This window comes from Stenotrophomonas sp. 93052_Sma (assembly GCF_056481145.1).
Genome location: NZ_CM151134.1, coordinates 3644759 through 3702429, shown reverse-complemented (window position 1 = coordinate 3702429; position 57671 = coordinate 3644759). Strand labels below are relative to the sequence as shown.

Sequence of the window (57671 nt, the reverse complement as noted above, 5' to 3'; positions counted from 1 at the left end):
TCGGCCTTCTGTTCGGCGTTGGCGGTTTCGCCGCCGCCGGTTTTCGGTGGGGCACCGACGAAGCCGGCAAGGTCATCGAAGTCCAGGCGCTTGGATTCCAGCGTGGCGGTCAGCCGCGGCCGCGCACCGCCCACTTCGAACTGCAGATTGCCACCGAGGTCGCTGTCGCCGACCTTGCCGGTGAAGGCGTCGTAGCGCCAGACGTTGTGGTCACGCTTGAGCCGGCCGTTCAACGCATAGGGTGGCGACGGCGGAATGGCAATGCCGAGCAGCGGATAGAGGTCGGCGAGGTCCTGGCCGCTGAGCGCAAACTGCAGATCGAACACGCGCAGCTGGAAGGGATTGGTCAGCGTGCCACTGGCTACCGCGTGGGTGGCGCCTGCTCGGCCATCGAGATGGATGCGGAACGGATGGTCGCTGTCGGTCAGCTCCAGCGGTGATTCCGTGCCGCCACGCAGGGTGAACGGATTGCCCTGCCAGTGTCCCTTGCCCTGTACCAGCAGCGGTGGCGCTGCATCGGCCTGTTTCGGCTGGCCGCTGCGCACGTCCACGCGGATATCGGTACGGCCGAGCGCGTCGAGGAACTGCAGGCGACCGTCATCGATGCGCAACCGTTTGAGCTGCGGGCTGGTCCCACCGGCGCTGCCACCGAGGAAATCCCAATTGCCCGGGTCGCCCTTGCGCGGCGCTGTTTCCAGCAGCACGTCCGGCCGGGTCAGGCGTACTTCGGGCAGCTGCACGCTGCCGCGCAGCAGCGGCCACACCCGCACGTCGATCTCGACGCGGTCTGCGGTGGCCATATCGGGTTGCTTCGCCCAGCTTGCATTGGCGAAGGTGATCGCATCGGCACGGATCGTACTGGTGCGGCCGAGGTCGACATCAAGGTTCCCGATGTGCAGCGCACGGCCGGTGCGTGCCTGCACCGCACGCTCAACCGGCCCCTTGAACCAGTTCCAGTCCCACAGCGCGATCAACAGCAGGAGTGCCGCCAGCAGGAAGATCAGGATCGTGAGCCAGCGCCGGCCTCGTGGGCCGGGGCGGCGGAGGCGCCAGCGGGTCGTGCGCTTTGTGGCAGGGGAGGTGGCAGCATTCACGCCGCCATGGTTGCCCCCTCTTCGTGGACAGGGCGCGAAGCGTCCATGTGCGTGGTGTGCACACGCCGCGTTCGAACGCTGGTTTACAGCACCTGCATGGTGACCGCGACGAAGTGGCAGACGCTGCCACCGATCACGAACAGGTGCCAGATCGCGTGCGAGTACGGGATCGATTCACGATGGTAGAAGTAGGTCCCCAGCGTGTACGACAGGCCGCCGGCGAACAGCCAGGTGAGGGTGCCGCCGTCGATCGAAGCCCACATCGGCTTGATCGCCACGATCACCAACCAGCCCATGGCGATGTAGATCACCGTTGAGAGCACCTTGAAGCGGCCGGTGTAGAACAGCTTGAACACCACGCCGCCCAGCGCCAGCGCCCAGATCGCGGTGAACAGGCCCCAGCCCCACGGGCCGCGCAGGCCGATCAGGGTGAACGGGGTATAGGTGCCCGCGATCAGCACATAGATCGCGCAGTGGTCGAACACCTTCAAGCGGCCCTTGGCGACCGGATGCTGGATGGCGTGATACAGGGTGGAGGCGGTATACAGCAGCAACAGCGCGATACCGAACACGATCGCGCTGGCCAACTGCCAGCCGTCGCCATAGATCGCAGCCAGGGTGATCAACACCGCGCTGGCGGCCAAGGCGAATACCGCGCCCAAGCCATGGGTCAGGGCGCTGGCGATTTCTTCACGGATCGAAGCAATGGACGTCGTGGACATGGGCATGGGCATCGTTCACGGGGAGGGGGACCCGCGTCCCCTTATCATCGCCGCGATGGCCGCCGTGTGCACGCCCGTCACCGTATGGTGGGTGAATCCCTGCGTTGCGCCGATGAATCCGTGAGCGGTAGATCCACGCCATGCGTGGATGAACCACCCGCGACGGCCGGGGGCAGAGCCCTTTCCCTGCGGAAAGGGATCCGACCCGCTGGCATCAGCCCACCGAAACCGTATGCGCCGCTTCGCGGGTGGCCGAGAAGCGCACGTCCGGCGAGCGTTCCTGGGCCAGCTGCAGGTTGACCCGGGTCGGTGCCAGGTAGACCAGGTGGCCGGCTGCATCCAGCGCCAGGTTCAGCGCATTCTTCTCGCGGAACTCTTCCAGCTTCTTCTCGTTGCTGCAGTGGACCCAACGCGCAGTGGTCACGCTGACCGGCTCGAAGGTGGCTTCCACGCCGTACTCGTCCTTCAGGCGGTAGGCGGCCACGTCGAACTGCAGCACGCCGACCGCACCCAGGATCAGGTCGTTGCTGGTCAGCGGGCGGAAGAACTGGGTCGCACCTTCCTCGGACAGCTGGGCCAAGCCCTTCTGCAGCTGCTTGAGCTTGAGCGGATCGCGCAGGCGGGCGCGGCGGAACAGTTCCGGGGCGAAGTTGGGGATGCCGGTGAAGGTGACTGCTTCGCCTTCGGTGAAGGTATCGCCGATGGAAATGGTGCCGTGGTTGTGGATGCCGATCACATCGCCCGGCCACGCCTCGGCGGCGATCTCGCGGTCGCTGGCCATGAAGGTCAGCGCGTTGGCCAGCTTCATTTCCTTGCCGGTGCGCACGTGGAAGGTCTTCATGCCGGCGCTGAAGCGGCCCGAGCAGACCCGCATGAACGCCACGCGGTCACGGTGCTGCGGGTCCATGTTGGCCTGGATCTTGAACACGAAGCCGGTCAGCTTGTTCTCTTCCGGGGCGATCTCGCGGCCGGTGGTGGAACGCGCCTGCGGCGACGGGGCATGTTCGACGAAGAAGTCCAGCAGCGGCTGCACACCGAAGTTGTTCACGCCGGAGCCGAAGAACACCGGGGTCTGCTTGCCCGCGCGGTAGGCGTCCAGGTCGAACGGATGGCTGGCGCCCTGCACCAGTTCCAGTTCGTCGCGCAGGTCGGCCAGCATCTGTGCACCGATCTTCTCGGCCAGGCCGGGCGCATCGATGGACGGGAAGATGGTCGAGTCCTGGCGGGTGAAGTTGCGGCCCGGTTCGTACAGGTGCACTTCGCCGGTCAGCAGGTGGACCACGCCCTTCAGGCGCTGGCCCATGCCGATCGGCCAGGTCACCGGCGCGCACTGGATGCCCAGCACGGTTTCCACTTCATCCAGCAGCTCGATCGGGTCCTTGCCCTCGCGGTCGAGCTTGTTGATGAAGGTCATGATCGGGGTGTCGCGCAGGCGGCAGACTTCCATCAGCTTGATGGTGCGCTCTTCCACGCCCTTGGCCACGTCGATCACCATCAGCGCCGAGTCCACCGCGGTCAGCACGCGGTAGGTGTCCTCGCCGAAGTCGGCGTGGCCGGGGGTGTCGAGCAGGTTGACGATCTTGCCTTCGTACGGGAACTGCATCACCGAGGAGGTGACGGAGATGCCGCGCTCCTTTTCCAGCGCCATCCAGTCGGAGGTGGCGTGGCGGGCGGCCTTGCGGCCCTTGACCGAACCGGCCATCTGGATCGCGCCTCCGAACAGCAGCAGCTTTTCGGTCAGCGTGGTCTTGCCGGCGTCAGGATGGGAAATGATGGCGAAGGTGCGGCGACGCGACGCTTCGTTGGCGACTTCGGACATGGCAGTGGCGCCCGCCCGGGGCGCTTTTCAAAGAGATAAGCGCCCGATTATACCGGCCGGGGGCGGTCAGCGCCCGGTGCCGCCCTCGGCCTCGCCCTGGCGGGCGAACTGCAGTTGGCCCTGTTCGGCGAAGATGCGCACCGGCACCGAGCGCAGGTTCATGCCCCGGTTGACCTGCACCACGAAGTGCAGGTGCGGCGCGCTGCTGTAGCCGCTGTTGCCGGACAGACCGATCGGCTGCCCGGCCCCTATCGCCTGGCCGCGACGCACACGCATGCCGCCGGCCTGCAGGTGGCCGTACAGGGCCATGCTGCCGTCGCTGTGCAGCACGCGGATGAAGTTGGCGCGGGCACCATCACGTTCGCGGTCCTGGCCGTTGCCACGGAAGCCATCCTGGATCTGCATCACCGTGCCCTCGCGCGCGGCCAGCACCAGGGTGCCCTCCGGCAGCGCGAAGTCGACCGCATCGCGGTTTTCCTCGTCATCGTGGCTGAACCGGCCCTGTGGCGCCTGGTCCACGCGTGGGCGGGTCGTATCGAACGGCAGGCGGTAGGCGACATCCTCGGCCTGTGCGGCCGGATTGCCGGGCACCGACTGCAGGCGCAGGTCCAGGGTGCGGCCGTTGGACGGTGCGGGCAGGTGGCCGACCACCAGGCTGCTGTCGCCCTGGATCAGCGACTGCACCGGCAGGCCTTCGACCGGGCGTCCGGGCGCGGCGCGCAGTTCGACCTGCAGCGGACCGGCCAGTGCGTTGTCGACCCGGGCCTGCCAGTGCCCGCCGAGCGGCTGCAGGCGCAGCTGGGCCATCGGCGCAGCGCTCTGCGCGGTCTCGCCACGGGGGGGCGGAGCGGCCGGGGCGGCCTTGGGCACCAGTCCCCAGCCCTGGCGCCAGTCACCGGCGCTGGCCGTCGTGCTCACCAGCAGGGACAACAGCAGGCAGGTCAGGGGCAGGCGCAGCATCAGTGGTTCCAGTGGGTAGGGACCGCCGGGACTGTAGCCGATCCTGAACAGGACGACCGCGACCGCCTTCGCATAGTCGCGTTGAAAATATTCATCGCTTTATCCGCATGAAGGGATTGACAGTGCCGGAAGGGGCTGGCATCGTGGCTCCACCATCGAGACCGGCAGAGGGACAGGCCCTTTGAAGCCGGGGCAGCCCGCGGATGCGAAAGCGTCTGCGTAGGTGCCAAATCCTGCGGGGACCGTGGCGTCCACCGAAAGATGGTTCGAACCATGCACCCCACGTGCATCTCGAACGCGGGCCCCGCGAAGGCTCGATGGCCGATTCCCCAACCGGATCCCGCCATGAGCTTCGCCGCCAGTACCGCCATTCGCCCCGAACCCTTTGTCCCCGTCAGCGTGCCGGTCGAAGACCGCGTGCATGCCGAGCGCGGTGAGTTCGCCGCGGTGCTGTCGATGCGTCACGCCGGCCCCAGCCCGGTGCGCCTGCGCTATGAGTGGGTCGGCCCGGCCAATGCGCCGGTGGTGGTGCTGGCCGGTGGCATTTCCGCCCATCGCCACGTGGCGTCCAATGCACAGTTCAGCGAGAAGGGCTGGGCCGAAGACCTGGTCGGCAGCGGGCGCGCTGAATCCGCAGCAGCTGCGTGTACTGGCCTTCGACTTCATCGGCGCCGATGGTGCACTGGATGTGCCGATCGATACCGCCGACCAGGCCGATGCACTGGCGCTGCTGCTGGACCATCTCGGCATCCGCACGCTGAAGGCGTTCGTGGGCTACTCCTACGGGGCGCTGGTCGGCCAGCAGTTCGCGATCCGCCACCGTGCACGCGTGCGCCAGCTGGTGCTGGCCAGTGGCGCGCATCGCCCGCATCCGTATGCCGCCGCCTGGCGCGCATTGCAGCGCCGCGCGGTCGCGTTGGGCCAGCTGCAGTGCGGCGAAGACCACGGCCTGGCGCTGGCCCGGCAGTTCGCCATGCTCAGCTACCGCACCCCGGAAGAGTTCGGCGAGCGCTTCGATGCCGCGCCGGAAGTGATCAATGGCCGTGTGCGCGTGGCCGCCGAAGACTATCTCGATGCGGCCGGTGCGCAGTACGTCGCGCGCACGCCGGTGACTGCTTACCTGCGCCTGTCCGAATCGATCGACCTGCACCGCGTCGACCCCACCGCGATCCTGCCGCCCACCGTAGTTGTCGCGGTGGAGGGTGACCGCCTGGTGCCGCTGGCCGACCTGGTCGGTCTGGTCGAAGGGCTGGGCCCGCGCGGCAGTCTGCGCGTGCTGCGCTCGCCCTACGGCCACGACGCCTTCCTCAAAGAAACCGATCGCATCGACGCGATCCTCGCCACCGCCTTCCGCACTTCTGGAGAGTCCGCATGAGCCTGCACGCAAACGAGCCGTCCTGTAGTCGCACCACTGCCGCCGTCCGTGCCGGCATCGATCGGGACACCGCGCATGGTGCGGTCACGCCGCCGATCGTGCTGTCGTCGAACTTCAGTTTTGAAGGCTTCGGCAACAAGCGCCAGTACGACTACACGCGCAGTGGCAACCCGACCCGTGACCTGCTCGGCGAGGCGCTGGCGGAACTGGAGGGCGGCGCCGGCGGCGTCATCACCGCCACCGGCATGGGTGCGATCAACCTGGTGTTGAACGCATTGCTGCAGCCGGGCGACACCCTGGTGGTGCCGCATGATGCATACGGCGGCAGCTGGCGCCTGTTCAATGCGCTGGCGAAGAAGGGCCACTTCGAGCTGGTCACCGCCGACCTGACCGATCCGCGCGCACTGGCGCAGGCGCTGGCCACGCAGCCGAAGCTGGTGCTGGTGGAAACCCCGTCCAACCCGCTGCTGCGCATCACCGACCTGCGCTTCGTCATCGAGACCGCGCACAAGGCCGGTGCACTGGTGGTAGTCGACAACACCTTCCTGTCGCCGGCCCTGCAGCAGCCGCTGTCGTTCGGCGCGGACCTGGTGCTGCATTCCACCACCAAGTACATCAATGGCCACAGCGATGTGGTCGGTGGTGCGGTGGTCGCGCGCGATCCGGCGCTGCACGAGCAGCTGGTGTGGTGGGGCAACGCGCTGGGCCTGACCGGCTCGCCGTTCGATGCGTTCCTGACCCTGCGCGGCCTGCGCACGCTGGATGCGCGCCTGCGGGTGCACCAGGAGAACACCGCGTCGATCGTTGCCCTGCTGGACCAGCATCCGGCGGTCGGCACGGTGTACTACCCGGGCCTGGCCGATCACCCGGGCCACGCCATCGCCGCGCGCCAGCAAAGCGGCTTCGGCGCGATGCTGTCGTTCGAACTGGCCGACTGCGAAGGCGATGATCCGCATGCCGCAGTGCGTGCCTTCGTCGATGGCCTGCGCTGCTTCACCCTGGCCGAATCGCTGGGTGGCGTCGAAAGCCTGATCGCGCACCCGGCCACCATGACCCATGCGGCGATGACCGCTGAAGCGCGCGGCCGCCGGCATCAGCGAAGGCCTGCTGCGCCTGTCGGTCGGCATCGAGGCCGAGCGTGACCTGCTGGCTGATCTCGGCGCAGCGCTGCAGCGCGCCGAAGCCGTGATCGATGCGGCTGCGCGCCGCAAACAGGTGGTGGATGCATGAGCGCTCGCCGCTGACATTCCTGCGCTGGGCGTGGGACGCCTGGCGCTGCTCGGCACCGGCACGGTGGGCTCTGCCTTCGTGCAGCGCTACCAGGCGTTGCAGGCACGCGGGTTGGAACTGCCCAGCGTGCAGTGGCTGGCCAATTCGCGCACCGCACTGGCGATCGACCGTGATCTGGCGTTGCCGCTGGAGCTGGCACGACGCGCACCGCGTGACGGTCTCAGCTCACCGCCATGGGCGAGCGCCGAAGGGCTGGAACGGGGTGACGTGGTGGTCGATGCCACTGCCAGCGAAGATGTGGCCGCACGTCACGTGCAGTGGCTGGCGCGTGGCGTGCACGTGGTCACCGCCAACAAGCTGGGCCGCGGTGCGCAGCTGGCACGTGCCACGGCCATCGCCGAGAGCTGCGCAGACAGTGGCGCACGCTATGGCGATAGCGCCACCGTCGGTGCCGGCCTGCCGTTGCTGAGCAGCCTGCGCGCGCTGGTAGCCGGTGGCGACCACATCCACGCTATCGAGGGCGTGCTGTCCGGCTCGCTGGCGTGGCTGTTCCATCGCTATGACGGCCAATCGCCGTTCTCGGCGGCGGTGCGCGAGGCGCTGGCGGCCGGTTATACCGAACCGGACCCGCGTCTGGATCTGTCCGGCGAGGACGTGCGCCGCAAGCTGCTGATCCTGGCGCGCAGCAGCGGGCTGGCGCTGGATGCTTCGCAGGTGCAGGTGGATTCACTGGTGCCTGAAGCGCTGGCAGCGCTGCCGCTGGAGGATGCGGTGGCTGCGCTTGAGCAGCTGGATGCGCCGCTGCAGGCGCGCTGGCAGCAGGCACGCGACAATGGTCGTGTGCTGCGTTTCGTCGGCCGCGTTGATGGCGAGGGTGCGCAGGTAGGCCTGCGCGAGTTGCCGGCCGATCACCCCTTGGCGCAGGGTGCAGGCACCGACAACCGCGTGGCCATCCACAGCGATCGCTATCACCGCCAGCCGTTATTGATCCAGGGGCCGGGCGCGGGTGCGGAAGTCACTGCGGCCGCGTTGCTGGATGACGTGCTGCGGATCGTGGGTTGATGTCCGTGCTGCTGCGCTCGCCGGTCCATGCCCGGCGGGCCCGCAATCTCAACGCGACCTCAACGCCTTCAACAATGCCGCATTGAACTGCTTCGGGTCCTGCACCTGCGGCGAATGGCCCAGTTCGGCGAACTCGACCAGCGTCGCGCCCGGAATGGCCGCGGCCGCTGCTCTGCCCAGCTCCGGATAATTGCCGAGCGTCGCCTTCATCGCAGGCGGCGCCAGGTCACGGCCGATCGCGGTGCGGTCCTTCTGGCCGATGAACAACGTGGTCGGCACCTGCAGATTCTTCAGTTCGTAGACCACCGGCTGGTTGAACACCATGTCCGATGCCAGTGCCTGGCTCCATGCAACGACCTGCTTGCCCGGGCCTTCATACATGCCCGACTGCATCCGCGCCCACGGTTCATACGCCGGCTTCCATTTGCCGTCGTAGTACACGTCCAGCTGGTAGCGGCGGATGCTGTCATAGCTGATGTTCATTTCGCCGGCGTACCACGTGTCCACGCTGCGCCAGGGAACACCCAGCGCCTTCCAGTCTTCCAGCCCGATTGGATTGACCAGTGACAGGCTGCGCAGGTCCTGCGGGAACATCAGCGCGTAGCGCACCGCCAGCATGCCGCCCATCGAATGACCGACCAGGTGCACCGGTACATCACCCAGCTGCAGCTGTTGCAGCAGGGCATGGGTGTTGGCGGCCAGCTGCGCGAACGAATACTGGTAGCGCTCGGGCTTGCTGGATTTGCAGAAGCCCACCTGGTCCGGGGCGATCACCCGGTAGCCGGCGTTCAGCAGCGGCGCGATGGTCTGCTGCCAGGTGGCTGCGCAGAAATTCTTGCCGTGCAGCAGAACCACCACGCCGATGGCGCGGCGTTTGGGCAGGACATCCAGATAGGCCATTTCCAGTGGCTGCCGCTGCGACTCCAGTGCGAAGATCTTCACCGGATAGCCGTAGTCGAAACCCTCCAGCCGCGGCCCGTAGGTGGGCGCGGCCAAGGCAGGCAGCGGCAGGCAGGCAAGCAGGGCAGCAGCGATCACGCGCATGGGGCCAATCCGGGGCAGGGGAGCCCCGAGCCTAACCGGAACGCGGTGACGACGTCGTCCGATGTTGAGCCGGGCCCATGCCCGGCTGCAGGGTAGAGCCAGGCCATGCCTGGCTGCGGCCATCAGCACTCGATGACGTTCACCGCCAGGCCACCGCGGCTGGTTTCCTTGTACTTGTCCTGCATGTCGCGGCCGGTATCGCGCATGGTCTTGATTACCTTGTCCAGCGACACCTTGTGCTTGCCGTCGCCGCGCATCGCCATGCGCGAGGCATTGATCGCCTTCACCGCACCCATCGCATTGCGCTCGATGCACGGAATCTGCACCAGTCCACCAATCGGGTCGCAGGTCAGGCCCAGGTTGTGTTCCATGCCGATTTCCGCAGCATTCTCGATCTGGCTCGGGTTGCCGCCCAGCGCCGCGACCAGGCCGCCGGCCGCCATCGAGCAGGCCACGCCTACTTCACCCTGGCAACCCACTTCGGCACCGGAAATCGAAGCGTTTTCCTTGTACAGGATGCCGATCGCCGCCGAGGTCAGCAGGAAGTCGAACACGCGCTGCTCGTTGGCGCCGGGGCAGAAACGGTCGAAGTAATGCAGCACGGCGGGCAGCACGCCGGCTGCACCGTTGGTCGGCGCGGTCACCACGCGACCACCGGCGGCGTTTTCTTCGTTCACCGCCAGTGCGTACAGGTTGACCCAGTCCAGCGTGGTCAGCGGATCGCGCATCGCCGCTTCCGGCTTCGACGACAGCTCGCGGTACAGCGCCGGTGCACGACGGCCGACCTTCAGGCCACCCGGCAGCACGCCTTCCTCGCGGATGCCACGCGCGACGCACGACTGCATCGCGCTCCAGATCTCGCGCAGGTTGGCGCGGATCTCGTCTTCGCTGCGCCAGCACTTCTCGTTCTCGAACATCAACTGGGCAATGCTCAGGCCGCTGCGTGCGGTCTGCGCCAGCAGCTCGTCGCCGCTCTTGAACGGGTAGGGCAGCGGGGTCTCGTCGGGCACGATGCGGTCATCGGCCGCGTCGTCCTGGTTGACCACGAAGCCGCCACCGACCGAGTAGTAATCGCGGGTGGCAATTACTTCGTCCTCGGCGTTGTACGCGGTGAAGCGCATGCCGTTGGTGTGGTACGGCAGCTTCTGGCGCTTGTTCATGCCGAGGTCGCGCTTTTCGTCGAAGGCGATCTCGTGCTGGCCCATCAGCTGGATGCGCTTGCTGCTGCGGATGCGCTCCAGCGTGGCCGGGATGATGTCCGGGTCGATCAGGTTCGGCCGCTGCCCTTCCAGGCCGAGCAGGATCGCCTTGTCGGTACCATGGCCGCGGCCGGTCAGCGCCAGCGAGCCATAGACATCGGCGCGGATGCGCGCGACCTCGTGCAGGCGGCCCGGGTCGAGCAGCCAGCGGTGGATGAATCGCTCGGCGGCCTTCATCGGCCCGACGGTGTGCGAGGAGCTCGGGCCAATGCCGATCTTGAAAACGTCGAACGTGCTGACAGCCATGGTTGCCGTACTGCGGGTACCGGAAGAGACCGCTATTCTAGCGGTTCACGCCGCACTTCAATGGCTGCGGCGCAGCATTTCCACCAAGGGGACCCTGCCGGTGTTGACTCTGTTCCAGCGTGACGACTGCCACCTGTGCGACATGGCGCTGGCCGAGCTGGCCAAGGCCAGGGCGCCGGAATTCGAATCGGTGTTCCTGGATGACCAGCCAGCGCTGGAATCGCGCTACGGCGCGCGGGTGCCGGTGCTGCGCGACGAGCGCGGCGACCGTGAGCTGGACTGGCCGTTCGACGCGGCCACGGTTCGGGCGTGGCTGGCCGTCGATCGGTAGTGCCGGCCGCTGGCCGGCACCTGCCCGCATCGGTGAGGTTGCCGGCCAGCGGCCGGCACCACCGGAGATGATGGCCGGGGCGGTGCCCCGGCCCGTTGATCATTTCGCGTTGAACTTCACGATCGTGCTGATCGCGGTTTCGTCCGGGATGGTCTTGGTGTCGGCCCAGTCACCGCTGCCGACGCCGAAGTCCAGGCGCTTGACGGTGGCCTTGCCGGTCAGCACCGGCTGGGTGCCCGGCTTCCAGGTGAAGGTGAGGGTGACCGGCTTGCTGACGCCGCGCAGCTCCAGCGTGCCGTCGGCGGCGAACTGGTCGTTGCCCACCGCACGGAAGCCCTTGGCGGTGTAACGCGCAGTGGCGAACTTGCCGACGTTGAAGAAGTCGGCGGTCTGCAGGGTCGAGTCGCGGTCGCTGTTGCCGCTCTTGGCACCGGCCAGCGGAATCACCACGTCCAGCGAACCGGCGGCCGGGTTGGCCGGGTCGAAGCTGAGCTTGGTGGCAAAGCCCGGGAAGCTGCCGGTGAACACTTCGCCGTCGTACTTGGTGGCGAACACCAGGATCGAGCCGGCACCGGGGGCCTGCGCGTAGTCCGCGGCGAGCGCCGGGGCGGTGGCCAGCATGCCGGCCAGGGCGGCGGCCACGGCGGCCGGAGTGGTCAGTTTCAGGTTCATCGGTCAGTCCTTCTGAGGGGAGGCGAGCCAGCCGCGCGGCAACATGCGGGACAGCGTTGCATCGCGCTGGAACATGTGGTGGTAGAAGGCAGCGCCGGCATGGGCCAGCACCACCGCGATCAACAGCCAGAAGCCGTATTCGTGGATGGCGTGGGACACCGCGACGACCTGCGGATCCGGGCCACTCAGCTTGGGCACATCAACCAGGCCGAACCAGCGGAACGGGCGCAGGCCACTGGCCGAGTCGTACAGCCAGCCCGACAGCGGGATGGCGAACATCAGCACATACAACAGTACGTGGGTGGCGCTGGCGATGCGCTCCTGCCAGCTGGGCACGCCCGGCACCGGCTTGGGGGCGCCGGCGTACAGGCGCCAGCCGAGGCGGAACAGCACCAGCGCCAGTACGGTGATGCCGATCGACTTGTGTGCGGTGTAGACCCAGAAGTACTTGGGCGTCTTGGGCAGTTCGCCCATGGTCAGGCCGACCACGCCCAGGGCGAGGATCAGCAGTGCGATCAACCAATGCAGGATCTGGCTGACACTCCCCCAGACGGCGGGGGTGTTCTTGGCGGTCATGAAAGGTCCTCTAGCGGGCCGTCTTGGGGTCGGAGTGCGGAACGGGAGCGGGAGTTCCCGGGGCGTCGCTGCGGTCGAGGGTGGCTTCAGCCTCGATCCTCAGCTGTACTGCATCACCGATGACGCCCGGCCAGGCGGTGATGCCGAACGCGCGCCGGCTCAGCGTGGTGCTGGCGGAAAAACCGGCGGTGCGTCGGAACGGGGGGAGGGGGTAGCGCTTGATGGCGTTGAGGGTCACGTCCAGGGTGACTTCCTGGCTGACGCCGCGCAGGGTCAGGGTACCGATCACGTGGGCGCGCCTGGCATCGATCGGTTCGACCCGGCTGGAGACGAAGCGCGCTGGGGAAACGCTCGCCGTCGAGCAGGCTGCGGGCCAGCGTGGCCTGGTTCCATTTGGCATCACCAAGGTCCAATCGCGACACGGGGACCTCGACATCCAGTGTGGCCTCGCGCCAGTTGTCGGGATCGAACTGCAGGCGGCCCTCACTGCCGGAGACCGTACCCATCGCCTGCGAGTAACCCGCGTGGTCGATGGTGAACAGCACACGCGTATGCACTGGATCGAGGCGATAGGTGTCTGCATCCGCCCAGGCGGGGGCGGTGGCGAGCAGCATCGGCAGCAGGGCCAGGCAGGGACGCATCGATGGCGGGCTCCGGAAGGGGACGTTGCGATCATACGCACAGCCCCCTGCCAACGTTGCGTGCATGGCTGCAACAGTTCGTGGTGGGTCCACCGGTGGAAACAGGCTGTTGCAGCCATGAACCCGGCCCTGTGTGACAATCGGGACAGGACAGGGGGTTCAGGATGACGAGCGGTTGGCGCCTGTGGTGCCGAGGCATCGCGGGAATGGGGCTGCTGCTGATGGCGTTCGCCACGGCGGCCACGGCCCTCGACATGGCGGAAACACCGCGCCTGCGCCGTTTCGGTGCAGCTGAAGGCATGCCCTCGCGCATGGTGCTGGCGCTGGCCGAAGACCGCCAGGGCCATATCTGGGCGGCCACCGATGGCGGCCTGGTGCGCTATGACGGCGGCAACCTGCGGGTCTGGGAACATGATCCGGAGCAGCCGGGCTCGCTGCCCGGCAACGAGATCGAGACCCTGCTGGTCGATCCCCTGGACCGCGTCTGGGTCGGCATCAATGGCAAGGGCGTGGCCCGGCTGGATGCCGACCGCGAACGCTTCAAGACCTTCGATGCGGTCAACGGCCCCTGCATGAGCCAGTTCTGGACGCTGGCCTACGCCGAGGATGCACTGTGGATCGGCACCAGTGGCCATGGCGTCTGCCGTTTCGGTGAAGACGGCAGCCTGCGCTTCTTCGAGCATGATCCGGCCCGTCCCGGCGGGTTGCCCAGCAATACCATCTACAGCAGCCTGGTCGACGCGCAGGGGCGACTGTGGATCGGCACCGAGGCGGGCATTGCGCGCTGGAACGGGACTGGATTCGAGGCTGTCGCGCCGCGCGAACTGGGGGCGCTGAGTGTGTTGCGCCTGAGCCGCGACCCCGATGGCTCGATCTGGGCCGGCAGCCAGAATGACGGCCTCTACCGTATCGACGCGCAGGACCGGGTCAGCCGTCCGCGCTGGGCCGACAGTGCGCGCCTGCGTTCGGCACTGGTGCTGGCCGATCGCCAGGGCGGTTACTGGGCGGGCACCTCCGATGGCCTGTTGCGTGGAGATGCCAGCATGCTGCGGCGGCTCGACGGCGACCGCGGCAGTGGCTTCCTCACTGCCCAGAGCGGTGTGCTTGATCTGATGCAGGACCATGAGGGCGGATTGTGGGTGGCGCTGCTGACCCAGGGCTTGGCCTACCTGCCGCCGGACTGGCGCCGGTTTTCGATCTGGAACCAGCTTGACGGCAAGCCGCTGGACAGCCAGTACCTGCTGAGTGCAGCCAGTGATGGCCGGAATTACTACGTCGGCTCAGCGCATGGCGTGTACCAGCTGGACGCGCAGGGAGTACTGAAGTTGTTGGCCAGCGATCGCGAGATCGGCAGCGGGGCGGTGTGGTCGGTGCTGCCGCGGCCGGACGGGCGCCTGTGGCTGGGGCGTGCCGGCCGCATCAGCGTGTACGACCCGGCCACCCGCGCGCTGCACGATTGGCATATCGATGGGGGAGCCGATCTGCGCCAGCGCATCGATCTGATGCGGCAGGCCCCCGATGGCACGGTCTGGCTGTCGGTGATGAACCTGGGCCTGCAGCAGCGCAGCGCCGATGGCCGCGTGCTGCGTAGTTACCCGCTGGAGGATCTCCGCAAGACCGCCGATTCACCTGTTGAGCAGATCCGCTTTGATGCCCAGGGCAAGGCCTGGGTGATGGGCGACATGGGGATCTGGCGTGAACAGGCCGGGCGCTTCGAAGCGGTGCCGGGCGTTTCGCGCGGGCTGATCTACGATCTGGTGTGGGTGGATCCGCAGCAGCTGTGGCTGGCCCGGCAGGGGGCGCTGGAACGCTACCAATGGGATGGCATGAGCCTGCGCCTGATCCAGCGCATCGATGGCAGTGCTGGCGTACCCTCGGTCAGCATGGGCGGACTGGCGCTGGCCGAAGACGGCCGCCTGTGGGCGACCACGCCACGTGGCCTGCTGCGGTGGGACCCGAAGACGCGCCGCCTGCAGCAGTTCAACGAACGCGATGGCCTGCCCGACGCCGAGTTCACCAGCAGGCCGCCGGCGGTGAATGCCGATGGTCGCGTGCTCGCGGTGGCCCAGACCGGCCTGGTCGTGTTCGATGTGAATGCTGCCGATGCGGTGCTGCCGCCGTCGTCGCTGGTGATCGCCGAGGTCCGCGTGCGGCGTGATGATGCCCGCGGCTGGCAACCGCTGCCGACCACCGGCACGCTGTTGCTGGGGCCGGATGATCGTGATCTGCAGATCGATGCGCGACTGCTTTCCTATGCCAATCCTCAGGGCAACCGTTACCGCTTCCGGGTGCAGGGCTACGACCAGAACTGGGTGGAGCAGGGCGGTGACGGCCAGCGCACGTTGTCGCGGCTGCCGACCGGCAGCTACGTCATTGAAGTCCAGGCGGCAACGGCCAGTGGCACGTGGACGCCTTCACAGCGGTTGCAGGTGAAGGTGTTGCCACCCTGGTGGCGCAGCGGCATGGCAATCTTCGGCTACCTGCTGATCGGCTCGCTGCTGCTGCTTATCCTGGTGTGGTCGATCCGTGCGCGCCTGCGCCGCCGCCAGCAATGGCAGTTGACCGTGCACAAGCAGCAACTGGCAGAGCAGGCCTCCCAGGCCAAGAGCCGGTTCCTGGCCACGCTGGGCCATGAGGTGCGCACGCCGATGACCGGTGTGCTCGGCATGAGCGAGTTGCTGCTGGCCACCCCGCTGGATGCGGTGCAGCGCAGCTATGCAGGCTCGATCCAGCAGGCTGGCAGCCACCTGCTGCGGCTGGTCAATGACGCGCTGGATCTGGCCCGCATCGAGGCCGGCCGGCTGGAGCTGGACCTGCGCCCGTTCGATCTGGCTGGCCTGCTGGACCAGGTGCAGGCGTTGATGGAGCCGATGGCGAAGCAGCGCAACCTGGAGTTCCAGCGTGGGGGCGATCCGCCGGGGCCGATCAGCGTCAGCGGCGACGAGATGCGCGTGCGGCAGATCCTGCTCAACCTGCTGGGCAATGCAATCAAGTTCACCGAGCGCGGGCACGTCGGCCTGGCCGTGCGCCTGGAAGAGAACGGTGGCGGACTCTGCTTCGAAGTGCATGACACCGGCCCGGGCATCAACGCCGAGCAGCAGGACCGGCTGTTCCATCGCTTCGAACAGGCGGACGGCCCGCGCACCGCGTCGCGCTATGGCGGCAGCGGGTTGGGCCTGGCGATCTGCCAGGAGCTGGCCGTGGCCATGAACGGACGCATCGAAGTGGACAGCCAGCCGGGCAAGGGCGCGCGATTCCGGGTGTGGTTGCCGCTGCCCTGGATCCGGCAGGCCGCCAATGCGCCGGGCGAGTCGCCGGTGCTGCCGGTGCTGCCGCCGCTGCGCATCCTGCTGGTGGAAGATGACGCGACCGTGGCCGAGGTCATCGCCGGCCTGCTGCGTGGCCGTGGCCACGACGTGGTGCACGTGCTGCATGGCCTGGGCGCGCTTTCGGAGATTGCCACCGATGGTTTTGACGTGGGCCTGCTCGATCTCGATCTGCCCGCGCTGGACGGCACCGCCATCGCTCGCCAGCTGCGTACCATGGGCTATGAACTCCCCCTGGTGGCGGTCACCGCGCGCTCCGATGCCTACGCCGAGACCCAGGTCCTGGCGGCCGGGTTCGATGGCTTCCTGCGAAAGCCGGTGACCGGTGACATGCTGGTGACTGCCATTGCCCAGGCGCGCAAAACGACAAACCGCCCTTTGAATGCGCCAGCGCCGGGCGTGAACGGCGCGACTTTCGGTTTACCATGCCGACGCCCGTAGAGCGGGAATCATCAGAAGCAGCGTGAGGAGGCAATCGGTGGTGTATCTGCGGGCGGCGATGCTGCTGCTGGTCCTCCTGTGCTGCCTGTCGCCCGCTGCGGCGCAGCCGGTGCCACCGAGCCCGCGCCAGGTGACGGTGTTCGACGGCTTGCCGTCCAATACCGTGAACCGCATGGCCGAGGATCGTTACGGTTACCTCTGGATCGCCACCAACGACGGTCTGGCCCGCTACGACGGGCGCAACTACCGGATCTGGCGCTCGGAAGACGGCCTGCGCGACAACCGCATCTGGACGGTGCTGGTCGATGCCCGCAACCAGCTCTGGATCGGCACCGAGAACGCGGGCCTGGTACGGATGTCGGCCGATCGCCGCCAGCTGCATTTCTACGACCGCAGCAGCCAGCCGTTGATGGGCACCAACACGGTCTGGAGCCTGGCCACCACGCCGGATGGTTCGGTCTGGTTCGGCACCCACGAAGGTGGTCTGTACCGCCTGGACAACCAGGACCGGCTGCAGCGCTTCCTGCCCGAAGCGAACAACCCACGCAGCCTGCCGGCCGCATCGGTGCCTTATCTGGCAACCCTGGCCGATGGCAGCCTGTGGATCGGCACCAAGCATGGTGTCGCGCGCTGGACCGGCACGGACTTTGAACGGGTTGGTGCCGGCATCGTTCCCAGCCTGCTGATCAATGGCCTGACGGCCGAGCCCGATGGCAGCCTCTGGATCAGCACGATGGCCGGTGCCATCGTGCGTCGTCCAGATGGTCGTTTCGAGGCACCGTCCTGGAAGCTGCCCGAAGGCGAACAGGTGCTGGGCATGATGCTGCGCGACGAGCAGGGCGGGCACTGGCTGGACACCCGCACCGGCCTTGGCCGCGCGGTCGATGGCCAGTACCAGGCCGTGCCGCTGTACAGCGCGGTGGCGCGTGGCCCGGTACGCCCGAACTGGACCGGCGCCTACGAGGATCGCGAGGGGGGCATCTGGCTGGCCAGCACCAACGCCGGCCTGTGGCACCTGCTGCCGCGCTGGTGGCAGTTCTCGGTGCTGTCGCGGCTGGAGGACGACCCGCGCTCGCTGCGCAATGCCTTCGTGCTGGGTACCAGCCCGTCCAGCAACGGCGGCATCTGGACGGTCGGCAGCCACGGCGCGCTGGACCGCTTCGATCCGAAGACCGGCCGCATCGAACAGCACCGCACCTGGGTCAACGGCATGCACTGGCTGACCTCGGTGCGCGAGGATCGCCGCGGCCAGGTCTGGATCGGCTCCAACGACGCGCTGCTACGCTACGACCCGAAGCGGCGTGATCTGCGCCGCTGGGGCCGGGATGCCGGCGCCGACGCGACCATGGAAGGGGTCATCGAATCGATGATGACCTGTGATGGTGACAGCCTCTGGCTGATGCTGCCGTCGGGTCTTCAGCAGCGCGATCTGGAAGGGCGCCTGCGGCGCCAGCTGGACAATGGCCAGCGCGGATTGCAGCAGGGCCAGCTCAATCTCGATGTGGAATGCGGGCCGCAGGACCATATCTGGCTGGCCAGCAGCCGAGGCCTGCTGCAGTGGCTGCCGGAAAGCGAGCGCTTCCAGCCGGTGCCGGGCGCACCGGCGACCGCGATCCATGCACTGCACGTGGGCAGCGATGGCCAGGTCTGGCTGTCCGAGGATGGCCGCCTGTCGCGCTACCGCTGGAGCCAGGGCCGGCTGGAGCGGCAGGCCGTGATCGGTGCCGAGCAGGGCTACCCGGCGATCTCCGCTTCGGGGCTGGTGGTCGATGCACAGGGGGTGGCGTGGGCAACCAGCGCGCGTGGCCTGGTGCGCATCGGCGCCGATGGCCAGAGCGTGCGCCTGTATGGCGTGCATGACGGCCTGCCGAGCCAGGAATTCCGCGAGCACACGCTGGTGATGTCGGGAGACGGCCATCTGGTGGCGGGTACGCCGGCCGGTGTGGTGGTGTTCGACCCGGAGCAGGTGCGGCCCTCGATGCGGCGTGCGCCGCTGGTGATCGAGCGGGTGGAGGTGCGCCGCAACGAGCAGGTGCTGGACCTCACCCACGACACGCCGTTGCAGATCGCCGATGGCGACCGCGATCTGCGCATCGTCGCGCGCCTGTTGTCGTTCGCCGATTCGGCGTCCAATACCTATCGTTACCGGTTGGCCGGCTATGACCCGGACTGGGTGGAAGTGGGACCGGCCGGTGAGCGCCTGTTCTCGCGGCTGGCACCGGGCAGCTATCGGCTGGAAGTGCAGGCGCGGTCGGCCGACCATGTCTGGTCACGGGTGCAGAGTCTGGAATTCCGCGTGCAGCCACCGTGGTGGCGCAGCCTGTCCGGCCTGCTGGTGCTGGCCTCGTTCGCGCTGCTGCTGACCAGCTGGTTCGCCTGGCTGTACCGTCGCCGCCTGCAGCGTCGCCACGCCTATCAGCTGGCGCTGCACAAGCAGGAGCTGGCCGAGCAGGCGTCGGCGGCCAAGACCCGCTTCCTGGCCAACCTTGGTCATGAGATCCGCACGCCGATGACCGGTGTGCTCGGCATGAGCGAGCTGCTGCTGTCCTCACCGCTGGATCCGCAGCAGCGCGGCTATACACAATCAATCCGCCACGCCGGCGAGCACCTGCTGCATCTGGTCAACGATGCGCTGGACCTGGCGCGGATCGAATCGGGCCGTCTGGAGTTGCAGTCCAAGCCGTTCGCGCTGAGCTGCCTGCTGCAGGACCTGGCGGCGCTGATGGGCCCGTTGGCTGCACAGAAGGGCCTGCGCTTCACCCTCGACAACCAGTTGCCGCCCGGCCTGCAGGCCACCGGCGACGCGATGCGGGTACGGCAGATCCTGCTGAACCTGCTCTCGAATGCGGTCAAGTTCACCAGCCGCGGCACCATCACCCTGCACGCGCGCAGCGACGCCGAGCTGCGATCGCTGCATTTCGAAGTGCGCGACACCGGCCCCGGCATCAGCCAGGAGCAACAGCAACGCCTGTTCCGCCGCTTCGAGCAGGCCGATGGTGCACGTACCGCGGCGCAGTACGGCGGCAGTGGCCTGGGCCTGGCGATCTGCCGCGAACTGGCGCATGCGATGCAGGGGCGGATCCAGGTGGAGAGCCAGCTCGGTCGCGGCACCTGCTTCGGCGTGTCGTTGCCGTTGCCGATGGTGGTCGATGCCGATGCCGAAGCAGATGGTGAAACGCACCGCGAGGACGCGGCCAACATGCCGCCATTGCGGGTACTGCTGGTGGAGGACGACGCGACTGTGGCCGATGTGGTGCGCGGGCTGCTGAGTGCGCGCGGGCACGAGGTGGTACATGCGGGCCATGCGCTGGCGGCACTGCGTGAGATCAGTGCCGGTGATTTCGACGTCGGCCTGCTGGATCTCGACCTGCCGGGCCTGAGCGGTTTCGAGCTGGCCCAGCATCTGCGCAACCAGGGCTACATGCTGCCACTGCTGGCGGTGACCGCGCGTACTGACCCGGACCTGCAGCAGCAGGTGGAGGCGGCCGGCATCGGTGGCTTCCTGCGCAAGCCGGTGACCGGGGAACTGCTGGTGGAAGCGATCGCCCGGGTGATGGGAAGGTAGGGTTTATTGCAGGGCTTGCAGCCCTGCACCTGCAGAAGCAACGTCAACGTCAAAAGCGCGCAATCCGTGGGATGGCGGGGTGGGTCCGGTTGCGGGGGACGCTGCAAGTCCCCCTCCGGGGCCCGGCCCAGCCGCTGGCGGCTGTGCGTTCGGGCGCTTGCGAAGCGGTGCTTCGCAAGCAAAGCGCCCTCACCCATGTAAGCTCGGTCGCCGCTTGCTCATGTGCGCTGTCCTGCGCACACGGCAAGACCGGGGTTGGGCCTCCTGCCCAACTCGCCCGAGGCATGCCTCGGGCCCATGCGGCTCACGCCCCCGCAACCGGACCCTCCCCGCCTTCGACAGTTTTCCGCGATCTGTCGGAGCACGGGGTCGGATCCCGTTGGCGCGCAACGGGCTCTGACCCCAATCTGGAATTCGATATCTGACAGATGTGTCGACCAAGGTCGACACCTACCAACAACCGCGCGTTCCAACAGTCGCCGTTACCCACAGCCGCGTGAACCTGTCAGAGGTGGGGCGGTGTGGGCTTGCAGGACCGTTGGCGCCATGGATGGCGCCATCGAGCCCCCATGGACGGGTTTACGGCGTGTCCTGCAAGCCCACACTGCCCCGCCATCCCACGGAATGCTCGCTGTTGCTGTTGCTGTTGCTTCGGGTTGGGCCTCTGCGGGTGCAGGGTGCAACCCTGCCGAACCCCCTCACTCCGCGACGTGCTCGACCTGCCGCGGTTCGGGCTTGGTGTCCGGCAGCTGCCAGAAGATCATCGTCGAGGTCAGGGTGATCGCGCCCACGCACAGGAACGTCGCATGCAGTGCCGCGGTGGCGCTGTTGCTGTCCAGGTGATTGCCGAACGCGGCCAGCAGGCTGCCGGCCGCCGCGGCACCGAAACCGGCGGCGAGCATCATCACCATCGACAGCAGGCTGTTGCCGGAACTGGCGAACTCGCGGTCCAGATCCCGCAGCGTCACGGTGTTCATCACGGTGAACTGCAGTGAATTGACCGCACCGAAGAACGCCAGCTGCAGCAGGCGCCAGGCCAGGTGCTGGCCGGGCGTCATCAGGATGAAGCTGGCCATCGCCAGGCCCACCAGCACGGTGTTGACCATCAGCACGCGGCGGTAGCCGTAGCGCTCGACCAGCTTCACCGCCAGCTTCTTCGACACCATGCCGGCCGCCGCCACCGGCACCATCATCAGGCCGGCGTTCATCGGGCCAAGGCCAGGCCGACCTGCAGCAGCAGCGGGATCAGCATCGGCATGGCGCTGCTGCCGATGCGCGAGAACAGGTTGCCAAGGATGCCGATGCGGTAGCTGGGCACGCGGAACAGCGCCAGCGAGAACAAGGGCGCGGTGGAGTTGGCGGCATGCAGCCAGTAACCGACCAGTGCGGCCAGGCCGGCCACGGTCATCAGCATCACCAGCGCATGTGGCGTTCCGAGCCCGGAGATGCCGTCCAGCGCCAGCGACAGCACCACCATCGCAAAGGCCAGCATGATGTAGCCGCGCAGGTCGAAACGGGTGCGATGGCTGGCGTAGTGGTCGGGCATGATCTTCATCGCGGCGATGAAACCGATCACGCCGATCGGCAGGTTGATCAGGAACACCCAGTGCCACGAGGCGATTTCGACCAGCCAGCCGCCCAGTGTCGGGCCGATCAACGGGCCGACCAGTGCCGGAATGGCGATGAAGCTCATCGCGCGCAGGAAATCCTCGCGTGGCACCGAACGCATCACTGCCAGGCGGCCGACCGGCAGCAGCATCGCACCGCCGATACCCTGCAGCACACGTGCCCCAACCAGCTGGTGCAGGTGCTGGGCCAGCGCGCAGGCCAGCGAGCCGAGGGTGAACAGGATGATCGCTACCAGGAAGGTACGACGCGTGCCGTAACGGTCGGCAATCCAGCCGGAGGCAGGGATGAAAGTGGCCACCGCCAGCGCGTAGCTGAACACCACCGACTGCATCTGCAGCGGGCTTTCTCCCAGGCTGGCCGCCATCGCCGGCAAGGCCGTGTTGACGATGGTCGAGTCCAGCATCTGCATGAAGATCGCCAACGAAACCAGCCACAGCAGGGGGCGCTGGCGGTTGTAGGTCGATGGCGATGTAGACATGGGGTGTGGCCGGTGCAGCGTGGGGGACGCCATGATCGCGCACTGCGGGTCACGGCGCGATCAACATCGCGCCGCAACCGCAACCGCATGCGCAATGCTCAGCGCTGGCTGTGCGCGTGCACCGCGTCGACCAGCACCTGCACGTGCGCCGGGTCCATGTCCGGCGACATGCCGTGGCCGAGGTTGAACACATGGCCCTCGCGCGAACCACCGTTGCCGGCGGCATAGGTGTCGAGCACGCGTGCTGCGGCTGCTGCGATCGCATCCGGCGAGGCGTACAGGGTGGTCGGGTCGAGGTTGCCCTGCAGGGCGACGCGGCCGCCGGTGCGGCGCATCGCCTCGTCCAGATCCAGCGTCCAGTCCAGGCCCAGCGCATCGGCACCGGTCTGCGACAGCGCTTCCAGATGCAGGCCGGTGCCCTTGCCGAACAGGATCAGCGGGGTGCGCTCGTTGCCTTCGCCGCGCTCCAGGCCCTCGGCAATCCGCTGCAGGTAGCGCAGCGAGAACTCGCGGTACATCGACGGCGACAGCACGCCACCCCAGGTATCGAATACCTGCAGCGCCTGTGCACCGGCCGCGCGCTGCGCGCCGAGATAGGCGATCACCGCCTCGGTGGTGACCTCCAGCAGGCGGTGCAGGGCCTGCGGATGGTTCAGTGCCATCGCCTTGATCCGCGCGAAGTCCTTGCTGCCGCCGCCTTCCACCATGTAGCAGGCCAGCGTCCACGGGCTGCCGGAGAAACCGATCAGCGGCACCTGGCCGTCCAGCTCACGGCGGATCAGGCGCACCGCGTCCATCACGTAGCCCAGGTCCTGTTCCATGTCCGGCACCGCCAGCCTGGCGATGGCCGCTTCATCACGCACCGGGTGGCGGAACTTCGGGCCTTCGCCTTCGACGAAGTACAGCTCCAGGCCCATCGCATCGGGAATGGTGAGGATGTCCGAGAACAGGATGGCCGCATCCAGCGGGAAGCGGCGCAGCGGCTGCAGGGTAACCTCGCAGGCAATCTCCGGATTCTTGGCCATGGCCAGGAAGCTGCCGGCCTTGGCTCGGGTCGCGCGGTATTCCGGCAGGTAGCGTCCGGCCTGGCGCATCAGCCAGACGGGGGTGCAGTCCACCGGTTCGCGGCGCAGGGCGCGCAGCAGGCGATCGTTGCGGAGAGGGCTGGTCACGATGGGCATTCCTTGGACGAAAGTTGGCAGCGGCGTCAGTCGCCGTGCGAGAGGATCTGGAAACCGCGATGCAGTTCGGCATCGCGGGCCTTCTCGAAGGCATGGCGGGCTTCGTCGGCCTGCAGGAACAGCTCGCGCCGCAGCTGCGAGCGGCTGCCGACGCGGCCGCTCTCGCGCAGCAGTTCCCAGCCGCCGAACAGATCCGGCTGCAGGCTCAGGCGCAGGAAGCGCGGTGCCTGCGCACCGGCGTCGGGATGTTGCAGGTAGACGTGCATGGCGCCGATTGTAGCGGGGCCAGGGTGACCCCGGCCGCAACGCGGTGGTGCCGGCCGCTCGCCGGCACTACCGGGCCGACAGTACCTTCAGCACCGCCGCCTCATCCACGTCCGGCACCACTTCGGCGCGGCCCATGCCACGCCACAGCACCAGGCGCAGGCGGCCGGCCACGTTCTTCTTGTCCAGCCGCATGCGGCCGAGCAGGGCCTGCGGGGCCAGTCCTGCGGGGATCGCCACCGGCAGGCCGAGGCGTTCCAGCAATGCCTGCAGGCGCACGCGGTCGGCATCGTCGGCCAGGCTCAGGTCGGTGGACAGCTTCGCCGCCAGCACCATGCCCACCGCTACGGCCTCGCCATGGTTCAGCGCATCGCGGCCCGGGGCGGAATAGCCCTGTTCGGTCTCGATGGCGTGGCCGAAGGTGTGTCCCAGGTTGAGCAGGGCACGCTCCCCCTTCTCGAACGGATCGCGTTCGACGATGGCGGCTTTGTGCCGGCAGCTGCGTGCAATTGCCTCGGCCAGCACCGCATCCTCGCCGGCCAGCAGCGCCCCGGCGTGTTGCTGCAGCCATTCGAAGAACACTGCATCGCCCAGCGCGCCGTACTTCACCACTTCGGCCAGGCCGGCGCGCAGCTCGCGCGGCGGCAGGGTGGCCAGCACGCGGGTATCGGCAATGACCGCGCGCGGCGGATGGAATGCGCCGACCAGGTTCTTGCCGGCCGGAATGTCGACCGCGGTCTTGCCGCCCACCGACGAATCGACCATCGCCAACAGGGTGGTCGGAAGCTGCACGCAGTCCACGCCGCGCATCCAGCAGGCCGCGGCAAAACCGGCGAGATCACCGACCACGCCGCCACCAAGGGCGAACACACAGGCGTCGCGGGTGGCGCCGAGTGCGGCCAGCGCTTCGATCGCACGACCGAATTCGGCCAGGGTCTTGGAAGCTTCGCCGGCGGCCAGCACGTGCTCGCCGACGATCAGGTCGGGGCGTGCGGCCAGCAGCGTCTGCTTCACGGCTGCCAGGTAGCGCGGAGCCACTTCGCTGTCGCTCAGCAGCAGCACGTGGCGGCCGCGCACGTGCGAGGCCAGCGCGGCGCCGTCGGCCTGCGCGCCAGCGCCGATGGTGATGGAGTAGGGGCGGTCGCCGCCAACGGCGACCTGCAACAGGGCGGGGGAAGTCATGCGGTCAGGTCCTGGCGCTGCCATTGCGTGGCCAGCTTGACCACCAGCTGGGCGGTCGCGTCGGCAGCGGTGTACGGGTCGGTATCGAGGGTGAGGTCGGCCAGTTCGCGGTACAGCGGGTCGCGGTGAGTAGCCAGATCGTGCAGCACCTGCTCGCGGTCCGGGCGCTGCAGCAGTGGCCTGCCTTTGTCGCGGGCCAGGCGTTCCAGCTGCGCGGCCACGCTGACCCGCAGGTAGACCACGAAGCCGCGCTGGGCAATCAGGGCGCGGTTATCCGGATCGAGTACGGCGCCTCCACCAGTGGAAACCAGCTGGCCGCGGCCTTCCAGCACACGGGCCAAGGCTTCGCGCTCATGGCTGCGGAAGCCGGTTTCACCCGAGTGCTCGAAGATGGTCGGGATGCTGGCGCCGGCGGCATCGACGATGGCCTGGTCGACATCGACGAAGTCCAGCGTGAAGCGCTCGGCCAGGCGGCGGCCGATGCAGGTTTTGCCGGCGCCCATCGGGCCGATCAGGATCAGGTTCGGAGCAGGATTCATGCCCTCTGATGCTAACACCTCCGTGCCCTTGCCTTTACGTTCTTCACGTCAGGGTAGGCGTTCCTGCGGGGTCTCCCGCGCCAGCCGGAGTACAGGCCATGACGGTCGCCAAGGTCATCGAAATCACCGCCTCCTCGCCGAAGAGCGTGGAGGACGCCGTGCGCAGCGGTCTGAAGAAGGTCTCCGAGACGGTCAAGGGCATCCAGGGCGCCTGGGTGAACGAGACCAAGGTGGTCACCAACGGCAGCGGCGAGATCACCGAATGGCGGGTCAACCTGCGGGTGACATTCCTGGTGGAGTAGGCGCGCTCAGCGCACGTCCTGCACCTGGCGCTGGCCATCCAGCACCACCACGTGGTCGGCGAGGGCGGGCAGGGCGTGCAGCGCCTGCCGGCTGACCCGCTCGTAGTACTGCACGAAACGCTCCAGCTGTGGCCGGCTCATGCCGTGCCGGCCCGGCTGCGCGGCCTCCAGGTTCTGTTCCTGCTGCCAGCGCCAGCGTGGCACCACCGAGAAATCCGGCGGCTGCAGGAACCACAGGCGGTCGCAGCGCTGCCACAGTGCCGGGTAGTCGCGGGCCAGCGCCTGGTTACACCAGCGACGCCAACGGCCATCGGCGTCGGCCTCGCGCTCCAGTGCGTTCAGCGGGCTGTCCAGTGCGTTGTCATCCTGCGCCGGTGTGCCGAGGAACCAGCCTTCGAACACCAGCAGGTCCAATGGCTGCTGCAGCTGCGGCCACTGAGCCTCGGGCAGGCGTTCATCGGCCAGCTTGTCGAATCGTGGCATCGCGAAGGGCTGGCGTGCGGCCACCGCGTCCAGCACGGCGTGGGCCAGCGGCAGGTCGTGGGTGCCGGGCGGCCCGCGGGTGATCAGCAGCGGATGCACCTGGCGGGCCAGTCGCTGGCGCTGCGCACGGGTGAGGTAGACGTCATCGATCGACAGCGTGGCCGCGTTCAGGCCGCGTGCCTGGGCGCGCCACCACCTGCGCGGCCAGCGTCGATTTGCCGCTCCCCTGCAGGCCGCTGATCGCCAATACTGGAACCGCTGCGCCGCTGCCCAGCGCATCATCCAGCGCCTGTTCGGCCAATGTTTCGGGGAATCCTTTCACCTGGGGCATATACGCAGCAGCGGCCATGCAGCCACAATAGCCCAATCCGTGTGAGAAGAACGCAATCATGAGCGACCTGTACGCCGAAGCCCTGTCCACGTTTGCCGGCCTGTTCGACGAGGCCAGGCAGAGCCGCGAGGTCGAGCCGAATGCGATGACCGTGGCCACCGCCGATACGCAGGGCCGTCCCTCGGCGCGTACCGTGCTGCTGAAGGCCTTCGACGAGCGTGGCTTCGTCTTCTACACCCACCTGGACAGCCACAAGGGCCAGGAGCTGCAGGCCAATCCGCAGGCCGCGCTGTTGTTCCTGTGGCGCAGCCTGCGCGAGGCGGGTATCCAGGTGCGCATCGAAGGCCGTGTCGAGCAGGTCGCAGATGCTGAAGCCGATGCCTATTTCGCCAGCCGCCCGCGCATGAGCCAGATCGGCGCCTGGGCCTCGCAGCAGTCGAAGACGCTGGCGACGCGCGAGGAATTCGACGCGCGCGTGGCCGAGATCGAAGCCCGCTTCGAAGGCAAGGACGTGCCGCGCCCGGACGGCTGGAGCGGCCTGCGCGTGGTGCCCGACCGCATCGAGTTCTGGTACGGCGCGCAGTTCCGCCTGCACGAACGCTGGTGCTATGAAGCCGGTGCCGAAGGGCGCTGGAGCAAGCGCCTGCTGTATCCGTAAGGCAACCTGATGCAACGCCTGCCGCTGTACCGTGTGGTGGTGTTCGTGCCGTCGGCAGCACTGGATGCAGTGAAGCAGGGCATCCTCGCGGTGGACGCGCTGGCGGCCGGCGACTACGAGCACGGGATGTGGTGGTCGGCGCCGGGATTCGAGCAGTTCCGCCCGCGCGTGGGTGCGTCGCCCGTGCAGGGTGAGGCGGGCCGCACCGAAGTGGTCGACAGCGTGCGCCTGGAATTCTGCCTGCCTCGGAATCCGCAGCGGCTGCAGCGCATCTTCGAACAGGGCATCGTGCCGCATCACCCGTGGCAGGTGCCGGTGGTGCAGGTGGAGGAAGTTGAGCTGCTGCTTACTGACGCACGCTCTTTGTAGAGTCGAGCCATGCTCGACTGCGGGTGCTCTGGCGCGCAAGGCAGTCGAGCATGGGTCGACTCTACAAGAGCAGGCTGTCGCGAACGGACTGGTCAGCTTCATCTGCGAGCAGGTCAGCAACCGGCACACTCCGACGAATGCCCTCGATTTACGGAGTCGCCATGCCCTCCTGGCGTTGCCTGTTTGCCGTGCCATCACCGCGCCGCGGCGTGGAAGCCTTTCTGTTACTGCTCGCCCGCATTGTCGCCGGTGTGATGTTCTGTGTGTCTGGCTGGAACAAGGTGTTCACCGATGCCGGGCGCGAGCGCATGGTGCATACGCTGGTCGATACGGGGATCCCGTTCCCGGTGTTCAGTGCGCCGGTGCTGGGCGCGATTGAATGGATTGCCGGCGGACTGCTGGTGCTGGGGCTGCTGAGCCGCCCCTCGGCGTTGCTGCTGGCGGCGATCTGTGCGGTGGCTGCATTGACCGATGGCATCGCACGCATTCCCGCAGGATTGAGCGTGCCGGATTGGTTGAGCTGGTTCTTCTACCTGAGCGAAGTGCCGCTTGGAGTGCTGCTGCTTTGGATTGCGGCGGTGGGTAGCGGCCGGTTCGCCATCGAGGCGCGTTGGGTACGGTGAGTGCGCCTCGTCCGCGCGCAGCCGGAGTGCGCCTGTAGCATTTGGTGTGTTCCGGTAGATCCACGCCATGCGTGGATGAGATGCTTGACGGAAGAGCGGTGCGAACCAAGGTTCGCACCCACCAGGCAACGAGTGGTTACAACCCTTCCGCGCGCAGCCAGCGCCACAGCGTGGTGCGTGAGACGCCCAGCGCCTGCGCCATCCCCTCGCGATCATTGCGATGTTCCTGCAGCAGCGTCTCCAGCTGCGCACGCGGCGGGCGCTTGCCGTTGCTTTCCACCGGCAATGCTGAAACGCCTTCATTCACCAGTTCGGGTGCCAGCTGCAGCAGTCGCGCAGCATCAATCAGCCCTTCACCGGGCTGCCAGTGGATGCGCAGCCGATCCACCAGATTACGCAGCTCACGCACGTTGCCTGCCCAACTGGCGGCGGTCAGCACCGCCAGCGCATCCTCATCCAGTGGCGCATCGATGCCACGCAGCTGGCGGAAGAAGTGCTGCGCCAGCAGCGGGATATCACTGCGCCGCGCGCGCAGCGAGGGCAGGGCGATACGCAGCGCGGCCAGGCGGTAGTACAGGTCGCGCCGGAAGCTGCCGGCTGCCGCGCGCTGTTCCAGCGACTGCAGGGTCGCGGCCACCACGCGCAGGTCCACCGGGGTCGGTTCGGTGGCGCCGACACGCAGTACCTCACGTTCTTCCAGCACGCGCAGCAGGCGGGTCTGCAGCGGTAGCGGCAGTTCGCCGATTTCGTCCAGGAACAGCGTCCCGCCGTCTGCGGCTTCGACCAGGCCGACACGGCCGCCACGGCGTGCGCCGGTGAAGGCCCCATCGCTGTAGCCGAACAGCTCCGCTTCCAGCAGCGATTCGCTGATCGCGCCGCAGTTCAACGCGACGAAGCGGCCTCGACGGCCGCTGGCCGCGTGCAGCTGGCGCGCCACCAGTTCCTTGCCGGTGCCGGTTTCGCCGGTGACCAGCACGGTGCTGTCATGCGGGGCATACAGCGCGATCTGTGCGCGCACCTGCGCCATCGCATCGCTGTCGCCGAGCAGTTCATGCGCATCGGCACGCGCTGCCGGGCGCCGGCGTGGGGCAGGGCGGTTGCTGCCGGAACGTGCCAGGGTCTGGGTCAGTTCCAGCGCATGTTCGAACGCCTGTCGCACCGAGTCGGCCGAATACAGCAGCACGCCGGGCAGGCCGGCCTGTTCGGCGTGGTCGATGGCCATGCCGGTGCCGACGATCACTTCGATGCCGTTGGCGCGCAGGTCGGCGATGCAGTCGCGTGCGTCCTCGCGGGTGACGAAACGGCGATGCTCGATATCCAGGCCGAAACTCTGCTGGAAGTTGCTGAACACCGGCACGTCGCTGGCGTGGGTGACCAGGCCGATGCGGCTGGCGATGCGTCGCGCGCGCCAGTGCTTCCATCAGGTCGAAGCCGTTGGCCTGGATCGGCACCAGCGGCAGCTCCAACCGGCCGCGCAGCCAGGCCGCGTTGGAGCCACCGGCGATCACCACGTCGCAATGCTCGCGGCGCAGGCGCTGGCCGATCACATCCACCGCTTCCTCGAAGCCGAGATTGATCTGTTCGATGCGCGCGCGGCGGTCGAACTCGGGAATGACGTCGCCGAGCAGGCCGGTCAGCCGCGAGACGCTGACGGTCCAGATCACCGGGCGGCCGGGGTCGGCATCCGCATGGCGCAGGGGTGAGCGGGGCAGATACATGGCGGCGGGTCCGGGCGGGGTGTTTCATGATACATATGTTTCAATGTTTCATTTGTTTCGCTGCTGCATGCCGGTCATCCCCGTGAAATCAACTGCTTGCAGCTTGGCATGGTGCTTGCGCCTACCCATCCGTTCTTCAACCTGGATTGCCGCATGACTGCTTCCGCCCCTTTCTCCGCCGGTGCCCGTTTCCGTGAGGCGCTGGCTGCCGAATCGCCGCTGCAGGTGATCGGCGCGATCAACGCCAACCACGCCCTGCTGGCCAAGCGCGCCGGCTTCCGCGCCATCTACCTGTCCGGCGGCGGCGTTGCCGCGGGCTCGCTGGGCCTGCCGGACCTGGGCATCAACACCCTGGAAGACGTGCTGGTGGACGTGCGCCGCATCACCGATGTCTGCGACCTGCCGCTGATGGTCGACATCGACACCGGCTTTGGCCCGAGCGCGTTCAACATCGCGCGCACCGTGAAGTCGTTGATCAAGGCCGGCGCGGCCGCCTGCCACATCGAGGACCAGGTCGGCGCCAAGCGCTGCGGTCACCGCCCGGGCAAGGAGATCGTCTCGCAGGGTGAAATGGTCGACCGCGTGAAGGCGGCTGCCGATGCCAAGACCGATCCGGACTTCTTCCTGATCGCGCGCACCGACGCCATCCAGGTGGACGGCGTGGACAGGGCCATCGAGCGCGCCATCGCCTGCGTTGAGGCGGGTGCCGACGGCATCTTCGCCGAGGCCGCCTACGACCTGGACACCTACCGCCGCTTCGTCGACGCGGTGAAGGTACCGGTGCTGGCCAACATCACCGAATTCGGTGCCACCCCGCTGTTCAGCCGCGACGAACTGGCCTCGGCAGGCGTCGCGATCCAGCTGTTCCCGCTGTCGGCGTTCCGTGCCGCCAACAAGGCCGCCGAGAACGTCTACCAGGCGGTGCGCCGCGATGGCCACCAGCGCAACGTGGTGGACACCATGCAGACCCGAGAAGAACTCTACGACCGCATCGGCTACCACGCGTTCGAGCAACAGCTCGATGCACTGTTCGCCGCCAAGAAATAAGCAGTACCCTGCACCATCAAGTTTTCGGAGGGAAACATGAACGATACGACCGCAACCCCGACCTTCAAGCCGAAGAAGTCCGTCGCCCTGTCCGGCACCGCCGCCGGCAACACCGCGCTGTGCAGCGTGGGCCGTAGTGGCAACGATCTGCACTACCGTGGCTACGACATCCTGGACCTGGCCAACACCAGCGAGTTCGAGGAAATCGCCTACCTGCTGGTGCACGGCAAGCTGCCGACCCGCGCCGAGCTGGTTTCGTACAAGGCCAAGCTGAAGTCGCTGCGCGGCATTCCGGCAGCAGTGAAGGCGGCGCTGGAAGAACTGCCGCCGTCGGCACACCCGATGGACGTGATGCGCACCGGCGTGTCCGTGCTTGGCTGCGTGGCGCCGGAGAAGGACGATCACAACCATCCGGGCGCGCGTGACATCGCCGACAAGCTGATGGCCTGCCTCGGTTCGATGCTGCTGTACTGGTACCACTGGAGCCACAACGGCCGCGCCATCGACGTGGAAACCGACGACGACTCGATCGGTGGCCACTTCCTGCACCTGCTGCACGGCGAGAAGCCGCAGGAATCGTGGGTGAAGGCGATGCACACCTCGCTGATCCTGTACGCGGAACACGAGTTCAATGCCTCGACCTTCACCTGCCGCGTCATCGCCGGTACCGGCAGCGACATGTACAGCGCGATCTGTGGTGGCATCGGTGCGCTGCGTGGTCCCAAGCATGGCGGTGCCAATGAAGTGGCCTTCGAAGTGCAGAAGCGCTACGACAACCCGGATGAGGCCGAGGAAGACATCAAGGCCCGCGTCGAGCGCAAGGAAGTGGTGATCGGTTTCGGCCACCCGGTCTACACCGTGTCCGATCCGCGCAACAAGGTGATCAAGGATGTGGCCCGCGAGCTGTCCGAAGAGCAGTCGAGCATGAAGATGTACGACATCGCCGAGCGCCTGGAATCGGTGATGTGGGACATCAAGAAGATGTTCCCGAACCTGGACTGGTTCAGCGCCGTCAGCTACCACATGATGGGCGTGCCGACCGCCATGTTCACCCCGCTGTTCGTGATCGCCCGCACCGCCGGCTGGAGCGCGCACATCGTAGAACAGCGCATCGACGGCAAGATCATCCGTCCGAGCGCCAATTACATCGGCCCGGAAGACCGCGACTTCGTTGCCATCGACAAGCGCGTCTGATCCACCTGCTGTATCCATCCGGCCGGCCCCGTGCCGGCCGGATGCTTTCGCCGCCGCACTGCCGGCACCCGGCCCGCCCAAAGCACCCCGCCAGCCCATGAATACCGATTACCGCAAGAACCTCCCCGGCAGCTCGCTGGACTATTTCGACGCGCGTGCCGCTGTCGATGCGATCCAGCCGGGCGCCTATGCCACGCTGCCGTACGTGTCGCGCGTGCTGGCCGAAAACCTGGTGCGTCGTTGTGATCCGGCCACGCTGACCGATTCGCTGAAGCAGCTGATCGAGCGCCGTCGCGACCTGGATTTCCCCTGGTTCCCCGCGCGCGTGGTGTGCCATGACATCCTCGGCCAGACCGCGTTGGTCGACCTGGCTGGCCTGCGTGATGCGATCGCCGACAAGGGTGGTGATCCGGCCAAGGTCAATCCGGTGGTGCCGGTGCAGCTGATCGTCGATCACTCGCTGGCGGTGGAATGCGGTGGTTACGATCCGCAGGCGTTCGAGAAGAACCGCGCCATCGAGGATCGCCGCAACGAAGACCGTTTCCACTTCATCGACTGGACCAAGCTGGCCTTCGAGAACGTGGACGTGATTCCGCCGGGCAACGGCATCATGCACCAGATCAACCTGGAGAAGATGTCGCCGGTGATCTACGTGCAGAACGGGGTGGCCTTCCCGGATACCTGCGTGGGCACCGACAGCCACACCCCGCACGTGGATGCGCTGGGCGTGATCGCGATTGGTGTTGGCGGCCTGGAAGCGGAGAACGTGATGCTGGGCCGCGCGTCGTGGATGCGCTTGCCCGATACCGTGGGCGTCGAACTCAGCGGTCGCCCGCAGCCGGGCATCACCGCCACCGACGTGGTGCTGGCCCTGACCGAGTTCCTGCGCAAGGAGCGCGTGGTCGGCGCGTGGCTTGAATTCTTCGGCGAGGGGGCGGCGGCACTGACCATCGGTGACCGCGCCACCATCTCCAACATGTGCCCCGAGTACGGCGCCACCGCCGCGATGTTCTACATCGACGGGCAGACCATCGATTACCTGCGCCTGACCGGCCGCGAGGAATCGCAGGTGGCGCTGGTGGAGAACTACGCCCGTACCACCGGCCTGTGGGCCGATGACCTGGCCACCGCACAATACGAGCGTGTGCTGCGCTTCGACCTGTCCAGCGTGGTGCGCAACATGGCCGGCCCGTCCAACCCGCACAAGCGCGTGGCGACTGCCGAGCTGGCCGAGCGCGGCATCGCCGACGAAGCCAAGCTGGAAGCGGGCAAGGCCGAGCAGGCGCAGGGGCTGATGCCCGACGGCGCGGTGATCATCGCCGCCATCACCAGCTGCACCAATACGTCCAATCCGCGCAATGTGATCGCCGCCGCACTGCTGGCGCGCAAGGCCAACGAGCGTGGCCTGCTGCGCAAGCCGTGGGTGAAGTCGTCGCTGGCGCCGGGTTCGAAGGCGGTGCAGCTGTACCTGGAAGAGGCCGGCCTGCTGCCGGACCTGGAAAAGCTCGGCTTCGGCATCGTCGCCTTCGCCTGCACCACCTGCAACGGCATGAGTGGCGCGCTGGACCCGAAGATCCAGCAGGAAATCATCGATCGCGACCTGTATTCCACCGCCGTGTTGTCGGGCAACCGCAACTTCGATGGCCGCATCCACCCGTATGCGAAGCAGGCCTTCCTGGCTTCGCCGCCGCTGGTGATCGCCTATGCCATCGCCGGCACCGTGCGCTTCGATATCGAGAAGGACGTGCTGGGCGTGGACACCGACGGCAACGAGGTGCGCCTGAAGGACATCTGGCCGAGCGACGCCGAGATCGACGCGGTGGTGAAGGCCTCGGTGAAGCCGGAGCAGTTCCGCCGCGTCTACAACCCGATGTTCAACGTGCGCGTGGAGCATGGTGCGGCGGTCAGCCCGCTGTACGACTGGCGCCCGCAGAGCACCTACATCCGCCGTCCGCCGTACTGGGAGGGCGCACTGGCCGGTGAGCGCACGCTGTCTGGCATGCGCGCTGGCGGTGCTGCCGGACAACATCACCACCGACCACCTGTCGCCGTCCAACGCGATCCTGGCGTCCAGTGCCGCCGGTGAGTACCTGGCGAAGATGGGCCTGCCGGAAGAGGACTTCAATTCCTACGCCACCCACCGCGGTGACCACCTGACCGCGCAGCGCGCCACCTTCGCCAACCCGAAGCTGTTCAACGAGATGGTGCGCAACGACGACGGCAGCGTGAAGCAGGGTTCGCTGGCGCGAGTGGAGCCGGAAGGCAAGGTGATGCGCATGTGGGAAGCGATCGAGACCTACATGGACCGCAAGCAGCCGCTGATCATCATTGCCGGTGCCGACTACGGGCAGGGCAGCTCGCGCGACTGGGCCGCCAAGGGCGTGCGCCTGGCTGGCGTGGAGGCGATCGCGGCCGAAGGCTTCGAACGGATTCACCGTACCAACCTGATCGGCATGGGCGTGCTGCCGCTGGAGTTCAAGCCGGGCACCACCCGCCTGACCCTGGGCATCGATGGCACCGAGACCTTCGACGTGATCGGCGAGCGCACCCCGCGCGCTGACCTGACCCTGGTCATCCACCGCCGCGACGGCCAGGACGTGATCGTGCCGGTCACCTGCCGCCTGGACAGCGACGAGGAAGTGGCGATCTACGAAGCCGGCGGCGTGCTGCAGCGCTTCGCCCAGGACTTCCTGGAAGGCGCCAAGGTGGCGTGATGCCGGACTGAATGCCTGCCCCCGGAGGCCGGGGGCGGGCTTGTCCGACACCAGGGCAGGGCGCACACTGACTTGGCAAAAACTGCCAAAGGAGAGTTTCATGGCCACCATGAACATTTCGCTGACCGATCCGCTCAAGCAGTTCGTGGACGAGGAAGTGCGCGAAGGCGGCTACTCCAGTACGTCGGATTATGTGCGTGACCTGATCCGCCAGCGTCAGCGCAGCAAGGCTGAAGAGCTGCTCAAGCAGCTGATTGCCGAGGGGCTGGCGTCGGGACCTGCCGTTCCGGTGACAGCGGCCACATTCGAGCGGATGCGTCGCGAACTGACCGAAAGGATGGAGCGTGAAGGCGATTGAATGGAGGCCCCGGGCCGAAGCCGACGTAGCCGATGCCGCGCTGTGGTTCGCACGGCAGGGTGGCCTGGTACTGGGTCGGCGCTTTCTCGCCGAGTTGGAGGCCACGCTTCAACGCATCGCGGTGTTTCCATGCTCGGGTTCCATCCGGCACGCCGATCTTGCAGCACAGCTGCCGGTGCCTTTGCGCTTCATGCTGGTTCCTGGCTTCGAACGCTACCTCGTCTATTACCTCGATCTACCGGACCGCGTGGACGTCATGCGGGTGTGGTGCGTTGATCGTGGCCTTGACGCACTGATGCAAGACATTTCCTGAAATCCAAACGCTTGGATCCGACGATGAATTTTCTTCCGCAACTCCGTATTCCCGCTACCTACATGCGCGGCGGCACCAGCAAGGGCGTGTTCTTCCGCCTGCAGGACCTGCCCGAGGCCGCGCAGGTGCCGGGCGCCGCACGCGATGCGCTGCTGATGCGCGTGATCGGCTCGCCCGATCCGTATGGCAAGCAGACCGACGGCATGGGCGGCGCCACCTCCAGTACCAGCAAGTGCGTGATCATTTCCACCGCTTCGGTGCCTGACCACGACGTGGACTACCTGTATGGCCAGGTGTCGATCGACACCGCCTTCGTCGACTGGAGCGGCAACTGCGGCAACCTCAGCACTGCGGTGGGTCCGTTCGCGATTGCCAATGGTCTGATCGATCCGGCCCGCGTGCCGCGCGATGGCCTGTGCACCGTGCGCATCTGGCAGGCCAACATCGGCAAGACCATCATCGCGCACGTGCCGATGCGCGATGGCGAAGTACAGGAGATCGGCGATTTCGAGCTGGATGGCGTGACCTTCCCGGCCGCCGAGATCCAGCTGGAATTCATCCATCCGTCCGATGACGGCGATGCGGGCGCGATGTTCCCGACCGGCAACCTGGTCGACACCCTCGATGTCCCCGGCGTGGGCAGTTTCGAGGTGACGATGATCACCGCTGGCATCCCGACGATCTTCCTCAACGCTGCCGATCTGGGCTACAGCGGCACCGAGCTGCAGCCGGCGATCAATGAGGACAAGGCCGCACTGCAGAAATTCGAGACCATCCGCGCACATGGCGCGCTGCGCATGGGCCTGATCTCGAAACTTGAAGACGCAGCAACCCGCCAGCACACGCCGAAGGTGGCCTTCGTGGCGCCGGCGCAGGACTATGTGTCGTCCAGTGGCAAGGCAATCCCGGCGTCGGCCATCGATCTGCACGCACGTGCGTTGTCGATGGGTAAGCTGCACCACGCGATGATGGGCACCGCCGCCGTGGCGATTGGTACCGCCGCGGCGATTCCGGGCACGCTGGTCAATCGTGCGGCCGGCGGCGGCGAACGCGAAGCGGTGACCTTTGGTCACCCCTCCGGCACGTTGCGCGTGGGTGCGCAGGCCGGCCTCGTTGACGGCCAGTGGACAGTAAGCAAGGCCATCATGAGCCGCAGTGCCCGCGTGCTGATGGAAGGCAAGGTGCGGGTACCGGCCGAGTGATGCGTTGGTAAACGCCAACCAAGGTTGGCGACTACCGGGCCGCAGTGACCAATTGCTTTGGTAGATGCCAACCTTGGTTGGCATGGTGCACGGGCAACCGTGCACCGTAACAAGGAGATCGACGATGTCCGACAACCCCACCCCATCCAACGAGCGTGCAGCGTGGGATGCGCTGCTGGTGGACATCGTCGATTACGTGCGCGACGCCCGTATCGACTCACCGCTGGCGTTCCAGACCGCGCACCACTGCCTGCTTGATACGCTGGGCTGCGGGCTGGAAGCGCTGTCCTTCCCGGCCTGCAGCAAGCTGCTCGGTCCCGTGGTGCCGGGCATCAGCGTGGTCAACGGCGCGCGTTCCGGGCACCCACTACGTGCTGGACCCGGTGCAGGCGGCGTTCAATCTGGGCGCGATGGTGCGCTGGCTCGATTTCAACGACACCTGGCTGGCCGCCGAATGGGGCCACCCGTCGGACAATCTGGGCGGAATCCTCGCCGTCTGCGACTGGCTGGGACGCAACGCGCAGGCCCTGCGCCGCCCGCCGCCGACCGTGCACGACGTGCTGCTGGCGATGATCAAGGCGCACGAGATCCAGGGTGTACTGGCCCTGCAGAATTCCTTCAATCGGGTCGGGCTGGACCATGTGGTGCTGGTCAAGGTCGCCACCACCGCTGTGGTGGCGCAGCTGCTCGGGCTGGATCGCGAACGCATGCTCAATGCAGTGTCGCTGGCCTGGGTCGATGGCCAGGCGCTGCGGACCTACCGGCACGCGCCCAACACCGGTTCGCGCAAGAGCTGGGCCGCCGGCGATGCCACCAGCCGTGGCGTACGCCTGGCGCTGATCGCGGCAACGGGTGAAATGGGCTATCCGAGCGTGCTCAGTGCACCGACCTGGGGCTTCGAGGCCGTGTCCATGCGCGGTCAGGCACTGACGCTGGGGCGACCGTTGGGCAGCTATGTGATGGAGAACGTGCTGTTCAAGATCAGCTACCCGGCCGAGTTCCACGGCCAGACCGCAGTGGAGGCCGCGGTCATGCTGCACCAGCAGTTGCGTGCGATGGGGCGGCGGGTCGAGGACATCGCGCACATTGCGATCCGGACCCAGGAAGCCTGCATCCGCATCATCGACAAGCAGGGCCCACTGCATAACCCGGCCGACCGCGACCACTGCGTGCAGTACATGGTCGCCATCGCGCTGCTGCACGGGCGGTTGACGGCCGAGGATTACGAGGACGACGTTGCCGCCGACCCGCGAATCGACGCACTGCGCGCGAAGATGGCCTGCCACGAGGATCCGCAAATCAGCGCCGACTATCTGGACCCGGACAAGCGCAGCATCGCCAACGGCCTGAGCGTGCGCTTCAACGATGGCAGTGAACTGCCGGAAGTGCTGGTGGAGTACCCGCTTGGCCACGCCCGACGCCGCGGAGAAGGCATTCCGCTGCTGATGGACAAGTTCCGCCGGCACCTGGCCCATCGCTTCCCGACCGCCCAGCAGCAGCGCATCCTGGTGGCATCGCTGGATCCGGTGGCGCTGGCGGCGATGCCCTTGACCGACTACGTGGATCTGTACCTGCCGGGGTAGGGGCTTCGTCGGATCTGGCGCTGCGCCTGCTTGCCGGGCACGTAGCTGCACCTGCTTTGGTAGGTGCCAACATTGGTTGGCACAGCCGACGCCAACCAAGGTTGGCGACTACCGGGATGCTTTGGTCCACGCTGCAGTCTGCAGAGGTTCCTCAGAGATAGTGTAATCCCGCGATAGCGATAGACTAAGCCGGATCAGATCACATATGTGGAAAGGCATCCATAGTCGGTGCGTACCGAAATGGCATTGTCTCCCGTCCATGCAATATGCGCGGTACGCACCACATGATCGACGGGAAAGCGTCGAATTTCCCTCATGTCTGCAAAGTCATAAAGTGCAATATGACCGCGGTGCATGACGGCCAATCGCTTGCTATCGCAGTCCAGTGCAAAGTCAGTTCGTGTCATATCAGTGAACTCCGGCCACCCGGGGCGGGATTCGCCTGTTGCCGCGTCCAGGCACAGCAGGCGCCACCGTCCATACTCTTCCAAGGCCAACAACCAGCGTCCATCCGCGCTCCACTCCATCTTGACGATCATTTCAAAATCAGCCTGATGTCGGCACACGGTCTTGGCCTGGGCGACATCGATGTACTCGATCTCACCCGGATTGGCACAGCAGGCAAGCATCGTGGCATCCGCTGAGAGCGTGCCCATCATCTGCTCGGAATGCCCGCCAACCATCGCAGGGGAGCGCGCCAGCTGCATGATGTGCCTTCCATCGTCGAGTCTCATTACCGTTACCTGCTCACCGTCATGCCATGCGGCATGCCCGTTGGACCTTGTCAGGAAGGGCGATGACAGTACGGATGCATCGCTGATCCGCTGGGGAGGACTGCCATCTGAAGTCCAAAGGTAGATTCCAGAGTCGAATCGAATCAGGAATCCTGTCCGGTCATCCGTAGGTAGTGCCGACCAGGCAAGGTCCGTCTTGCTTGATCGCCAACCATGGATGATCTCAGCGTCTTCACCGATGAGCAGCAACATGTCGGTTGCCGCACCATGCGTGTCTTCGTCCTGGTGCTGATTGGTCGCCAGCTTCCCATTGCAACCCGCAATCATCAGGGCTCCCGTGTACCCCCCGCCAATGTAACGATGCATGCAGGGTTCGCCTGCGGCAGCAGCTGGGTTCACGAGTACGAAGCCCTTTTTCAGCCGCGACCACTCCTGTTTGATGGCCCATTTCAGTGCCTCGTCGGGACTCGGGAAGTCTTTCAACTGTGACTTCAGCTTCCCGGGGCTTCCGGAGGTGACTTCGACAGTACCTCGGTCACATCGCGTACCCCAGACCTTACCGGTCGCTGGATCCTGAATCATGCGTACTCGTGTCATTGCAATGTTCACTGCTGTTCAGAAGGCCTGATGCCGATGCTACAGCGGCGACTGAAGGCCGATTGGGAAGTCGCTCAATCGAGGGTTGAACCCGTCACTTTGGGGCGACTTCGGCCTTTTCTCCGCCGGGACATTGCGCGCCACGATTGGGGGAGCGCCCGATCCCAAGCCAGACAGGTTGCCGGCATCGGCCTGTGCCTGGCGCGGCGGGGGAGGGGCGCTTGGGTAGGTGCCAACCTTGGTTGCCACGGCTATCGCCAACCGAGGTTGGCGGCTACCGGTCCTGCCGGCCAGCGGCCGGCACTACCCGCCCGGGCAATTGCCGAATTCGCGTCAACACCTTGACGCGGCCTGCCTATAATGGCCGCCTCGATCAAGGAGTGACGACATGAGCGGTCCGGCACGGCGGAAGCGGTGGGGATGGGCGGCGGCGGTACTGGCAGGAGGCCTGTTGCTGGGCCTGGCCGGCTGCCGCAACGACAGCGGGCAGCTGCCCAAGGCCAGTGGTGAGGCGATCACCACCAAAGCCGAGCAGGTGAAGGAATTCACCCTGCTGCGCGCTTATCCGGACCAGAAGAATGACGGCCTGTCGCTGGCGCTGGAGTTCTCGCGCCCGCTGGTCGGCACCCAGGATTTCGACAAGCTGGTGCGCTTCGAGGAGAAGGTCGGCACCGACGACAGCAGCTGGACGCTGTCCGATGACGGCCTGACCCTGCGCTACCCGTTCGTCGAGGCCGGCAAGGAGTTCAGCCTGGTGGTCTCGCCGGACCTGCTGGCCGCCGATGGCAGCCGGCTGGGCAAGGAGCTGAAGCAGAAGGTGTTCAGCGGCGAGCTGAAGCCGGTGGTCGGTTTCGCCTCGCAGGGCAGCGTGCTGCCGGCCAAGGACAGCCGCGGCCTGCCGGTGGTCTCGGTGAACGTGCCGGAGGTCGATGTCGAGTTCCTGCGCGTGCGCGAGAAGGACCTGCCGACCTTCTTCAGCCAGTACCAGCGCGGCGGCCGCCGCGGCAGCTGGGAGCTGAGCAGCGACTACGAGCGCAGCCCGATCAACAAGCTGGCAGAGCCGGTCTACGTCAACCGCTTCATCCTGGGGGGCAAGAAGAACGAGCGGGTGCTGACCTACCTGCCGACCCAGGACATCAAGGAACTGCAGGAGCCGGGGCTGTACTTCGCCCTGCTCAAGCGCACCGGTGACTATGAAGGCGAGTTCGACACCGCGTTCTTCTCGGTCAGCGACATCGGCCTGCATACCCGTGCCTACAAGGACAAGCTGTTCGTGCACACCGCCGGCCTGAAGGACGGCGCGCCACTGAAGGGCATCGACCTGCGCGTGCTGGATGCCAAGGGCGAGGTGGTGCTCAAGGGCAGTACCGATGGCAATGGCAATGCGCTGCTGAACTACACCCTGGATGCCACTCACGTGCTGGTCGCCAGCACGGGCAAGGACACCAGCTTCCTGCCGTTCAACCAGCCGGCGCTGGACCTGAGCGAATTCGCCGTGGCCGGCCGTGACAATGCCTGGTTCGACGTCTATGCCTGGTCCGGGCGCGACCTGTATCGCCCGGGCGAAACCGTGCGCCTGTCCGCACTGCTGCGCGACAACGATGGCAAGCCGGTCAAGGCTCAGCCGGTGTTCCTGCGCCTGAAGCAGCCCGACGGCAAGACCTTCCGCGAGACTCGCCTGCAGCCGGGCGAGCAGGGCTACATCAACTTTGAGCAGGTGATCCCCGCCGAGGCGCCGACCGGGCGCTGGCAGGTCGAGTTCCGCACCGATCCGGCCAGCAAGGAAGCGATCCAGGGCATGACCCTGCGCATCGAGGAGTTCCTGCCCGAGCGCATGAAGCTGGACCTGGACAGCGCGCAGAAGACGCTGAAGCCGGGTGAGGACCTGCGCCTGCAGGCCAATGGCGCCTACCTGTACGGGGCGCCGGCCGACGGCAACCGCTTCACCGCGCGTATGGCGGTGGCCGCCGAACAACAGCCGGTCGAGGGCCTGCCGGGCTACTTCTTCGGTGACCCGACTCTGCAGTTGCCGCGCGAAGCCAAGGACGTGATCGACACCACGTTGCCGGGCAACGGCCAGCTGCGTGAGGATGTGGCGCTGCCGGAAGAGGCGGCCAAGGCCAAGGCGCCGATTGCCGTGGTGCTGTCCGGCAGCCTGTATGAAACCGGTGGCCGCACCGTCACCCGTACCCTGAAGCGGGTGATGTGGCCGGCCAACGCCCTGGTCGGTGTACGCCCGCTGTTCAACCCGGAGGACGGTGCCGATTCCAACGGCAACGCGCGCTTCGAATTGATGCGCGTGGATGCTGCTGGTACGCCGCAGCCGGCCAAGGGCCTGAAGATCACCTTGGTGCGCGAGCTGCGCGACTACCACTGGACCTTCAACGACAACCGCTGGGACTACGATTTCACCCGCCGTTTCGAGAACAAGGAAACCCGCACCGTCGATGCCGGCAGCAGTGCGGTCGCCTTCGATTTCCCGGTGGAGTGGGGCGAGTACCGGGTGGACGTGTTCGACCCGTCCACCGGCCTGACCAGTCGCTATCCGTTCCGCGCCGGCTGGAGCTGGGGCGATGACAACCGCGGCCTGGACGCGCGCCCTGACAAGATCAAGCTGGGCCTGGACAAGACCGGCTACAAGGCAGGCGACACGCTTGAGGTGACGGTGACCCCGCCGCACGCCGGCAAGGGCATCCTGATGGTCGAGACCGACCGCATGCTGTACGTGCAGGACATCGACGCCAAGCCGGGTTCGACCTTCAAGATTCCGGTCACCGCTGACTGGGAGCGCCACGACGTCTACATCACCGCGCTGGTGTTCCGCGGCGGCAGTGCGCCGAGCAAGATCACCCCGGCCCGTGCGGTGGGCGTGGTGCACGTACCGATGGACCGCAAGGCCCGCACCGTGGCCGTCGGCCTGGCAGCGCCCAAGCAGATGCGACCGGAACAGGACCTGCCGGTGACGGTCAGCGCACCGCAGCTGGCCGGCAAAATGGCGCACGTCACGGTCTCGGCGGTGGACGTGGGCATCCTCAACATCACCCGCTTCCCGGTGCCCGATGCCGGTGCGCACTTCTTCGCCCAGCGTCGCCTCGGCATTGATGCCTACGACATCTACAGCCGGGTGATCGAGAGCTTTGACGGCGGTGCCGGCAAGCTGAAGTTCGGTGGCGACATGGCGCTGCAGGCGTTGCCGCAGGCCAAGCGCCCGACCGCGCGCGTGCAGACCGTGGACCTGTTCTCTGGCCCGGTGCAGCTCGATGCCAAGGGCATCGCCCGCATCCGCCTGAAGGTGCCGGACTTCAACGGCACCCTGCGGGTGTCGGCACTGGTCTACAGCGATGACCAGTACGGCAAGCGCGACGTGGAAACCGTGGTGCGTGCGCCGATCCTCGCCGAAGCCAGCATGCCGCGCGTGCTCGCTCCGGGCGACCGCAGCACCGTGACCCTGGACGTGCAGAACTTCACCGGCAAGCCGGGCCAGTTCAACGTGAAGGTGGAAAGCGAGGGCCCGCTGAACCTGGGCGAAGGCAGCCGCAGCGTGCAGTTGAATGCCGACGCCAAGACCACGTTGAGCTTCCCGCTTTCGGCACGCGAGGGCCACAGCGTGGCCAAGGTGCGGGTGCGGGTGGACGGCAACGGCTTCAAGGCCGATCGCCGTTACGACCTGCCGGTGCGTGCGGCGTGGCCGCAGGTGCTGCGTTCGCAGGTGCGCACGCTTGATCCGCTGGCCGCGGTCAGCCTCGACAACAGCCTGAGCGATGGCCTGATGGCCGAGTCGGTGAATGCCCGCCTGCTGGTCAGCCCGCTGCCGCCGATCCCGTTCGCCAGTGCGCTGCAGGGCGCGCTGAACTACCCGTACGGCTGTGCCGAGCAGACCACCAGCAAGGGCTACGCCGCGCTGATCCTGGACCAGGCGACGTCGTCGATGCTCGGTGCCGATGGCCTGGATGCCAAGACCCGTCGCGAGCGCATGGAAGGTGCGTTCGGTCGCCTGGCGTCGATGCAGGTGGCCAATGGCAACTTCTCGATGTGGGGTGACGACGGCTACGTGAACCCATGGCTGACCCCGTACATCACCGAGTTCCTGCTCGATGCCAAGGACGCCGGTTTTGCGGTGCCCGACAACGTGCTGCAGAAGGCGCTCAACCGCCTCAGCGAGGATCTGCTGTCCGGTGGCAACCAGTTCTATGGGCAGGACGACCGCGAGAAGCTGAAGTTCGCCAACCAGGCGTACTCGGGCTACGTGCTGGCCCGGGTCAACCGTGCGCCGCTGGGTACCCTGCGCACGCTGTACGACAACGAGCGCAGCAAGGCGGTCGGCGGCCTGTCGCTGGTCCACCTGGGCGTGGCGCTGTCGTTGCAGGGCGATGCCAAGCGCGGCCAGGCCGCGCTGGCGGCGGCCTTCGCCAAGTCCAGCAGCGAACGCCCGTCGTACTTCGGCGACTACGGCAGTGCGATCCGTGATGACGCGCTGATGATCGCGCTGACCCACGAAAACAAGCTGGCCAAGCCGGCCTGGGATGCACGTGCGGTCGACCTCGGCCGTGGCCTGGATGCGCGCCGCAATGCCGGCTGGATGTGGCTGAGCACGCAGGAACAGGTGGCCATCGCCCGCCTTGGCAAGGCACTGGCCGCCAATCAGAAGGCGCTGGTGGCCGGTGAGCTGGTGATCGGTGGCAACACCGAAGCCATCGGCGAGCGCAAGCTGTTCGGCCGCAATTTCAGCGCCAGCGAGCTGGCCAGCGGCGTGCGCTTCACTCCGCAGGGGCAGCCGCCGATGTTCGCCAGCATCGACGTGGCCGGTATCCCGCGCAGTGCGCCGGCACCGGACAACAGCGTGCTGGGCATTGAGCGCAGCTACTTCGGCACCGATGGCAAGCCGTGGTCGCCGCGTCCGCTGAAGGAAGGCGAAGCGCTGATCGTGCGCGTCACCGTCACCGCCGACACCACGATGCCCGATGCACTGCTGACCGACCTGCTGCCGGCCGGCCTGGAGATCGAGAACTTCAACCTGGGCGATGCCAAGCAGTGGGCCGACGTAGTGGTTGATGGCATCACCATCAGCGACCGCGGCGAAGCTGCCGACACCAAGCACGAGGAGTTCCGCGACGACCGCTATGTGGCTGCGCTGAAGCTCTCGCGTGGCAGCAAGGCCAACGTGTTCTATCTGGTGCGTGCGGTGACCCCGGGTACCTACTCGGTGCCGCCGCCGCTGGTGGAGGACATGTACCGGCCGCAGCTGCGTGGCGTCGGCCGTAGCAACCCGACCACGATCACGGTGGTACAGCCGTGACCGCGCGGACGGGCCGCGACGGCGCGGCCCGTCCCGCTGGCAAGCTTCAATCCGGCACGCTGCAATGAAGAAGACGATGTCGATCCGGCTGGCGGCCCTGCGCCGCCGGTTGCGGCCGCTGTGGCCGTGGCTGCGCTGGGGCACGGCCGCCACGCTGGCGCTGCTGCTGGTGCTGGATTTCGCCTTCCCGCCGCCGCTGCCGAAGCAGCGCGATACCAGCACCCTGGTGGTGGCTGCCGACGGTACGCCGCTGCGTGCGTTCGCCGATGCCGAGGGCGTGTGGCGCTATCCGGCGTCGATCGACAGCGTCTCGCCGCTGTACCTGCAGGCGCTGCTGACCTACGAAGACCGCTGGTTCTGGCGCCATCCGGGTATCAACCCGCTGGCCATCCTGCGTGCCAGCGGCCAGCTGCTGCGCGGTGGTCGCATCGTTTCCGGCGGCTCGACCCTGACCATGCAGGTCGCGCGCATCCTCGACCCGCATATGCGCACGCCCTGGGGAAAGCTCAAGCAGATGCTGCGCGCGGTGCAGCTGGAAGTGCATCTGAGCAAGCAGCAGATCCTGGCCCTGTATCTGGAGCGCGCGCCCTACGGTGGCACCATCGAGGGCGTGGAAGCGGCCAGCTGGGCCTATCTGGGCAAGCCGGCGGCGCAGCTGTCACATGCCGAGGCCGCCTTGCTGGCGGTACTGCCACAGGCACCAAGCCGGCTGCGCCCGGACCGCCACCCGGAAGCCGCGCAGAAGGCGCGGGACAAGGTGCTGTCACGCATGGCCGAACTGGGCGCGTGGACGCCGGAGGAGGTCCAGGATGCGCGCATCGAGAACGTGGTGGCGCGCTCGCTGCGGCCTCCGCTGCACGCCGCACTGCTGGCGCAGCGCCTGCACTCGGCGCATCCGGGCCAGGCGCGTATCCAGAGCAGCATCGACATCGGCCTGCAGCGCACGCTGGAAGAACGTGTGGCCAGCTATTTCTCGACGCTGCCGGAGCGCACCTCGGCAGCCTTGCTGGTGGTCGACAACCAGACCCTGCAGGCGCGTGCCTACGTCGGTACGTTGTCCTTTGGTGACCGCCAGCGGCTCGGCCACGTCGACATGGTGCAGGCCTGGCGGTCGCCGGGCTCCACGCTCAAGCCGTTCCTGTATGCGATGGCGCTGGACGATGGCCTGATCCATTCGGAAAGCCTGCTGGTCGATGCGCCACAGAGTTTCGGCAGCTACCGGCCCGGCAACTTCGACATGGCCTTCAATGGGCCGATTGGTGCCTCCAGTGCATTGCGGCTGTCACTCAATGTGCCCTCGGTGGACCTGCTGCAGCGGGTCGGGGCCGCGCGCTTCGCCGCGCGCCTGTCGCACTCCGGCATCCAGCTGCGCTTCCCGCCGGGCAGCACGCCCAACCTCTCGCTGATTCTGGGCGGTACCGGTGCGCGGCTGGAAGATCTGGTCGGCGCGTTCGCGGCGCTGAACCGCAACGGCATTGCCGGACGCGTGCGCTACACCGATGACGAACCGATGATCGAGCGGCGACTGGCCTCGCCGGGCGCCAGCTGGATCGTGCGCGAAATGCTGGAATCGAACCCGCGCCCAGGCTACAGCGCTGGCACCTTCGATGTTGGCGGTCGCCCGCGCGTGGCCTGGAAGACCGGCACCAGTTACGGGTACCGCGATGCGTGGGCGATCGGCAGCACGCGCCACTACACCGTGGGCGTGTGGGTGGGCCGGCCGGACGGCACACCGCTACCGGGCCAGTACGGCGCGGTGACTGCGCTGCCGCTGATGTTCGAAGTGGTGGACAGCCTGCCGCGCCAGCGCGGCGATTCGGCTGCTGCACCGATGCCGGCAAGTGTCAGCCAGGAAGATATCTGCTGGCCCACCGGCGAACGCGCCGAAGGCCTGCCGACGGCGCTGTGCCAACGGCGGATGCCAGCCTATCTGCTGGACGGCGCGGCACCACCGACCTTCCCCGAGCGCGAGGCGCGGCGCTGGCAACCGGGCCGGCAGCGTTACCTGGCTGATGCGCACACCGGCCTGCGTGTATCGGCCGATTGCCGCAATCCACATGAGGAAGTAGCGCGCGAGATCGCGCGCTGGCCGGCGTTGTTGTCGCCGTGGCTGCCCAAGGCCACGCGCGCTGCCTCGCAGTTGCCGGCGTTGTCGCCGGATTGCCGCGACGACGGGCGTGAGGCCAGCGTGGCCCTGCACATCGATGGCCTCAATGATGGCGCCACGCTGGCGCGTGCACCCAATGCCGAACATGGCGTGCGCCTGCAGCTGCGCGCTGGGCAGCGAGCAGGCGGTGGACTGGCTGCTGGATGGCCGTTGGATCGCGCAGACCCGTGGCGCGCAGTTGATGCAGCGCGAGTTCGCCGATCCGGGCGCACACACTTTGACCGCGCTGGCGGCCGATGGCGCGTGGACGCAGGTGCGGTTCAACGTTCTCCGCTAGATGCCGGCCTTGGTCGGCGCGCGGTCCAACGCCAACGACACCGCCGTGCTCTGGTAGGTGCCAACCTTGGTTGGCACGCGATAAATGCGCCCACCAAGGTGGGCATCTACCAAGGCGTATGCGGGGCCGCTATTCCCCGATCCACCCATCCAGCAGGTCGGCGAACTCGTCGGCGTGCTCCTCTTCCTGCGCCAGTATCTCTTCAAGGATGCGCTTGGTGGTGGTATCGCGGTCGCCGATGAAGTTGATCATCTCGCGGTAGCTGTCGATGGCGATGCGTTCGGCCACCAGATTCTCGCGGACCATGTCGCGCAGGTCGCTGCCTTCCTTGTACTCGGCGTGCGAGCGTGCGGTCAGTGTATCGGGGTTGAAGTCCGGCTCACCGCCGAGCTGGACGATGCGCTCGGCCAGCTTGCCGGCGTGCGCCTGTTCCTGCTGTGCATGTTCGAGGAATTCGGCTTTCACCGCGTCGGCCAGCATGCCCTTGGCCATGAAGTAGTGCCGGTAGTAGCGCAGCACGCATACGTACTCGGTGGCCAACGCATCGTTGAGCAGCTTGATCACGACCTTGCGGTCGGCGCTGTAGCTGTCGGTGATCGCACCGTCTTCGATATTGCGACGGGCGCGTTCGCGCAGGGTCTTGCGGTCACTGATGCCGGGCACCTTTGCGGCAGGCTTTGCGGCTTTGGCTGGCTTGGTGGACATGGCTGGCCGTTTCCTCTTGCGGTGGAAGATCAGGTTGGCAGGTGCTCCAGCACGTATTCGGCCGAAGACACTTCGAACTGGCCGGGCTGCTCGATCCAGGCCGCACGCACCACGCCATCCACCACGTACAGGGCGAAACGGCGTGAGCGGATGCCCATGCCCGAGGCGCTGGCGTCGAGCTCCAGGCCGAGCGCACGGGTCAGTTCGGCATTGCCGTCGGACAGCATCAGCAGGCCGTCGGGCACGCTCTGGTCGGCGGCCCAGGCCTTCATCACGAACGGGTCGTTGACCGCCATGCAGTAGACATCGATGCCGCGCTGGCGGAACGCCTGGAATTTCTCGACGTAGCCGGGCAGGTGGCGCGCCGAGCAGGTCGGGGTGAACGCGCCGGGCACGGCAAACAGCACCACCTTGCGTGCGTCGAACAGCGAATGCGTATCGAGCGTTTCGATGCCCTCGCGGATGCGCTTGAGGGTCACTTCCGGAATGCGGTCGCCGACATGGATGGTCATGGGAAACTCCTTGCAGGGGCAGGCTAGTGGGCCAGATGGGACAGACGCGTCAAGACATTGGAAACCCGGTGTGCAGGCCCCATCTTCAGGCTTTGTGGCAGGGGCTTCCAGCCACAGCGTGGGGCATGGGGATGGCAGCCGCATTGCGCAGGATCAGTCGGCCTCACCGGGGCCGCACGAGGGGCGGCGTAGCATCGCCGACGCGTAGAATGAACCCGGGGCGGCGCCACCGGCGCGGCCGAAGCGAATCGAGGTAGCTGGATGGAATTCAAGGATTACTACGCCACCCTGGGGGTGGAACCGAGCGCGGGCGAGGCGGAGATCAAGACCGCCTACCGCCGGCTGGCACGCAAGTACCACCCGGACGTCAGCAAGGAGGCCGGGGCCGAAGACAAGTTCAAGGCGGTCAACGAGGCCTACGAGGCGCTGCGCGATCCGGAAAAGCGCGCGGCCTACGACCAGCTGCGCGCGCAGGGCTATCGCCCGGGCGAGGAGTTCAACGTGCCGCCGAACTACGGTGGCGCTGGTGGTTTCAATTTCGAGGAGGTGTTCGGCGGAGGTGGCCCCAATGGCGGCTTCAGCGACTTCTTCGAGAGCCTGTTCGCGCGCCAGCGTGGCGGTGGTGGCGCTGGTCCGGGGCCGGGCTTCAGCAGCCAGGGCCACGCGCCGAACCGCGACACCCGCGCCAAGCTGTCGGTTCCGCTGGAAGCGGCCTACAGCGGCGACAGCCTGCGCATCACCGTCAACGGCAAGCAGCTGGACGTGCGCGTGCCCAAGGGCATCCGCCCAGGCCAGGTGATCCGGCTGGCCGGGCAGGGCAACCATGGCGGCAACCTGCTGCTGGAAGTGGAGTACGCCGCCCACCCGCAGTTCGAGGTCGATGGCCGCAACATCCTCTATACGCTGCCGGTGACCCCGTGGCAGGCCGCGCTTGGCACCAGCCTGAGCGTCCCGACGCTGGGTGGTACGGTGGAACTGAAGATCCCGGCCGATTCCGATGCCGGCCGCAAGCTGCGCCTGCGTGGCCGTGGGCTGCCGGGCAATCCGGATGGCGACCAGATCGTCGAGATCGAGATCGTGGCCCCGGCCGCGACTGACGAGGCGCAGAAGAAGGCGTACCGGAACCTGGCCAAGGCCTTCGGCGAGACCATTTGAAGGTAGTGCCGGCCGCTGGCCGGCAACTTCATTGCCCGGGACGGTGATGCGTGGTTGCCGGCCAGCGGCCGGCACTACCGCGCGTGTCTCAGCCCTGCCCGGCGAACACCCGTTCCAGCACCTCGGACAGTTCGTCTTCCGAGAACGGCTTGGTGATGTAGGCCTTGGCGCCCTGGCGCATGCCCCACATGCGGTCGGTGTCCTGGTCCTTGGTGGTCACCAGGATCACCGGGATATGCCGGGTCGCCTCGTCGCGGGCGAGGGTGCGGGTGGCCTGGAAGCCATTGAGGTTGGGCATCACCACGTCCATCAGGACCAGGTCGGGCAGCTCGGCCTTGGCGGTTTCGACCCCGGCGGCGCCATCGGTGGCGGTCAGGATCTGGTGCCCGAGCTTCTCGACGATGCGCTGTATCCCCAACAGCTGCGACGGTGAGTCGTCGACGATCAGAATGCGTGCCATGTTGTTCCCCATGTAATGCCCGCAGTGTAGTGCGGGCCCATTACCGGCGGGAGGGGCGCGTCTGCCGTCCGTCGCCTGCCTGCGACGTTCAGTCGATCCGCACCACGGTGCGGCCCAGCGAACCGCCGGCCAGCATCCGCTCGAACACCGCCGGCAGGCCGTCCAGGCCGACTTCGGCGGTACAGATGCGGTCCAGGTGTTGCGGCTTCCACTCATTGCCCAGCCGCGCCCACACTTCTTCGCGCAGCCCGCGCGGTGCATTGGCCGAGGACACGCCCAGCAGTGACACGCCGCGCAGGATGAACGGCATCACCGTCATGTCCAGTTTCGGGCTGGCCGCGAGGCCGGCACTGACCACGCTGCCATAGGGCACGGTCTGCGCCAGCAGGCTGGCCAGCATGTCGCCTCCGGCATTGTCGAGGCCCCCGCCGAAGCGGGCCGATTGCAGTGGGCCGGTATCGGCCAACGCCGAGCGTGGCAGCACCTCGGCGGCACCGATGCCGCGCAGGAAGTCGGATTGCTCCGGCTTGCCACTGACCGCGTGCACCGTGTAGCCGGCACGACTGAAGATCGACAGCGCCAGCGCGCCGACACCGCCGCTGGCGCCGGTGACCGCCAACGGGCCGAGTTCCGGCACCTGCCGGTTGTCCTGCATGCGCAGCAGCGCCAGCGCCGCCGTGAAGCCGGCGGTGCCCAGCACCATCGCCTCGCGCGGGCTGAGCCCGGCCGGCTGGGCAATCACCGCACGCGACTCCAGCCGCACATACTGGCTGTAGCCGCCATCGCGGGTTTCGCTGAGGCCGCAGCCGGTGGCCAGCACCGCATCGCCTTCACGCCAGTCTGGATCGGTGCTGGCAACCACGGTGCCGGCCACGTCGATGCCCCCCACCAGCGGGAAACGGCGCAGGATCCTGCCCTTGCCGGTGCCGGCCAGGGCATCCTTGTAGTTGACCGAAGACCAGTGGGCGCGGATCAGTACCTGGCCGGGGTTGAGGTCGTCGACATTGAGCTGGGCCACGCCACTGCGGTAACCGGCGGCGTCGTTTTCGATGCGGAAGGCGGTGAACGGGGTGGTGGGGGCCATCGGCGTTGCCTGACTTCGAGGAAAACGCCACCTTACCCCGTTGCCCCCCTTTCGATCCTGCCGATCCGCCCCATCTTGTATGATCGGTGATGGTTTCACGGCTGGTGGTGCGGGAAGGGCCCGCGCCGCAGCCCAAATCTTGATGGAGCGTGCATGGCCTGGAATACACCCGGCGGCAACAAGGGCGGACAAGGCCCCGAGGACAATCGACGCGGGCCCTTCGGGTCGCGCGGCGGTGGCAATGGTGGTGGCTGGGGCGGACTGCCCGGGCCGCTGAAGGACCTGTTCGACGGCGGCATCATGCGTTGGGTGGTGGCAGCCGTGGTGTTGCTGGTGCTGTTCTCCAGCTTCCAGCTGATCGGCGAACAGCAGCGTGGCGTGGTGCTGCGCTTCGGCCAGTTCTCGCGCATCCTGCAGCCCGGCCCGAACTTCAAGCTGCCGTGGCCGATCGAATCGGTCACCAAGGTCAACGCCACCGAGATCAAGACCTTCTCGATCCAGGTGCCGGTGCTGACCCGCGACGAGAACATCGTCAACGTCTCGCTGAACGTCCAGTACCGCATCGACGACCCGCAGCAGTACCTGTTCGGCACGGTCGATGCCAACCAGGTGCTGGAGCAGTCGGCGCAGAGCGCGGTGCGCGAGGAAGTCGGCCGTGCCGACCTCAACGCGGTACTGAACAACCGTGGCCCGCTGGCCGTGGCCGCCGAGGAGCGCCTGCAGGCGCTGCTGAAGGCGTTCAAGACCGGCCTGACCGTGACCGGCCTGACCCTGCAGGACGCCCGTCCGCCGGAAGAAGTGAAGCCGGCCTTCGACGAGGTCAACGGTGCCCAGCAGGTCAAGGAACGCTTGATCAACGAAGCCCAGGCCTACGCCGCCAAGGTCGTGCCGGAAGCCCGAGGCCAGGCCTCGCGTGCCCGTACCACCGCCGAAGGCTACAAGCAGGCCGTGGTGTCCAAGGCCGAGGGTGACGCGCAGCGCTTCAGCCTGTTGCAGGCCCAGTACAAGGACGCCCCGGAAGTGACCCGCAAGCGCCTGTGGCTGGAGACCGTGCAGCAGGTGCTGAGCGAGAACCGCAAGGTGATCGGTGGCGATGGCCGCCAGCTGATCTACGTGCCGATGACCGGCGATACCCGTCCCACCACCTCGGCGCCGCCGGGAGTGACCAATCCGGAGGTGGTGATGCCGTCGCTGCCGGGTGCAGCGGCGGAAGCTTCCCGTGATCCGGGCCGGCCGGTGGGCCGCCCGACCGGGCGACCGAGCGGCCGTGAGGAGGGCAGCCGATGAAGAGTCCTATCTGGATTGCCGTGATCGTGGCGGTGGTGCTGGGCCTGCTTGGCTCGGTGTACGTGGTCCGTGAGGACCAGACTGCCATGGTGCTGAACCTGGGCAAGGTGGTGCGTTCGGACATCAAGCCGGGCCTGCACTTCAAGGTGCCGGTGGTGGAAACGGTGAAGGTCTTCGACCGCCGCTTCCAGGTGCTCGACACCGCCCCGGCGCGTTACTTCACCGCCGAGCAGAAGGACGTCAGCGTCGACTTCTTCGCCATCGGCTACATCTCCAACGTGGGTGACTACTTCCGTGCCACCGGTGGCGATCCGCGCATCGCCAATGCCCGCCTGGCACCGATCATCACCGACTCGCTGCGCAACCAGATCAACTCGCGCACCCTGCAGCAGCTGGTCTCCGGCGACCGCAGCGAGCTGATCGCCGAGCAGCTGAAGGGGATCAACGAAGCGGTGGCCGGCCTCGGCATGCAGATGATCGACCTGCGCATCAAGCAGGTGGACCTGCCGACCGACAGCCAGGTGATCAATGACGTGTACGAGCGCATGCGCGCCCAGCGCAAGCAGGAAGCGGCCAAGCTGCGTGCGGAGGGCGAGGAGCAGTCGCTGACCATCCGCGCCCAGGCCGACCGTGACAGCACCGTGCTGATCGCTGAGGCCGAGCGTGATGCACAGCGCCTGCGCGGTGAAGGCGACGCCGATGCGGCGCGCATCTACGGCAAGGCCGGCTCGGCCGACCCGTCGTTCTATGCGTTCTACCGCAGCCTGGAGGCCTACCGTGGCTCCATGACCGACGGCAACGGCGTGATCGTGCTCGACAAGAACGACCCGTTCCTGCAGTACCTGAAGAACGACCGCTGAGGTCGCAGGGCAGTACCCCACGGGGCCCGGCCAGATGCCGGGCCCCGTGCTTTTTCCGGAGTCCCCCCATGAAAGATCTGTTCGCCGCCGTCTGCCTGGTGGCGGTGCTGGAAGGCCTGTTCCTGTTCGTCGCCCCGTTCGCCTGGAAGCGCATGGCCGAGCGCCTGCTGGACCTGCCCAGCCCAGCCCTGCGCAGCTTCGGCGGGCTGGTGCTGCTGGCCGGCCTGAGCCTGCTGTGGTGGGCGCGGCATTGAAAGGGTAGTGCCGGCCGCTGGCCGGCAACCTGGGATTGCCGGCCAGCGGCCGGCACTACCGGGAGGTGCCTGACCGGCCGGTACATGCGTGGCCCGGCTCTGGTAGCTGCCAACCTTGGTTGGCATTGCCGGCCAGCGGCCGGCACGACCGGGAGGTGCCTGACCGGCCGGTACATGCGTGGCCCGGCTCTGGTAGATGCCAACCTTGGTTGGCATTGCCGGCCAACGGCCGGCACGACCGGGCGGGGCGGCTGACCGGCCGGTGAAGCCGTCCGTCGGAAAGGTGGCACCCGACCCCGGAAACCCGGATAATGCACAAAAGCCGGACGGGCCTCCCCGTTCGGCTTTTTCCGTGTCTGGGCCTTCCATCGCCGGCTGCTCCCCGTTTGGAGCCGCCCTCCAGGTGCTGGCCAGCCCCGCCACGGTTCAACCGTCCGCGGCCCCGATGGCCGCAACATATGAGGAGCCCGTCATGGGTCAGTCTGTCGTAGTGTTGGGTGCCCAGTGGGGCGATGAAGGCAAGGGCAAGATCGTCGATCTGCTCACTGAGGAAATCGGCGCCGTCGTGCGCTTCCAGGGCGGCCACAATGCCGGCCACACCCTGGTCATCAACGGTAAGAAGACCGTCCTGCACCTGATCCCGTCGGGCATCCTGCGTGACGATGCGCTGTGCCTGATCGGCAACGGCGTGGTGATCTCGCCGGCCGCGCTGCAGAAGGAAATCGCCGAGCTGGAAGCCTCCGGCGTGGAAGTGCGTTCGCGCCTGAAGATCTCCCCGGCCGCGCCGCTGATCATGCCGTACCACATCGCCCTGGACCAGGCGCGCGAGCGCTGCCGGCGGCAAGGCGATCGGCACCACCGGCCGTGGCATCGGCCCGGCCTACGAAGACAAGGTGGCGCGTCGCGGCATCCGCATCGCCGACCTGCATTACCCGAAGCAGCTGGAAGAACTGCTGCGCACCGCGCTGGATTACCACAACTTCGTGCTGACCAAGTATCTGAACACCGATGCGGTCGATTTCCAGAAGACCTTCGACGAAGCGCTGGCCTTCGGCGAATACGTGCAGCCGATGAAGTCCGACGTGGCCGGCATCCTGCACGACCTGCGCAAGCAGGGTAAGCGCGTGCTGTTCGAAGGCGCGCAGGGTGCGCTGCTGGACATCGACCACGGCACCTACCCGTACGTCACCAGCTCCAACACCACCGTCGGTGGTGCATTGGCCGGTTCCGGCGTCGGCGCCGATTCGATCGACTACGTGCTGGGCATCGCCAAGGCCTACGCCACCCGCGTCGGCGGCGGCCCGTTCCCGACCGAACTGGACGACGAAGTCGGCCAGGGCATCCGTGACCGCGGCGCCGAGTACGGTGCCTCGACCGGCCGTCCGCGTCGCTGCGGCTGGATGGACATCGTCGCGCTGAAGCGCGCCGTGGCCATCAACGGCATCAGCGGCCTGTGCATCACCAAGCTGGACGTGCTGGATGGCATGGAAAAGCTGAAGGTCTGCATCGCCTACGAATACAACGGCAAGCGCACCGAGTACGCGCCGCTGGACGCGCAGGGCTGGGAAGACTGCACCCCGGTGTACCTGGAGTTCCCGGGCTGGAGCGAGAACACCCACGGCATCACCAACTGGGACGACCTGCCGCCGGCCGCACGTGCCTACCTGCGTTCGCTGGAAGAGCTGGCCGGTTGCCCGATCAGCATCGTCTCCACCGGCCCGGACCGCGACCACACCATGGTCCTGCAGGATCCGTTCGCCTGAGGTAGCGCCGGGCGCTGCCCGGCGTAGGTGACAGGAAGAGCCCCGCGAAAGCGGGGCTTTTTCGTTACTGTGTCGGCACGGCCAGCAGGGAGGTGACGTGATGACCCGGATGTCAGCGTGAAGGGCGTAACGGTGGTGCGGATCACCCTGTGGGTGCTGTGGAGCCTGTGGGCGCTTGCCTGCGCGGTGCTGGTGCTGGGCGCGATCGCCAACCACATGGCCTCACGCACGCAGGTGCTGCCTCTGGTGCTGAGCCCGGGTGCGACGGCCGAGGTCACGGTCTACCGCTTCATCGATGACCAATTGCGACTGCGCCTGCGTTACGCGGATGACGGTACTTCCACGGCGATCGATCCTGAGGTGCGCCTGCGCGTGGAAACCCCGACAGATCAGACCGACTTCCGCGCCGAAACGCGTTCGGGCGTGCCGGGTTCCGGCATCACCCGCGCGCTGGAATCGGTTGTGCCTGCTGGATTTGCCGCCTCGTACTTCGGTTATGGCCGGGGGGATGCGCTGCCGCGCGGGCGTTCGTGGCTGCGGGTGACCGTTCTGGAGGTCGAGCCCGCGCTGGCGGGGCGCGTCGCCTCGGTGGAACTGCTGCCACCGATGGACGTACTGAAGCTGACCGACCTGGACTACGCGTGGCTGTGGCCGTTCTTCTTCTGGAAGGTGGCGGCGTTGTTCCTGCTGATTCCGGGCGCTGCGCTGGTGGTATTCACCATCACCTTGCGGCACTGGCAGCGTCGGGCGTCGAAGCCGCCTGTTTCAACAGCGGATACGGATTGATCGACTCTCCCTTCCACCACTGTCTTTCCGGGCCCAGCAGGTGCACTTCAAAGTGCAGGTGCGGGGCCTCGGCGCTGGCGTTACCGGTGCTGCCCACGTAACCGATCACCTCTCCGCGCTTGATCACCTGCTTCTCCGCCAGGCCATCGGCGTAGCGCTGCAGATGCGCGTAGTAGTAGCACCAGCGTCCGCTGGGCTCGAACTGGTAAATCGTCAAGCCGCCGCGCTCGCTGTCGAACAGTTTTTCCACCGTTCCATCGGCCACCGCCAGCACCGGCGTACCGGTATCGGCCATGATGTCGATGGCATCGTGCACGCGACCCTCGCTGCGTGCATCGGTGAACGTATCGCGCAGCTGGGACGCATGGATACCCTGCACCGGCAGCAGCAGACCGGACGGTGCATCCGCAGTCTGCGCGGCCGACGGCGCGGTGTTGGCGGGTGGGGCTGTTGCGGGTGTCGCTACAGATTCCTTCGCCGGCGCCGCTGCCAGTGCCGATTGCGCTTGCGGCAGCGGGGCGGGTACCGGATCACCCGCATCGCGGTGCAGCCACCAGCCTGCACCCAGCCCCAGCAGAACGCCCAGCACGATCAGTTGCGAAAGGCGCATCGGCTCACTCCTGCATCACCACGGGTACCGAGGTATCCACGGCATCGGCCACGCGCAGCGCATCCCAGTTGGTCATGCGCACGCAGCCATGCGATTCGGTCTTGCCCACATGGCCGGGTTCGGGCGTGCCATGCAGGCCGTAATGCGGCTTGGACAGATCGATCCAGACCCGCCCGACCGGATTGTTCGGGCCCGGTGGCAGGGTGGCCTTCTTTTCGCCCCTGCGGGCATCCCAGAACAGTTTCGGGTTGTAGTGGAACGGCGGGTCGCGGTAAACGCCCAGGATCTTCCATTCGCCGATCGGTAACGGGTCGTGCTGGCTGCCCGACGACACCGGCACCTGTGCGCTCACCTTGCCCTGCGCATCCAGCAGCTGCAGCGTGGAGTCGGATTTGTCGACCACGATCTTCGCCGCCTTTGGCAATGCGGCCAGTGCGATGTTGGGTACCTGGATGCGGCTGCCAGCCTTGGTCAGGTCCACGCCGGGATTGAGCGCCTTCATCAGCTCAGGGGAGGCATGGAAGCGCTCGCCGAGGGCTTCTTCCACACTGCCGTAGCCCAGCGATGTGAGCTTGGCCTGGGCGGCGGGCCCT

General features: G+C 67.0%; 38 protein-coding genes, 10 pseudogenes and 1 riboswitch (2 of these 49 running past the window's edge). Of the genes and pseudogenes, 25 read left to right on the top strand and 23 right to left on the bottom strand.

The features are described 5' to 3' along the window. The 4 genes from ACZK2V_RS17400 to ACZK2V_RS17385 form a co-directional block, all read right to left on the bottom strand. Positions 1 to 1094, bottom strand: the 5' portion of a protein-coding gene (locus ACZK2V_RS17400; protein WP_329811040.1) for an AsmA family protein. It extends 880 nt beyond the left edge of the window; 1094 of the gene's 1974 nt are visible here — the first part of the coding sequence; the start codon lies at positions 1092 to 1094; its stop codon lies beyond the left edge, outside the window. 83 nt (positions 1095 to 1177) lie between these two features. Continuing rightward, complete coding sequence (gene trhA / locus ACZK2V_RS17395; protein ID WP_049420955.1) at positions 1178 to 1816, bottom strand: PAQR family membrane homeostasis protein TrhA; 639 nt, start codon at positions 1814 to 1816, stop codon at positions 1178 to 1180. Positions 1817 to 2030: 214 nt separating this feature from the next. After that, positions 2031 to 3635 (bottom strand): peptide chain release factor 3, encoded by a 1605-nt coding sequence (locus ACZK2V_RS17390; RefSeq protein ID WP_014038155.1) that lies wholly within the window; start codon positions 3633 to 3635, stop codon positions 2031 to 2033. 66 nt (positions 3636 to 3701) lie between these two features. After that, on the bottom strand, positions 3702 to 4595 hold the full coding sequence (locus ACZK2V_RS17385; RefSeq protein ID WP_486322624.1) for a M23 family metallopeptidase: 894 nt from the start codon (positions 4593 to 4595) through the stop codon (positions 3702 to 3704). A gap of 149 nt (positions 4596 to 4744) precedes the next feature. Beyond that, positions 4745 to 4863: riboswitch (SAM riboswitch) on the top strand. A 77-nt stretch (positions 4864 to 4940) separates the two neighbouring features. On the opposite strand from ACZK2V_RS17385, the pseudogene metX reads away from it, so the two are divergent. The 3 genes and pseudogenes from metX (at position 4941) to ACZK2V_RS17370 (ending at position 8262) form a co-directional block, all read left to right on the top strand. Beyond that, positions 4941 to 5970: pseudogene (gene metX, locus ACZK2V_RS17380) on the top strand (homoserine O-succinyltransferase MetX). Beyond that, positions 5967 to 7200, top strand: a pseudogene (locus tag ACZK2V_RS17375) (O-succinylhomoserine (thiol)-lyase). The pseudogenes metX and ACZK2V_RS17375 overlap by 4 nt, the downstream one beginning before the upstream one ends. Before the next feature lie 24 nt (positions 7201 to 7224). Beyond that, complete coding sequence (locus ACZK2V_RS17370) at positions 7225 to 8262, top strand: homoserine dehydrogenase family protein (protein ID WP_486323335.1); 1038 nt, start codon at positions 7225 to 7227, stop codon at positions 8260 to 8262. Between the two features lie 48 nt (positions 8263 to 8310). On the opposite strand, the gene ACZK2V_RS17365 is transcribed toward ACZK2V_RS17370, so the two are convergent. Both ACZK2V_RS17365 and ACZK2V_RS17360 read right to left on the bottom strand, forming a co-directional pair. After that, the gene (locus ACZK2V_RS17365; protein WP_486322623.1) at positions 8311 to 9306 is read right to left on the bottom strand and encodes an alpha/beta fold hydrolase; all 996 of its coding nucleotides are present in this window, start codon (positions 9304 to 9306) and stop codon (positions 8311 to 8313) included. Between the two features lie 122 nt (positions 9307 to 9428). Further along, positions 9429 to 10811, bottom strand: coding sequence for an L-serine ammonia-lyase (locus ACZK2V_RS17360; protein WP_024956918.1), 1383 nt, complete (start codon positions 10809 to 10811; stop codon positions 9429 to 9431). A 100-nt stretch (positions 10812 to 10911) separates the two neighbouring features. Here ACZK2V_RS17360 and ACZK2V_RS17355 point away from each other — a divergent pair, with 100 nt between their 5' ends. Beyond that, entirely contained in the window at positions 10912 to 11142 is a 231-nt protein-coding gene (locus ACZK2V_RS17355) for a glutaredoxin family protein (protein WP_049420967.1), read from the top strand. 99 nt (positions 11143 to 11241) lie between these two features. Here ACZK2V_RS17355 and ACZK2V_RS17350 read toward each other — a convergent pair whose 3' ends face one another. The 3 genes and pseudogenes from ACZK2V_RS17350 to ACZK2V_RS17340 form a co-directional block, all read right to left on the bottom strand. After that, the gene (locus tag ACZK2V_RS17350; RefSeq protein ID WP_049420950.1) at positions 11242 to 11814 is read right to left on the bottom strand and encodes a YceI family protein; all 573 of its coding nucleotides are present in this window, start codon (positions 11812 to 11814) and stop codon (positions 11242 to 11244) included. A 3-nt stretch (positions 11815 to 11817) separates the two neighbouring features. Next, positions 11818 to 12390 carry a cytochrome b gene (locus ACZK2V_RS17345; RefSeq protein ID WP_486322622.1) on the bottom strand — a complete coding sequence of 191 codons (573 nt, stop codon included), beginning with the start codon at positions 12388 to 12390 and terminating at the stop codon, positions 11818 to 11820. A 10-nt stretch (positions 12391 to 12400) separates the two neighbouring features. After that, a pseudogene (locus ACZK2V_RS17340) lies at positions 12401 to 13031 on the bottom strand (YceI family protein). A 164-nt stretch (positions 13032 to 13195) separates the two neighbouring features. Between ACZK2V_RS17340 and ACZK2V_RS17335 the strand changes: the two are divergent. Together ACZK2V_RS17335 and ACZK2V_RS17330 are read left to right on the top strand one after the other, a co-directional pair. After that, complete coding sequence (locus tag ACZK2V_RS17335) at positions 13196 to 16798, top strand: hybrid sensor histidine kinase/response regulator (RefSeq protein WP_486322621.1); 3603 nt, start codon at positions 13196 to 13198, stop codon at positions 16796 to 16798. A gap of 37 nt (positions 16799 to 16835) precedes the next feature. After that, positions 16836 to 20363, top strand: a complete 3528-nt coding sequence (locus ACZK2V_RS17330; protein ID WP_486322620.1) for a hybrid sensor histidine kinase/response regulator — start codon at positions 16836 to 16838, stop codon at positions 20361 to 20363. Positions 20364 to 21061: 698 nt separating this feature from the next. Here ACZK2V_RS17330 and mdtD read toward each other — a convergent pair. The 5 genes and pseudogenes from mdtD to ACZK2V_RS17305 form a co-directional block, all read right to left on the bottom strand. After that, positions 21062 to 22470 (bottom strand): annotated as a pseudogene (mdtD, locus tag ACZK2V_RS17325) (multidrug transporter subunit MdtD). Between the two features lie 98 nt (positions 22471 to 22568). Next, a complete protein-coding gene (gene hemE / locus ACZK2V_RS17320) occupies positions 22569 to 23651 on the bottom strand; it encodes a uroporphyrinogen decarboxylase (RefSeq protein ID WP_032127799.1) in 1083 nt (360 codons plus the stop codon). Between the two features lie 26 nt (positions 23652 to 23677). Then, complete coding sequence (locus tag ACZK2V_RS17315) at positions 23678 to 23917, bottom strand: WGR domain-containing protein (protein ID WP_032127800.1); 240 nt, start codon at positions 23915 to 23917, stop codon at positions 23678 to 23680. Between the two features lie 67 nt (positions 23918 to 23984). Further along, a complete protein-coding gene (aroB, locus tag ACZK2V_RS17310; protein ID WP_486322619.1) occupies positions 23985 to 25097 on the bottom strand; it encodes a 3-dehydroquinate synthase in 1113 nt (370 codons plus the stop codon). Then, a complete protein-coding gene (locus ACZK2V_RS17305; RefSeq protein ID WP_486322618.1) occupies positions 25094 to 25636 on the bottom strand; it encodes a shikimate kinase in 543 nt (180 codons plus the stop codon). The genes aroB and ACZK2V_RS17305 overlap by 4 nt, the downstream gene beginning before the upstream one ends. Before the next feature lie 98 nt (positions 25637 to 25734). On the opposite strand from ACZK2V_RS17305, the gene ACZK2V_RS17300 reads away from it, so the two are divergent. After that, entirely contained in the window at positions 25735 to 25938 is a 204-nt protein-coding gene (locus tag ACZK2V_RS17300) for a dodecin family protein (protein WP_005410663.1), read from the top strand. A gap of 6 nt (positions 25939 to 25944) precedes the next feature. On the opposite strand, the pseudogene ACZK2V_RS17295 reads toward ACZK2V_RS17300, so the two are convergent. Beyond that, positions 25945 to 26770 (bottom strand): annotated as a pseudogene (locus tag ACZK2V_RS17295) (kinase). Between the two features lie 40 nt (positions 26771 to 26810). Here ACZK2V_RS17295 and pdxH point away from each other — a divergent pair. From pdxH to ACZK2V_RS17280, 3 genes are all read left to right on the top strand, one after another. After that, a complete protein-coding gene (pdxH, locus tag ACZK2V_RS17290; RefSeq protein ID WP_154264191.1) occupies positions 26811 to 27410 on the top strand; it encodes a pyridoxamine 5'-phosphate oxidase in 600 nt (199 codons plus the stop codon). A gap of 9 nt (positions 27411 to 27419) precedes the next feature. Next, entirely contained in the window at positions 27420 to 27779 is a 360-nt protein-coding gene (locus tag ACZK2V_RS17285) for a YqfO family protein (RefSeq protein ID WP_486322617.1), read from the top strand. Between the two features lie 161 nt (positions 27780 to 27940). Continuing rightward, the gene (locus ACZK2V_RS17280; protein WP_154353166.1) at positions 27941 to 28402 is read left to right on the top strand and encodes a DoxX family protein; all 462 of its coding nucleotides are present in this window, start codon (positions 27941 to 27943) and stop codon (positions 28400 to 28402) included. Between the two features lie 136 nt (positions 28403 to 28538). Here ACZK2V_RS17280 and prpR read toward each other — a convergent pair. Next, positions 28539 to 30120 (bottom strand): annotated as a pseudogene (gene prpR, locus ACZK2V_RS17275) (propionate catabolism operon regulatory protein PrpR). A 153-nt stretch (positions 30121 to 30273) separates the two neighbouring features. Here prpR and prpB point away from each other — a divergent pair. The 7 genes and pseudogenes from prpB (at position 30274) to ACZK2V_RS17240 (ending at position 38531) form a co-directional block, all read left to right on the top strand. Next, positions 30274 to 31167: a methylisocitrate lyase gene (gene prpB / locus ACZK2V_RS17270; RefSeq protein WP_486322616.1), complete on the top strand. Its 894-nt coding sequence runs from the start codon at positions 30274 to 30276 to the stop codon at positions 31165 to 31167. 36 nt (positions 31168 to 31203) lie between these two features. Then, complete coding sequence (gene prpC / locus ACZK2V_RS17265) at positions 31204 to 32361, top strand: bifunctional 2-methylcitrate synthase/citrate synthase (protein ID WP_014038133.1); 1158 nt, start codon at positions 31204 to 31206, stop codon at positions 32359 to 32361. Between the two features lie 97 nt (positions 32362 to 32458). After that, positions 32459 to 35075, top strand: a pseudogene (gene acnD / locus ACZK2V_RS17260) (Fe/S-dependent 2-methylisocitrate dehydratase AcnD). A 100-nt stretch (positions 35076 to 35175) separates the two neighbouring features. Next, positions 35176 to 35433 carry a type II toxin-antitoxin system ParD family antitoxin gene (locus tag ACZK2V_RS17255; RefSeq protein ID WP_006384133.1) on the top strand — a complete coding sequence of 86 codons (258 nt, stop codon included), beginning with the start codon at positions 35176 to 35178 and terminating at the stop codon, positions 35431 to 35433. Beyond that, positions 35420 to 35746: a type II toxin-antitoxin system RelE/ParE family toxin gene (locus ACZK2V_RS17250; protein ID WP_180844190.1), complete on the top strand. Its 327-nt coding sequence runs from the start codon at positions 35420 to 35422 to the stop codon at positions 35744 to 35746. Before ACZK2V_RS17255 ends, ACZK2V_RS17250 begins: the two co-directional genes overlap by 14 nt. Positions 35747 to 35769: 23 nt before the next feature. Beyond that, on the top strand, positions 35770 to 36948 hold the full coding sequence (gene prpF, locus ACZK2V_RS17245; protein WP_486322615.1) for a 2-methylaconitate cis-trans isomerase PrpF: 1179 nt from the start codon (positions 35770 to 35772) through the stop codon (positions 36946 to 36948). Positions 36949 to 37072: 124 nt separating this feature from the next. Beyond that, positions 37073 to 38531: pseudogene (locus tag ACZK2V_RS17240) on the top strand (bifunctional 2-methylcitrate dehydratase/aconitate hydratase). Positions 38532 to 38725: 194 nt separating this feature from the next. On the opposite strand, the gene ACZK2V_RS17235 reads toward ACZK2V_RS17240, so the two are convergent. Beyond that, positions 38726 to 39748 carry a WD40 repeat domain-containing protein gene (locus tag ACZK2V_RS17235; protein ID WP_201117071.1) on the bottom strand — a complete coding sequence of 341 codons (1023 nt, stop codon included), beginning with the start codon at positions 39746 to 39748 and terminating at the stop codon, positions 38726 to 38728. A gap of 502 nt (positions 39749 to 40250) precedes the next feature. On the opposite strand from ACZK2V_RS17235, the gene ACZK2V_RS17230 reads away from it, so the two are divergent. Both ACZK2V_RS17230 and pbpC read left to right on the top strand, forming a co-directional pair. Then, the gene (locus tag ACZK2V_RS17230; RefSeq protein WP_201117069.1) at positions 40251 to 45158 is read left to right on the top strand and encodes an alpha-2-macroglobulin family protein; all 4908 of its coding nucleotides are present in this window, start codon (positions 40251 to 40253) and stop codon (positions 45156 to 45158) included. Between the two features lie 76 nt (positions 45159 to 45234). Beyond that, positions 45235 to 47602, top strand: a pseudogene (gene pbpC / locus ACZK2V_RS17225) (penicillin-binding protein 1C). Positions 47603 to 47731: 129 nt separating this feature from the next. Here the strand turns inward: pbpC and ACZK2V_RS17220 are convergent. After that, positions 47732 to 48307 (bottom strand): ferritin-like domain-containing protein, encoded by a 576-nt coding sequence (locus ACZK2V_RS17220; protein WP_049421227.1) that lies wholly within the window; start codon positions 48305 to 48307, stop codon positions 47732 to 47734. A 29-nt stretch (positions 48308 to 48336) separates the two neighbouring features. Next, the gene (locus ACZK2V_RS17215) at positions 48337 to 48819 is read right to left on the bottom strand and encodes a peroxiredoxin (protein ID WP_032127816.1); all 483 of its coding nucleotides are present in this window, start codon (positions 48817 to 48819) and stop codon (positions 48337 to 48339) included. 261 nt (positions 48820 to 49080) lie between these two features. On the opposite strand from ACZK2V_RS17215, the gene ACZK2V_RS17210 reads away from it, so the two are divergent. Then, positions 49081 to 49974, top strand: a complete 894-nt coding sequence (locus ACZK2V_RS17210) for a DnaJ C-terminal domain-containing protein (RefSeq protein ID WP_049421228.1) — start codon at positions 49081 to 49083, stop codon at positions 49972 to 49974. 88 nt (positions 49975 to 50062) lie between these two features. Here the strand turns inward: ACZK2V_RS17210 and pilH are convergent, their stop codons facing one another. Together pilH and ACZK2V_RS17200 are read right to left on the bottom strand one after the other, a co-directional pair. Beyond that, entirely contained in the window at positions 50063 to 50434 is a 372-nt protein-coding gene (gene pilH, locus ACZK2V_RS17205; protein ID WP_005410644.1) for a twitching motility response regulator PilH, read from the bottom strand. Positions 50435 to 50522: 88 nt separating this feature from the next. Beyond that, positions 50523 to 51518 carry a YhdH/YhfP family quinone oxidoreductase gene (locus ACZK2V_RS17200; RefSeq protein WP_201117065.1) on the bottom strand — a complete coding sequence of 332 codons (996 nt, stop codon included), beginning with the start codon at positions 51516 to 51518 and terminating at the stop codon, positions 50523 to 50525. A 153-nt stretch (positions 51519 to 51671) separates the two neighbouring features. Here ACZK2V_RS17200 and hflK point away from each other — a divergent pair, with 153 nt between their 5' ends. The 5 genes and pseudogenes from hflK (at position 51672) to ACZK2V_RS17175 (ending at position 56468) form a co-directional block, all read left to right on the top strand. Then, complete coding sequence (hflK, locus tag ACZK2V_RS17195; RefSeq protein WP_049401370.1) at positions 51672 to 52805, top strand: FtsH protease activity modulator HflK; 1134 nt, start codon at positions 51672 to 51674, stop codon at positions 52803 to 52805. Then, positions 52802 to 53665, top strand: a complete 864-nt coding sequence (hflC, locus tag ACZK2V_RS17190; RefSeq protein ID WP_010482785.1) for a protease modulator HflC — start codon at positions 52802 to 52804, stop codon at positions 53663 to 53665. The genes hflK and hflC overlap by 4 nt, the downstream gene beginning before the upstream one ends. A 68-nt stretch (positions 53666 to 53733) precedes the next feature. After that, on the top strand, positions 53734 to 53919 hold the full coding sequence (locus tag ACZK2V_RS17185) for a DUF2065 domain-containing protein (protein WP_005410640.1): 186 nt from the start codon (positions 53734 to 53736) through the stop codon (positions 53917 to 53919). Between the two features lie 472 nt (positions 53920 to 54391). After that, positions 54392 to 55682, top strand: a pseudogene (locus ACZK2V_RS17180) (adenylosuccinate synthase). A 117-nt stretch (positions 55683 to 55799) separates the two neighbouring features. Further along, entirely contained in the window at positions 55800 to 56468 is a 669-nt protein-coding gene (locus ACZK2V_RS17175) for a hypothetical protein (protein WP_486322614.1), read from the top strand. Here the strand turns inward: ACZK2V_RS17175 and ACZK2V_RS17170 are convergent. Both ACZK2V_RS17170 and ACZK2V_RS17165 read right to left on the bottom strand, forming a co-directional pair. Next, the gene (locus ACZK2V_RS17170; RefSeq protein ID WP_486322613.1) at positions 56404 to 57078 is read right to left on the bottom strand and encodes a M23 family metallopeptidase; all 675 of its coding nucleotides are present in this window, start codon (positions 57076 to 57078) and stop codon (positions 56404 to 56406) included. The genes ACZK2V_RS17175 and ACZK2V_RS17170 overlap by 65 nt on opposite strands. Before the next feature lie 4 nt (positions 57079 to 57082). Then, on the bottom strand, positions 57083 to 57671 hold the 3' portion of the coding sequence (locus ACZK2V_RS17165; RefSeq protein WP_486322612.1) for a L,D-transpeptidase family protein. The gene runs 374 nt beyond the window's last position; only the last 589 of its 963 coding nucleotides appear in the window; the start codon falls outside the window, past its right edge — the gene reads right to left on this strand; the stop codon is at positions 57083 to 57085.

Excerpts from the sequence above, each read along its gene's own strand:
- ACZK2V_RS17305 (WP_486322618.1), bottom strand. The coding sequence starts at position 25,636 with ATGAATCCTGCTCCGAACCTGATCCTGATCGGCCCGATGGGCGCCGGC.
- ACZK2V_RS17350 (WP_049420950.1), bottom strand. The coding sequence starts at position 11,814 with ATGAACCTGAAACTGACCACTCCGGCCGCCGTGGCCGCCGCCCTGGCC.
- ACZK2V_RS17170 (WP_486322613.1), bottom strand. The coding sequence starts at position 57,078 with ATGCGCCTTTCGCAACTGATCGTGCTGGGCGTTCTGCTGGGGCTGGGT.
- ACZK2V_RS17280 (WP_154353166.1), top strand. The coding sequence starts at position 27,941 with ATGCCCTCCTGGCGTTGCCTGTTTGCCGTGCCATCACCGCGCCGCGGC.
- ACZK2V_RS17285 (WP_486322617.1), top strand. The coding sequence starts at position 27,420 with ATGCAACGCCTGCCGCTGTACCGTGTGGTGGTGTTCGTGCCGTCGGCA.
- ACZK2V_RS17335 (WP_486322621.1), top strand. The coding sequence starts at position 13,196 with ATGACGAGCGGTTGGCGCCTGTGGTGCCGAGGCATCGCGGGAATGGGG.
- prpF (WP_486322615.1), top strand. The coding sequence starts at position 35,770 with ATGAATTTTCTTCCGCAACTCCGTATTCCCGCTACCTACATGCGCGGC.
- trhA (WP_049420955.1), bottom strand. The coding sequence starts at position 1,816 with ATGTCCACGACGTCCATTGCTTCGATCCGTGAAGAAATCGCCAGCGCC.
- ACZK2V_RS17345 (WP_486322622.1), bottom strand. The coding sequence starts at position 12,390 with ATGACCGCCAAGAACACCCCCGCCGTCTGGGGGAGTGTCAGCCAGATC.
- ACZK2V_RS17215 (WP_032127816.1), bottom strand. The coding sequence starts at position 48,819 with ATGACCATCCATGTCGGCGACCGCATTCCGGAAGTGACCCTCAAGCGC.
- ACZK2V_RS17255 (WP_006384133.1), top strand. The coding sequence starts at position 35,176 with ATGGCCACCATGAACATTTCGCTGACCGATCCGCTCAAGCAGTTCGTG.
- ACZK2V_RS17360 (WP_024956918.1), bottom strand. The coding sequence starts at position 10,811 with ATGGCTGTCAGCACGTTCGACGTTTTCAAGATCGGCATTGGCCCGAGC.
- aroB (WP_486322619.1), bottom strand. The coding sequence starts at position 25,097 with ATGACTTCCCCCGCCCTGTTGCAGGTCGCCGTTGGCGGCGACCGCCCC.
- hemE (WP_032127799.1), bottom strand. The coding sequence starts at position 23,651 with ATGCCCATCGTGACCAGCCCTCTCCGCAACGATCGCCTGCTGCGCGCC.
- prpC (WP_014038133.1), top strand. The coding sequence starts at position 31,204 with ATGAACGATACGACCGCAACCCCGACCTTCAAGCCGAAGAAGTCCGTC.
- ACZK2V_RS17210 (WP_049421228.1), top strand. The coding sequence starts at position 49,081 with ATGGAATTCAAGGATTACTACGCCACCCTGGGGGTGGAACCGAGCGCG.
- hflC (WP_010482785.1), top strand. The coding sequence starts at position 52,802 with ATGAAGAGTCCTATCTGGATTGCCGTGATCGTGGCGGTGGTGCTGGGC.
- pilH (WP_005410644.1), bottom strand. The coding sequence starts at position 50,434 with ATGGCACGCATTCTGATCGTCGACGACTCACCGTCGCAGCTGTTGGGG.
- ACZK2V_RS17200 (WP_201117065.1), bottom strand. The coding sequence starts at position 51,518 with ATGGCCCCCACCACCCCGTTCACCGCCTTCCGCATCGAAAACGACGCC.
- ACZK2V_RS17300 (WP_005410663.1), top strand. The coding sequence starts at position 25,735 with ATGACGGTCGCCAAGGTCATCGAAATCACCGCCTCCTCGCCGAAGAGC.
- hflK (WP_049401370.1), top strand. The coding sequence starts at position 51,672 with ATGGCCTGGAATACACCCGGCGGCAACAAGGGCGGACAAGGCCCCGAG.
- ACZK2V_RS17220 (WP_049421227.1), bottom strand. The coding sequence starts at position 48,307 with ATGTCCACCAAGCCAGCCAAAGCCGCAAAGCCTGCCGCAAAGGTGCCC.
- ACZK2V_RS17230 (WP_201117069.1), top strand. The coding sequence starts at position 40,251 with ATGAGCGGTCCGGCACGGCGGAAGCGGTGGGGATGGGCGGCGGCGGTA.
- ACZK2V_RS17385 (WP_486322624.1), bottom strand. The coding sequence starts at position 4,595 with ATGCTGCGCCTGCCCCTGACCTGCCTGCTGTTGTCCCTGCTGGTGAGC.
- ACZK2V_RS17315 (WP_032127800.1), bottom strand. The coding sequence starts at position 23,917 with ATGCACGTCTACCTGCAACATCCCGACGCCGGTGCGCAGGCACCGCGC.
- ACZK2V_RS17390 (WP_014038155.1), bottom strand. The coding sequence starts at position 3,635 with ATGTCCGAAGTCGCCAACGAAGCGTCGCGTCGCCGCACCTTCGCCATC.
- prpB (WP_486322616.1), top strand. The coding sequence starts at position 30,274 with ATGACTGCTTCCGCCCCTTTCTCCGCCGGTGCCCGTTTCCGTGAGGCG.
- ACZK2V_RS17365 (WP_486322623.1), bottom strand. The coding sequence starts at position 9,306 with ATGCGCGTGATCGCTGCTGCCCTGCTTGCCTGCCTGCCGCTGCCTGCC.
- ACZK2V_RS17185 (WP_005410640.1), top strand. The coding sequence starts at position 53,734 with ATGAAAGATCTGTTCGCCGCCGTCTGCCTGGTGGCGGTGCTGGAAGGC.
- pdxH (WP_154264191.1), top strand. The coding sequence starts at position 26,811 with ATGAGCGACCTGTACGCCGAAGCCCTGTCCACGTTTGCCGGCCTGTTC.